The organism is Bacillus sp. 17RED48, assembly GCF_019837545.1.
GTDB classification, from domain to species: Bacteria; Bacillota; Bacilli; order Bacillales; family Bacillaceae_G; genus Bacillus_A; species Bacillus_A wiedmannii.
This window is the reverse complement of sequence record NZ_JADAXG010000003.1, coordinates 230,686-288,356: the sequence shown is the minus strand read 5'-3', so window position 1 is coordinate 288,356 and position 57,671 is coordinate 230,686. Positions and strand designations below refer to the sequence as shown.

The window sequence follows — 57,671 nt, the reverse complement described above, 5'->3', positions numbered from 1 at the left end:
ATTCTTTTTTTCATTTTAATTAGTATTATTTTTCAGATGTGAAGTATCAATTTGAATTTCACCTTTCCAAGATCCAATTACTTTTCCAATTCTATTTATATTTACATCTAAAGTAAGGGGCTGTTTAAAATCGTCTTTTCCTCCAGTAACTATAACAAATGTAGCAACACCTTCGGGTTTATCATTATCACGAATGCCTACATCATTTAATTTTTTACCTGCTGCCATAAGTTCAAAAGGAAGACGGTCATCTGAATCATGGATAAATGATAGTCTCCCTTCATGTTTAATCTCAGGGTTTTCCTCTTGTTGCCCATTAATTTTACCATCACTTTCGAGCTCTAATCCTGCTGTATCAAATTCAAATGGTACTAAACTTCCGTCAGCTTTTTCCATTCTATAATGAACTGATATACGTGAATCTGCGATATATAATTCTTTGAAATGTACAGTAATACCTTGATCTGTAATTTTTTCATCAATAGGAATATATTTACCATTCTTCATCATATCTTGTGTGACACCATTTTCATCTTGTATTCCTTCATTTACAACTTTATCATTTGTAATTGCATCAGAAAAATATGAGGCAACATTTGTAGCCGCTACTTGTACTTGTGGAATCATTGCAGTTGTGAAAAGTGCTGCTGCAGCTACTGCTGTATACATGAAACGTTTTGATTTTTTACTCATGTTTGTAAAGAGTCCCTTCTTCTGTTGTTTTTTGTGATTTATATTAGAAACATTGTCTAGCTTGGAACGACTTTCAAATGTTTTCCATGCTTGTTCTATATCAATTTTGATTTCTTGTGGTGAATTTGCAGATTCTTCATCTAGCATTACGCTTTCCCATTGATTTAATTTGCTGATTTCTACTAATAAATCTTGGCATGCTTCACATGTATCTAGATGCTTTGTGAATTCCTTTCTTATATCATGAGGAAGTTCTCCATCAATATATGTTTGAATAAATCCGATATCATAACATTTCATTTGTTATGCCTCCTCCATTTGTTTATAAATCTTGCGAAATTTCATTTTGGCTCGGACCAATAATGTTCCAATAGAAGATATTTCAATTTGAAGTATTTCTGCAATTTCTTTATATTGAAAACCAGAGAATTTCATTAGTAAAAGGGTTCGTTCTCGATCATTCATTTTATTTAGTATCGTTTGTACCTTTGTAATTTCCTCTTTTCTTATCCAATCATCGTCTAATGATGAAACATTTTGTACTTCATGGTATTGTATTTCTTTATCAATCTTCGCTTGTTGCCTTTTTTCAGATCGCAAATGGTTATAAGCTACATAAGTAGAAGATTTAATCAACCATCCAGGTATGTTTTCAATTACTTTCCAGTCATTACGATATAATTGTAAAAATACTTCTTGTGCTAACTCTTCAGCGATAGATTGATCTTTAACAATCCATATAATCTGTTTCACAGCATAAGCATAGTACTGCTTAAATAAACCTTCAAAAGGCATATCAGAAGCATGACTTTCTTCATTTTTTATGGTTAACATGTTAGTTTAAACCTCACTTTCAATTTGATGCCTGTATTATAGAGAAACCAGAAAAACGGATTTTGTGACAGTTTTTCTGGTTATTTTTTTATTATGTACTAAAAAAACATTCATCTGATTAAAAGATAAATGCCAAAAGGGAAATAAAAACATAAAACTATAACTCTTGCAGTAGTTTTCTATTAATGGGGTACCGCCACATCGCTATCAAGCTAATAAAAAGAAATGCCCCCTAGAATGAAAAAAACGCCATCCTTTCCTATGATTCTACAGAAAGAATAACGTATTTTTTCATTTTAGTGGAACAATTAACCTCTTAAGTTGATGAGCATGCAGCAAGCCCCTTTAAAGGTAATATTGCGGTACCAGGCTGCCCTCTATACTGAAAAGGTAATATCACAACTCAAACTGCTATATTTATTTCCTGCCAAATACACTCTTTTTTATTAGCACGTTTCCATAAATATATGGTGTAGAAGAATAAAATTGCAATAATAACATATGCAAAAAGCGACGAGGCTTGAACATTCCCCATAAAATTAAAGAAATTATTAAAAGTGTGGAAAGTAATGTTCATAATAATTGATTGCTTATTTACGATAAGTAAGGACAGAACAAGTCCAATAAATTGTAATACCGGACTGGATGGCTTAGTAATAGTTTGATAGGCCCCGTTAAGCGTGTAAAAAATCATTAATAAAAATTCTAACCCAATAATTTTTAAAACAATATTCTGATTTACCTTCATCTAGAATTCTCTCCTATTTATCGATTTGAGCATTTTTCTTTTGGATTACTGCACTGTTACTATTTATAGATTAATAGTAACTTATTAATTCATCGAATAACTTACTGATATTTCAAAAAATATAGTATAAAACACTTTATTGTCCTCATGATAAGGTAAACAAATACCTCAAACGAGAAAATTGATCTCTTCAAATTGAAAATATATAAAATTCCTTTTTAGGGGTTATATATATTTTTTTAGTTGATGGCGATGTGATGAGACCCCATAAAGAAAAGACACCCTAAGGTGCCTTCCTCCGACTTGAACCACTTTAATTTAATACTATGTATTGGACATTAAGTAAACACGTCCTATAAAACAGAATCATTTATTTTCAACAGATTGTTAGTGTACAAATACAAGAGAATCAAGATCGTTTGTTTGGCTAGATTAAAGCAACGCCACACCTATATGGTTGAGATGTGTTACGCCTTCTAATCGGAGAATCAGCTTTATAGAACGTGTCCACAATTTATATTTTACTACATGTAATATTTATTTTATGTAGTTTTTACAAATATGTATAATTACATAAAATTCACGAGAAAAAGAGAGTATACTTTGATATTGTGTAATAAAGATAAGGCCCACCTACGGAAATAGGTGGTTTTTTTATTGGGCATTACTATCTCATTGCACAAAAGGGAATTTGCATTAAAATAATATCATATTCTTAGGGTTCTTATATTGAGAAAAAAGACACTCTTATGAGTGCCCCTTTTTTTAGTAACCGAATCCGCCGCTACCGCCGCCCCAACAACTACATCCTATAATGATTAACAGGATGAATAGAACGATCAGTAAAGCAAATCCGCCACCTAACTGTTTACGCTTAAAGACTAAAGTTACCTTTAGCCCTCCAAGACTCGCTACGAGCGAATGGCTAGTTCTTACTCGACGGGAATCCCACCCGTTATATGATACGACCTAGGCTCGGCCGCACACCTGCCTCGTTAGTTAATATGAAAATGCAACCCAATATCTTTCAGGCGAAAGTATAATCTTGGTTTGGAAATATACAACTGTTTGGACATAAAAAAGACCATCGAAATGATGGTCTTGCAGACTGTAGACAAATGCATAAAATAACGAATGAACCTTTCTCTGAACACTTACTTTACTTCTTTTATAAATAGTCTAACGTTTTCAGCGATTTCTTTGAATTTGGTATGGTGTAAATAATGTGATCCATCCATGGTTACTACTTTTCCATGTACCGAGTCTTTGATCTGCCCTTCATGCAGAGGTATCCATCCTGCTACATCTTCATTATTCGCTTGTACAAAGAGAAGAAGTGGAAGATTTTTAGGGAAGATTAAACCTTGAGCCCCTTTAAAATTAGACGAAATATGGTCCATCTCATTCAAGGTTGTGTCATTATACATGTTTTTATTCGAAATCATTTTCATTTGCTCTACGGTTTTTTCATCAAATGCCAGTCCAGCATAGGGGTCAGCACTAATTTTCATAGCCAATCTTAAGAGACCTGATTTTTTGAGATATGCAAACGTTTTTAATAGGAAATTGATATCCATACCCGGTTGTGTTGCAACACTGCTATCGATTCCGACAAATGCAGTCACCTCGTTTGGATATTTGTTCACATAATCAATTCCATAAATACCTGTAATGGAGTGGCCCATGAGCATGTATCTGTTAATATTAAGCTGCTGTAGAGCTTCATGAACTTCACTTACCATATTCTCCGTGGTTCGCTCTTTTACAGTTTCATCACTTAATCCATAACCGAAAGGCTCTACCGCAACAACTTTGTAAAATGGAGATAATTCATCGATAAGAAGCTTAAAATCAAGCCCTGGAGTAGCTGTTCCATAACCAGGCAGGAGCACGATTGTTTCCTCGCCCTCGCCTTGAATTAATACATTCATGTTTTTCCCGTCTACAGATACGTGCTGCCCGTAGGGCACTATTCGTTTTTGCTCCGAATGACTACTCATCACATTTACGATATAAACAATACCTAAAAAAAGTACAATGGCTAGAACGATTGCTCCTATGGTTTTAAGTAAGATGCTTCGCACTTTCTTTATTTTCATTCCACTCAGCGTTTTCTTTTCCTCTTGTTGTGTCACTGTCATCTTCTCCTGTCCTGATCTGTTTGCCTTCCTTTATGTGCCTGTAATGAAAACTTAATCAATGAAGATGTACTCACCATGACGACAATATGAACTGAATATGAACTGCAAAAAAAAATGCTACGACTCATATGCAAGTAAGCTTGCATATGAGTCGTAGCATAGAGAATGAATCTAACTAATCTGTTGGTGTAGTGATTGGCAAAGTGACAATGAAGGTCGTTCCTTGACCAAGTTCACTTTTCACTCGGATGTCACCTTGATGAAGCGACACGATCTGTTTAACGATAGCGAGTCCCATACCACTTCCGTCATACTTGCGACTGTGGGAACGATCAGCCTTAAAAAAACGCTCGAATATACGCTTCTGGTCGTCAAGGTGAATACCAATACCAGTGTCGGATATTAGGATTGTCACGTTTTTGGTATCTTGTTTGATGCTTACGTTAATCACGCCGGCATCCTCGGAAAATTTGATGCTATTTCTGAGGATATTCGTCCAAACCTGATTTAACAGGTCATGATCAGCCGTTACTTTAACTGTCTGTAAATCAAGCTCGAAATGTATATCGCGAGCAGACCATTGTGGCTGGAGCGCCACAATTATCCGTCGGATTTGTTCATCGAGGCTGAGCGTGACGAGCCGCAGTTGCTTTGACTGCGATTCAAGAAAACTCAGCTTTAGCAGGTTATCGCTCATTTTGGACATCCTTTTCGCTTCAGCGATGATAATATCAAGATAACGGCTTCGTTCGTATTCTGAGAGGTCAACTTGCTTAAGCACTAGAGCATAACCGGATATCGAAGTGAGCGGAGACTGAACCTCGTGCGACACGTTCGTTACGAATTCCCTGCGCATCTGCTCAAGTTGCTGCAGATCGTGCATCATTTCTTCGAAGCTGCGAGCCAAAGTACCCAGCTCACTCGTTTGCTTAATATTCAACTTGACGTTGAAATCTCCAGATGCTATCCGCCTGGTCGCTTTTGTCAGCTTTTTTATCGGTCTTACCAGGAATACAGAGGCAACTAGAATCAATAAGCTTCCTGCAATCAACGAACATGTTGCAAAGACCACTGCCCACTTTGTGACAAAAGAGGCTGAAGGAGGGGCGAGCGCTTCCAAAAATATCGCTTTCGTTCCCATTTCCGTTTTCAACGGTAGCCCTAAGAGGACCGTGGCAATACCATTAGGAGTGTCCTGAACAACACCTCCATCTAATACTTTCTTTAGTTGCTCCATCGTCACAGGCGCAGGTTTGTGTCCGTGAAGTTTACCGTAAGACTTGAACTGACCCGTTGCTTCGTAAATTCGAATATAATAAGAATCGAGCTGCTTCATTTCACTTACGAACAAGTCCGCTTCACGTAACGGAAAGGTCTTGTAAATCCGGACGATGTCTTGGCCAAAGTTACGTAAGTTGATTTGAGCGTTTTCGTTCAATTTATCCTCGAATATCCAAGTTGACACCAAAAAAGAAATGATCGTGCCCCCGATGATGGAGACTAAAAATGTCAGGACAACACGTATATATAAGGATCTGATCATTCATAAACCTCAAGCCGATACCCAAGCCCGCGCACCGTTTCGATCCGAAAATCGGGTGTTGTCGCGAACCGTTCACGCAGCCGTTTAATATGTACGTCTACCGTTCGATCATCTCCGGCGTAATCGATACCCCAAATCTGATCGATCAACTGCACGCGCGTATAGACTTGTCCGGGTGTTCCAGCGAGCTTATACAGCAATTCGAACTCCTTTAGCGGCAACGTAAGCGACTCCGTCCCTTTCATCACCTTATAGGTCTGTCGATCAAGGATGACGTTCCCTAAATGGATCGTCTGCGTGGAGCCAATCTTGTATCGTTTGAGTAGTGCCCTAACACGAACCGTCAACTCTAACGGATCGAATGGTTTGGTTAAATAATCGTCCGTCCCAAGTTCGAAACCTTTCACTTTCTCCCATGTTTCTCCTCTCGCAGTCAGCATAAGTAAAGGTAGATCAGGATTGGCTCTTCGGAGCTCCTTGCTTAACGTCCAACCATCCATAATCGGCATCATAATGTCAAGTACGACAAGATCGACATTCGTTGAGATGTAGACAGCCAGTGCTTCCTTGCCATCCGCTGCTTCAGCTGTTGCGAATCCGTCGTTGCGTAGAAATAAACAGACGAGTTCGCGAATGTTCGCATCGTCGTCAGCAACTAGTATAGTAGGCATCGTTTCCCTCTTTTCCCTGTTTTCCACCGCATTATTTCAAGCAATCATTATACTATAAATTAACACGTATGTTGATTAACCAAAGTAATACAGTTTCTTGATTTATCGACCTGTAGAATTCAAGTGTTTCTTTCAAACTAATTTTCCACTCAATTGACAAGGCTTCACAAAAAAACAGGCGTGTGAAACCTGCAAATGACAAGCGTTTATTTTGTCTTTTGGCCTTGTGCACGAAGAAATTTCAGCAAAGCATAGGCAATTATAGCTGTGAATAACTGATTGAACAACGCATTGGATGTTGTACCAAACAATACGGAAACGTTCAAATTCAGCTAAATCCAGCGGAAAAATGATTCAATTTCCCAGCGCTATTTGTACATGGCGGCGATTCCTTCGGACAGATAGATTGGTAGAACACATATTCCCCAAACTACTCCAGTAATTACACCATCTGAAATAACACGTCCCATACCCACTAATTATTTTTCATCAAATGCGTAAATGCCGTGTCAACTTTGATTGCACATTCGTTCCAAATCATTATTTGTTAATTTAAGTGAACTATGGTCCTCCTCATGAATTTTATTCATGCCTCCATTATATTTCTTCGTTTTATTTAATGCCATTACCAACATACAATAAGTGCATGCTCTATTATATGACCCTTGACAAGGGATATATTTTTTATGGAAGGATAAAGTGAAATGCAAAAAATTTTAGTTACAGGTGCTGCAGGTAAGATTGGCCAAGATGTTACAAGATTCCTAGATAAGCAAGGGAATTACTAGTTACGGCTAGCAGATATTAACTTATCTGCTTTAGAAACTTTTAAAGATATAAATCATGAAATCATATATTTAGATATTTCTGATTTAGCTGCTTGTCAAGAATTTACGAAAGGGATAGATATAGTTATACACTTGGCAGGTAATCCTTCGCCAAATGCTGATTTTTATGGCTCCTTATTAGAAAATCATATAAAGGGAACCTATAATATTTTTAGAGCTGCTAGTGATAATAATGTATCCAAAGTGATAGTTGCTCCCAGTGCTCAAACAATTGAAGGCTATCCTTTGGATTATCAACCACATGCTTATTCACCCACGAGACCCAAAAATATGTACGGGGTAAGTAAGTGTTTCGCATAGGCTGTTGCTTCTTACTTTGCTTATGAAGAAGGGTTACAAAGTCTTGCTATTCGTATAATAATCCATACGGTAAACCACTAACAGCTAGAGATATGAGTACATACTTAAACCCAGAAGATTTTATGGACCTTCTCTTAAAGTCGATGACGGCAAAGAACTTACCTCCATTTTCAATTTTACATGGTGTATCTAACAACAGGTTTAAACGAATTGATATTGAAGGAACAAGAAAGTTAGTTGGTTATAGCCCTAGTTCTGATGCTTTTGTACTAAGTGGTATTAAGTTCTTTGATTCTTGATAAATGCATATCTAGAAAAGAGATTATATTATTGTTATTTAGCTTTTATTTGTTCTATTTTCAATAGATACAGTTTATACAATCGTAATATCACAATTCCTTTAGATAGGGCACACTATTCTTCTGTCTCATTTGTGGAACAACTCTATTGTCACCACTAGTTCCACAGATGTTCTTTTCCGTTTCAGCATAATCGGGTAGCACCATCAAAACGCGAATTTCGTACGCTAAGCAAAATTTCATAAGAAAAAGCCGATTTCCGGTACTCTAAGAGAATAATTGGCTTTTTACTGTTAAGTCGTTTGTAGTGATTGTAGGGAGTCTAATGATGCAATTTCTTTTATACTAAATCGGTATTTTCCTAGAATATTAATGTGTTCCCATTCTAATGGAGAAATATATTTCAATAATTCTTCATTAAGATGGGAATTAAATAACTCAACTTTCGCACCTATAAAATAAGCTGGGAGATTTAGCAATATTGAATTTAGAGTCTATCAATTGTGTACTGTACAACTTGAGTAAAATGAAAAGCACCTCGATTCTTGTTATAGTGAGATTACCTAGAAATCACTACCACAGAAGAGGTGCCTTAACTACAATAGCTCAAAATAACCAATATCATCAACTACCAAAAGAACTTAATTCTATTTTTTCCGAGCTTGAAATGAAGATCCAGCTAAGGATGCAGTCTATCGCTTCTTATAAACGGTGCCAATGTTCAATTGGCGCCCTTTCCTGCTGCTGTTTAGTATGAATGCGATTAAAAAAGTAACTCGACTTACGAAAAAAAACGCTCCAAAGTGTTGATTGTGCTTATCATCGTAACTGCAGTAAAAAAGTTGAATTGCTAGCACACTATTTTGACACCTTGGTTAACTATTCCACCTTTGCAGTATTTCCTGTTTTTAATCAATGAGTAAGGGGCAAAATTTAAAGTATATGGTGGCACTATTTGTACTTCTTTCTGTAATCTCTACTCATCGAATAAATTTAGAGCTATCACTCATGCCTTCAGTTGAACACCCCGATGACTGAACTAAGATAAGTTATGGATGAAGCGCCCGTGCCATCGCATCAAAATAATTCTGACTGGCACGCTGACTCACTTCGGCTTCAGGCACAAGTACTTCAAAGCAATGGAAGCAGCCGGGGTAGAGATGAAATTCAACATCTACTCCTGCTTGTGCAAGTCGTGTTACATATTCAATAATTTCATCTCGGAATAAATCGAGTTGACCTACACATGTATAAGTTGGCGGTAGTCCTGCTAAGTTGTCTGCTCTCGAAGGTACGGCATAGGGAGATTGTTCGTTAGTATCGTTCTTCTTTCCTAAGTACATATTCCAAGCCGTTAAATTGTTTGATCTATTCCATGTTGCATTTTCTTCTATAATCTCATAGCTTGATGGTGTTATGTTGTGGCTATCAAGCATCGGATACAGCGGCATCTGAAAAATAATAGATGGACCTCCTTTATCACGAGCCATTAATGCAAGTGCTGCTGTTAGCCCACCGCCTCCACTTGCGCCGGCGATCGCAACTCGATTTACATCAATTCCAAGCGAGTCTGCCTCATTTGTCATCCAAACCAAGCCTGCATAACAATCTTCAATAGCCGCTGGATAAGGGTTTTCGGGCGCAAGTCGATAATTGACAGACACAACAACGCATTCAGCAGTCTGAACAAAGCGTTCACACAAAACATCGTCCATATCAGGGTGGCCCATTACGTATCCACCACCGTGAATCCACAGCATAGCTGGAAGTTTATCAAGATTTTTCTCAACGGGTTCATAAATTTTAACTAACATCTCGCCGGCTGCGCCAGGAATCATTCGCTTGGTCATGTGTACAAGCTCTGATTTTTCCAAATGTGGATTCGACAAGAGACTTCGACTCACCTCTAAATCCCCCTCTAATTGAAAGCCTGGAAATTGTGAGAAAGCCTGTTTTAATTCTGGTAATACTCGACTGTCAATTTTCATATAAATTCCTCCAGTTAAATAATGAGACTTGATGCAATCCTTATCGAATAATTAGCGGAATAGATGTGTCTCCTGTTCTCCTTCAGCTTCCCATTTGGCAATTTCCTCTCTCACACGAGGGGCAACTTCTGTTCCAAGCAATTCTATGGCACGCATGACTTGATCATGTGGCATGGTACTTAATGGTACATACATCATAAAGCGTGTAATCCCTACATGCTTACGAAGATGGATGATTTTTTCGGCGACCGTATCTGGATCACCAACATACAACGCCCCTTCAAAACTTCGTGCAGTATCAAAGCTGGAACGATCATAATAAGGCCACCCCCGCTCTTTACCAAGTTTATTCATGCCTGCCTGAGTGGAAGGGAAAAATGTATCTGCTGCCAATTCCGTATTCTCTCCAACAAATCCAATCGAATGAGACCCCACCTGAAGTTTTGATACATCATGACCAGCGTGAGCCGCCGCTTTCTTATATAGTTGTACAATTCGTGCAAAGTGCATTGGGCTACCACCAATAATCGCCAGCATAAGTGGTAATCCCAGAAAACCGGCACGGATAGCAGATTCCTGATTCCCACCGCTACCAACCCATATCGGTAAAGGATTTTGAACAGGTCTTGGATACACACCTAAATTATTGATTGCCGGTCGATGTCTGCCTTCCCAAGTCACTTTTTCGGACTGACGTATTTTGAGCAGTAGGTCCAAATGTTCTTCAAACAGTTCATCATAGTCCTTCAATTCATAACCAAACAGTGGAAAAGATTCGATAAAGGAACCACGACCCGCCATAATCTCTGCACGTCCATTTGAAATGCCATCCAGTGTAGAGAAATCCTGAAAAACACGCACAGGATCAGCTGAAGAAAGCACGGTTACTGCACTCGCAAGCCGTATCTTTTTCGTTTGTGGTGCCGCCGCTGATAGAACCATCGCTGGAGAGGATGCTGCATAATCCTCCCTATGGTGCTCACCAACACCAAACACATCAAGTCCTACTTGATCAGCAAGAACGATTTCTTCAACAACTTCACGCAATCGCTGTGCGTGACTTATCACTTCACCACTATGAACATCTGGTTTCGTTTCTACAAAAGACGTAATACCTATTTCCATTTGTTATCTCTCCTAGTCTAATTAGATTTTAAGTCAAAAAAATTAATCATTTCCTTTATGGAAGTAACATGTTTCTCATATTGGCTAACACACGTTTATTTCATAAAATCTTAACTCGTCTGGTCATAGCCCAAAAAAGAAGAGCGAAAGCACTTACAGAGGCTCCGAGTAAGGAAACCCCTCCCCAGCCAAAGTGTGCGTATATTTGAGTCGAAGCAATTGAACCACCAGCACTGCCGATAGAATAAAAAACCATATATCCAGCAGTAAGTCGACTCCGTGCTTCTGTATGCAATGGAAGAATCATGGTTTGATTCGTGACATGTATTGCTTGTACGGCCAAATCAAGTAGAATTATCCCTATCACTAATGCGATTAATGACTGCTCCATATAGCTGATGAACAACCATGAAATCAATAATAGAGCTAAAGCAATGCCTGTCGTTCGTTGTCCGTAACCTTGATCGGCCAATTTCCCTGCCCGTGCCGCAGCTAAGGCTCCAGCCACACCTACAAGACCGAATGCACCAATTGCACTATGAGATAGAGCAATTGGCGGTGTACTAAGTGGCAGTACTAGTGAAGTCCACAAAATGCTGAAATCAGCAAAAATCAGCATGGCTAGAACGGAGCGAACGCGTAACGTTCGTTCTTGAATAAATAAAGTAAGCACCGATCTAATCAACTGAGGGTAGGATAGCGATTTTACCTCGCGCTCAACATTGGGCAACATCTTTATAAACATAAAAACCATCAAAAGCATGAGCGCAGCAGAAAATAGATATACAGAACGCCATCCCACAACATCTGTTAATATACCAGCAAAAGTACGTGCAAGAAGTATACCAATAACAATTCCACTTGTTACAATACCAACGACACGTCCTCTTTCTCTAGGGGAAGCGATGGTCGCTGCAAACGCCACGAGAGTCTGTGTCACAACTGCAAGCAGCCCCACCAAAGCCATACCTGCGAAAAGTACCATGCTGGAGGAAGCAGTACCAACTATAACCAGAGCTGTTGTAGATAATAGCATCTGACCGACAATTAGATGTCGCTGGTTTAGCAAATCTCCAAGTGGTACGAGTAGCAGTAAGCCCACTCCATAAAAAATTTGTGTAACGGTAATAACAACACCAATAATGGAATGGTTAATACCAAACTCATTAGATAGTTGATCAAGCAACGGCTGTGCAAAGTAAATATTGGCAACAGACATTCCACAGGCAGCCGCAAACAATAATGCCAAAGCGTGAGACATGGATGGCTGTTGATTCAAATTAGGTTTTGTTATGGAAGATTTATGACTTATCTTAGTGTAGAGTGGATCATCTTCTATATTTGTCTCTGTTTTGAACATACCTTGACCTCCAATCACATTAGATTTTTAATCATAACATACCGTTCGGTACAATATGATTACTGGTAAATATAACTTAGACTTATTCATTCTGTCAACGATTTTCACACTAAAGTTAATGTTACATTAACTTAATGGAGCTTAATTTGACATGAATAATGGCTAATTATATAATAATAACATACTGTCTGGTAATTAAAAAAATAATTGTAATTACCTACACACCTATCCTAAAACAATTAATAAAATCAAAGTTTGAAGAGGAGAATTCTTAATGGCAAGAACCCGTGAATTTGATGAGGATCAAGTTTTAGATGCAGCAATGCAGTTATTTTGGGAGAAAGGATATGAGGCTACCTCATTAAGTGATCTTACTTCCAGAATGGGCATTCAACGTCCTAGTATTTATTCGACTTTTGGAGATAAGAAAGAATTATTTGAAGCCGCACTTCGCAGGTATACAATGTCTCGGGCCTCTGATATACGAAATAGGCTTCAAAGTCACTCCTCTGTAAAAGAGGCATTTTCTATTTTCTTTGCCGATGTCGTCAATGAAGAATACGCAGGGGATCTTAGTAAAGGTTGTTTTTGTATCAATACAATGGTTGAACTAGCACCTCATGATGAGAGATTTGAAATTTTGACCAGAGAACATCAAATGTACCTCGCCGTCATTTTTCAGGAGACGATCGAACGAGGAATCCAATCAGGTGAGCTGGAATTCAACACAGATGCAAAGTCTTTGGCACAGGCACTGATTGTAGCGTTAATCGGTCTAACGGTTATGATGAAATCTCGCCCCCAACGTTCATTTGTGGACAATGTAATAGCAGCGACGCTCACATTACTTAAGTGACATAATTGTATTTAAAAGTACGAAAACCATACCTTTATAGGGGGAACATCAAATCTCCATCAAGCTACAATTTTATAGTACCCCCAGAACGAAATTTTGTGCTAACTTGTAACAAAAATGCTCATTTTTTCATTTCGGGGTAATTCTGAATTCTTAAGTTGATGGGTATGAGGGAGCACCACATGCCCATCAACTCAAAATCTCATACCACCTCCAGAACGAAAATTTTATGCATGTTGCTCGTATTTATTGTTTGGGGATAAATCGTTCTTTAAGCTTGATGGCGATTTGGTGCTATCCCTAAAACATCTGGACTTTAATAGCCAACTAAAAAAACGCAAACAAAAAGACCTTTAATCAGTCGTTTTGTTTGCATTTCCTTTTTCTAAAACCACAGAAAAGATAAGTACTATAGTTAACACCATAATAAACCCAACTTCACTTCCATCACTTACAAAAAATGAATACAAAGTATAAATTAAAATTAATATTCCATAAATAACTTTGTGCAATGAACTCCCCCCTTTTTACCATATATTTTAGTGTAAAAATTTAATTCAAGCCCTATATTAAAATGAAAATAAAAAGCACCTGTGATATACACGTGCTTTTCTCTTGTCAATTTATCTATTTTCTTTTTATAACTCAAATTTCTTCGAATCGTACTTTTCTAGAGTTTGTTACAATTCATTTTGTTCATACGGAATATGTTTTTCTGTCTGTACATCTTCAACATTTTCTCCACCTGTTAATAATCTCCTGTACTTAAAAGAGTGCCCTGTTAATACTGCTGTAATCATTTTGTATTGCCCTCCTTTTGTTTGATTACTTGTATCATAAAACAAGTATCTGAAGTTGATATGTAGTTTATCTAGAGTGTATGTAAATTTAAAAAATCTCTAATAAAATGTTTATGTTGTAACGTTACCATCAAAACTAGTGCTTCAAACACCCTGATTTGAAGAGACAGTAACCCATATTCTAGCTTAAATTTCCACTACAGTTCTATATTGAGTAAAACCAGTTGCTCCCTATAATATAATAAGAGCACCACTTTTTGGATGCTCTTCGTTATAACTATATAGTATTTAATTTCCTTCTTTTGTTGGTACCATTTTTCCTTCTTGAGAACCTGTACCTTCTGTTCTTTCAACAGTTTTTGCATCTCCATTAGGAGTTGCTGGCACTGCATCTTTAGGTACATCAAAGTTTTGTGAGAAAGACGTTGTTCCATCTGCACTCCGTGTAATTACTTGATTTGAACTATCTTCATTTGATTTTAAATTGTTCATTTTCGCATCATCTGCACCTACTGCACCCCCAGCTACCAATCCTGTACTTAAAAGTGCTCCTGCTAATAATGTTTTAATCATTTTTCATTACCTCCTTGTTTTGTTTGGAACTACATTTAGCATAAGACAAGAATCTATAGTTGATATGGACTGTATCTGGAGATTATGTAAAGAAAAATAGATGATCAGTTGTATATCCTAATGGGTGCTTAGGCAAGATTGAAACTTAATATGAGTTTGATAATTGAGTTACCCTTCGTTTTTGGGTGTAAGTTTTTTGGCTGGGGTGAAGTGAGGAGCTAACCTTTTCTAATTTGAAACATTTACAAATAAAGCGTGATAAAAATATGATGATTATCCCTTATGTTACTCCTTGTACTAAAGATAAGATTGAATTCTCCGATCTTATCTTTTTTGTTTGTAGAAATTTAATGCAAAAAAACAGAATCCTTGTAATAAGGATTCTGTAACAAGAAATGACAGATATATATCAATAAAAAGAGTTACTTATATTATAATTTAAAATGCAACAAACACATGCAATTTTTGTTCAAAACGCCAATGTTTTTTAAGACTTTCTCCACATCTTTAAACTGCAATTCTTCCGTAGAACCTTTCAACGCTGTCGTAGATGAAGTTCCACCCGTAATCACTTGTGCCACTTCATCAAAGTAACCTGTTCCGACTTCGCGTTGATGACGCATAGCAAAATAACCATGCTCTTCTGCTGCAAATTCGGCCTGTTGTAATTCAGAATACGCTGCCATACCACGTTCTTTATAGCCGCGTGCTAATTTCTTGGTCCATAACATCTACTATTTAGTTGTAGGTAAAAAATTTCATTTTAATATGTGGTCTTCCATTATTATATTTAGTATCGTATTTATTCCGGGTTTCTCGTATATGTTGAAAAAGGGTCCAGATATACTTATTAATGATTAAACCAATAGTACTTATCGTAGGCGCTACCATGATCTGGTTGGCGTCTTGTTTGTTGTTAAGGAAAGATAACAAAACAAAATTTCCTTAATCACAAGGCTTTAAAAGTAACCTATCCATAGTGATACTACAGCAACTACTAACAAAGCAAAACAAATTGTGATATTTCGAACCCACTTTTGTATATTATCAAAATACCGTTCTATAAATATAGCGTAAATATAAACCATAAGAAATAGAACAACGAAAGTAAAGGAATCCAATTTATCGTTAAATTTTTCATTAGTAAATGTGCTTACATGAAGGAATAGGAATAGAAAAACAAACACTACTATGAATAACTCAAATATCCTTTTTTTATTCACCCCGCCACCACCTTACATTAATTTCCTTTTATTCCGTTTTATCAGAACATAATGTGTAGCAGCATATGAATAATTTATTTATGTCAAAAAGGCCAACAATTTAATATCGTTAGCCTCTACTTTCCATACTCGTACCTTTTATCACTTTACTTCCTAACAACTGGAATCCACATTTCACCAAATACTAAGCCGTCTCTCTGTCCCATCTCAACCGTTGTATTCGGTCCACCAACATAGGCAAAATCTTTTGCTTCTCGTAAAGCTTGACCGAAGGCGATGCCAGTCAGCTTATTACTTAGCTCTTCAGCCGTTTTGTCTTCCCCTCTCACTACTAAGTATTCTCCCTTCGGAAACTGGATCACTCTAGATTCTTCTTCTATTTGTGCTTCTGTCATGACACCAGCATAATACATCATCTTGTTATTCACCGCTTCGCTCACAGAAAAAATATATTCGTTTGTAGCTAAAGCTTTTAAAGTGTCCAACCTTCCATCTTCTTTAACAGCTGACCAAAAGTCTTCTTTTTCTTTATTTATTCCAGCAAAGTTTGTATAGTCACTCTTAATTTCAGTTCCAATACCTAACACAATAAAGCTATCTTTTTCTTCAATCGTATAATTTTTCATATTCAAAACCTTCCTTTTTTTAAAATGAATCAAACGATTTATCTTTTCATCTGATACGTTTATAATATCCTTAAATCATGTCAAAAAATGATACTGTTTAGGAGACTCCAATGAAAAAAGTTGAACGGATTAATACAATTATGCGGTATATCAACAATCGCTCCCACTTTACGATTACTGAAATCATGCGAGAATTTAACATATCACGATCGACAGCTATTAGAGACATTAGAGACATTGAAGCTATGGGCATGCCACTTGTCGCTGAAGTTGGAAGAACTGGTGGATATTTTGTCATGCATAATTCTATCCTGCCCGTTGTTCGCTTTACTGACAATGAAGTCAAAGCTCTTTTTATTGCCTTTATGGCTACAAGAAATCAACAACTTCCCTATTTAAAAAGTCGTCAATCTTTAGCCGAAAAACTACTAGGACTCATTTCAGAAACCCAGCAAGATGACCTCGTTCTTTTAAATCAACTCTTACTTTTTGAAGGGACTAATCCTCATAATCCCGATCTACTTGAGCTTTCTGACCTCCCCCACCCTATGTTAGAAAAACTCATCCAAATCCTTCTTTTGGATAGTCATTTATTGATTACAACCAAAGAAGAAAAAGAAATCAGGTCTTATCCCATTTATCTATTACACCTTTATCAAGAAAAAAGCCATTGGATCATTGAAGGGTTCGACTTAAAAGAGGAAAAGAAGATGATGTTTCCTGTCGATGACCTCATCAATATCGAACCGTACACGACGAAAAAGAGGTTAAATAAGAAACAGATTTTAGAAAAACTCAATAAGAAGGACGAAGCAATTAACCTTGTACTTGAACTTGGTCCAAAAGCGATTGCCCAGTACAAAAAATACCATCCTTTCAAAATTTCAATTTCTTATACAAACCCTTACCAATCCACAGCCATTTTAAAAACATTTATCGATGTTAACAATTCCGATGAAGTGACAGAGATAACACATTGGCTACTTTTCCTAGGGAAAGATATTACAACCAGGGAAATGCCTGAAGAAATATTAAACGATTTACAAGAGCGGTTAGGTTTATATTCTCCATAAGCAGTGATCGGTTAAACCTCAAAATATTGAGTTTAATTCGTTACCTGTTGCCCATATTTTTTTACCATGAGAGCACAATACATAATAAAAGCACGGAAAATCTTCCCGTGCTTTTTCAAATATATATAATTTCGGATGACTTAATTCACTTACCCTAACTGACGTTTAAATGCTTTACTAGCGAAAAAGTAAGAGATGATCATGATACCTACGCACCAAGCGAGTGCAGTCCAAATATCGTTGCCAACAGTCCCTTCATATAATAGGGCACGAACCGCATTCACGATTGAAGTTACAGGCTGATTCTCAGCAAACACACGGACAATTTTAGGCATCGTTTCGGTAGGTACGAAGGCCGAACTAATAAATGGAAGAAAAACGAGTGGGTACGAGTACGCTGTCGCCCCTTCCATAGACTTCGCTTTCAGCCCTGGAATGATAGCTAGCCATGTTAGCGCTAACGTAAACATCCCCAGTATTCCCGCTACCGCAAGCCAATCTAGCATATTTGCACTAGAACGAAAGCCCATTAAGAGCGCAACAAGAATAACCACCACGATAGTAAGTACATTAGCAACAAGAGAAGTTAAAACGTGAGCCCACAATATTGATGAGCGCTTAATAGGCATCGTAATGAAACGTGCCATCAGCCCACTCTTTACATCCGTAAACAATCGTACTGAAGTGTAAGCCACGCCGGATGCGATAGCCATTAACAAAATTCCCGGCAATAAATAATTAACGTAGTTATCCGTTCCAGTCTTTATAGCCCCGCCAAACACGTAGACAAACAATAACATCATCATAATCGGTGTAATTGCTACTGTAATAATTGTATCCGGACTACGCATAATATTACGCATTAAGCGCCCTAGTAATACCCCTGTTTTGCTTTTCATTTACATCTCCTCCTTTTTACCGATAATCGCAAGAAAAATTTCTTCCAACGTCGGCTGCTTCTCGATATACTCTACTTTTGCTGGCGGGAACATCTCTTTCAGTTCTGTAAGAGTACCTGTCGTTATGATTTTTCCGCCATGCAAAATAGCGATACGGTCCGCCAGTTGTTCTGCTTCCTCCAAGTACTGAGTCGTAAGTAAGATCGTTGTGCCACTGCCGGCAAGTTCCTTGACTGTATCCCACACTTCGATCCGCGCTTCCGGATCAAGTCCAGTCGTTGGTTCGTCTAGAAAAATAACTGCTGGCGCCCCAATCAAACTCATCGCGATATCAAGTCGGCGCTTCATCCCGCCTGAATACTGGTCTGCCCTCTGGTTGGCCGCATCAGTCAGGCTAAATCTTACAAGTAGATTATCAGCAACTTGCGCGGGATTGGAAACACCACGTAACTTAGCAATCATTATCAAGTTTTCCCTTCCAGTAAGCATGCCGTCTAAAGCTGCGAACTGTCCTGTCAAACTGATGCTTTGACGAACATGATCTGATTGACGTTGGACGTCAAAACCGCAAATACTTACTTCACCATCATCTTGTTTCATTAGCGTTGAAAGGATGTTGACCGTTGTCGTCTTTCCCGCTCCATTTGAGCCTAGCAGCGCGAAAATTTCGCCACGCTGCACCTCAAAATCCACTCCCTTTAAGACTTCTTTATCTTTAAAAGATTTTTTTAACCCTTTTACAGAAATTGCTGCATTGCTCATACTTTTTCCCCCTTATTAAAATAGGTTACCTATAACCTCTATTTAGTATCACTGATAATCTGTATTACTTAGTAGCGGTTTAAAAATATAACTGAATAGCGATGGTGGCAATTTACATTTGTAACCAGCTAATCAGTCGGTATTACTAATTGCATTTATTTTTTTCTCAATTTCTTCATAATACTTTCATTCAAATCTTCACGATACTTAGAGACATACGTTTTAGCGTTTGCCACTAGTTCATCAGCAAAGGATGCTACGTCCTCCCCAGTAATGTCAAGCACTTGTCTACCTTCCGCTGCACCAGCTTCAAACAAATCGATTAATTCATACTGTATGTGCAGCATATCCATTCCATTACCCGCTGAGAAATTCCACATGTAGTTTTGAATTTTCTTAAACACAAACTGATAATCTTCCGGTAGTGCTCCAACACGTGCCATCATCATTTTGTACTCTTTTTTATCACCGATTAATTTTTTAAACATTTCCAACATCTTATTTTCCTCCTTTTTTATAAAGCAGAACAAGAAATTCTCCAAATATGAGCCGGAACATTTTATTTTATGAGGCTAGTTTGACTTCAAGACGTTAATTTTTGAAGAAACGAAATCCCATTTTTCCCAAAATAATTCAAGCTCCTGACGGCCATCATCATTTAATGAATAAAACTTACGAGGCGGTCCCATATCTGATGGTTTCTTTTCAATATTCACAAGCTTTTTCTTTTCTAATCGTACGAGGATAGTATAAACCGTCCCTTCCACAACCTCTGTAAACCCAAGATCATTCAGGTGGCGGGTAATCTCATAGCCATACGTTTCACGGCGACTAATGATTTCCAGCACACACCCTTCCAGTGAACCTTTTAGCATTTCAGTTAAATTTTCCATGTCCTGATCCTCCTTTACCCCCTATTCTGTCTGACTTATATTCAGTATCACAGAGTACTAAGGCGAATTTTTACTGAATAGCTTCTGAGTAAAACCATACTATTCAGTATTACTTATTACAACTACATTGTATGACTAAGTAGCTATAGATGTCAACTGATTTTCAAATTTTTTCTAAAATCCGCTATTACCTATTGTTTACTGAAAACATTTTGAGAAACAACACTACTCAGTATCACCTATTACTTCTACATTGTATGACTGAGTAGTTGTAAATGTCAACACGATTTTTATATTTTTCTAAAATCAACTATTGCCTATCAGATACAGCCGATTTTCTTTTTAAAGAAATTTCACCATATACCTATCCGGCCAAGAAAAGAAAATACCCCGAAACAAATATTCTACATTTTTGTTTTGGGGCGCTATAGGTTAGCTCTTCTTAATAAGACAGATCATCCTTTTGTTACGATAACATCATATCCATATCTTCCGCTGCAGTTGTAATTAGTTTTAAACCGAATGTTTCTTGTAATACATCAAGCACGCCAGGTGAAATAAATTCAGGTGCCTTTGGACCGATACGAATATCTTGAATTCCAAGACTAAATAGCCCAAGTAAAATAGCAACCGCTTTTTGTTCAAACCATGATAAGACAATACTTACTGGCAATTCATTCACTTCACATTGGAAAGCATCTGCTAAAGCGGCCGCTATTTTCACTGTAGAAATTGAATTATTGCATTGTCCTAAATCAATGTAACGCGGAATCTCCGTACCAGGTACAACACCATAACTCACATCATTAAAACGGAATTTCCCGCAAGAAGTTGTTAAAATAACCGTTTCTGGCGGAAGCGACGTTGCTAATTCACGATAATATTCTCCGCCTTTTCCCGGAGCATCACAACCTGCGATGACAAAGAAACGCTTAATCTTTCCTTCTTTTACTGCATTAATAATTTCCGGAGCTAATGATAATACTGTATTATGATGAAACCCTGTTACTAACTGCTCATCCGACTCCATATGTACTTCTGGAAGTTCAAGCGCTTTTTGAATCAATGGTGCAAAATCATCATTTTCAATTTTTTGTACACCCTCTAAACCGGCAATATCATATGAAAAGAATCGATCAGAGTATGACCCTTTAATTGGCATAACACAGTTCGTTGTCGCTAATATAGCACCTGTAAATTTTTCGAAAAGACGTCGTTGATCATACCATGCCTTACCGATGTTTCCTTTTAAATGTTTATATTTTTTTAGCTGCGGATAACCGTGTGCTGGTAACATTTCAGAATGCGTATAAATATTAATTTCTTTTCCTTCTGTTTGCTTTAATAACTCTTCTAACGCAAATAAATTATGACCAGTAACTACAATTGCTTTACCTTCTACATGGTTTTGTGTAATTTGAACGGGCTCTGGAACACCAAAGTGATTCGTATGCGCCCCATCTAACAACTCCATTACTCGTAAAGCCGATTTCCCTACTTTCATAGCCATATCAATATGTTCTTGTTCATTAAAGTTGGAATTTGTTAATGTCATATACAGTGCTTCTTGCGTCGTAGCATCTACAAATGCATCAGTATACCCTAGCTGAGCAGCATGCGTACGATAAGCTGCAATTCCTTTTAGCCCAAACACAATCGTATCTTGTAAACTTGCTATTGTTTCATTTTTACCGCAAACACCTATTACTTTACATCCGCCTGTTGGCGTTTGTTCACATTGATAACAAAACATGATCATCCCACCCTCTCCCAATCATTCCTTACAAACTAAGCATAATATCCGGTGAGATAAAAGGATGTGATATCAATCACAATACTAAGTATAAATTTGTGACAGTTCATATTGTTGACATAATATTTTTATTGACACCAAAAAAACATTACATAATCATATTGTTCAGGTTTTCAAATATCTAAACTATTGCTGAATCACATATAAACTAGAAAGTTAACAGAAATAGACATACAAAAACGCTATTCTTTCTTTTTATTATTCAACTGAAAGAATAGCTTTTTTTCATTTTGAAGAACTATCAATTTTTTTATTAAAGATTTTATGAAAAATCACTTTATTTACAATACATTTACACTATCTTTACAATGTTTACATTATTTATATGATATATTTATATAGAATCTACTTAAGAAATTTCATGTACATTGTAATCTTTATAATCTCTTATCTAATTAATAAGAGATTATGTTTATATTTTTATACCAGGGGTGAATGAGGATGACTGAAACTTTAAAAACACTTATAATGCTTGATGCTACTTACGTTGTTATAGCAATTATGACGGTACTGGTATTTGTATACTTGGAATTAAAATCTCAGTAACGTATGCAGACTTCGCATTTAAATATAGTTAGAAAAAAGCGAGGAGAAAATTGTTTCTCCTCGCTTTTATATTCCCACAGTTTCTTATTTCAACAAATCCAATGTATGTAAAAGTAATCCTCTGTCCCCTACTTCTCCATGACCAGGCACTACTGCATTTATATTTCCATATCGCTTCAGCACATTTTCAATCGATGTAGACCATTCATTTACATAGGCATCAGCGACATTCCCTAAATTTTTAGCTTCCGCAGATTTCACTAAACAACCTCCAGCTAAAATGTTATATTGCGGTAACCATACGACAATATTATCTTCTGTATGTCCTTTCCCTGGATAGAACATTTCTACTTTCATATTTCCAAACTTTAATTTCGTAATGGTTTGTAAGTCTCCAAGTGGTTCTTCATATCCATATCTCTTTGCTAGTTCTGCTGTCAATGCCGTACTATGCGCTTTAATGCCTCTTTCTTTCAACGTTTTTATTCCGCCTATTCGATCAGCGTGCGCATGTGTAATAATAACATCCGTTACGCGCTTCTTAAATTTTTTTTCTACCATCTCTATTAATTCCTTCGTTAACTTATCATCCCAAGAAGAATCGACTAGTACTAACCCTTTAGAAGTAGTAAGAACTAGACCGTTCGAAGGAACTGCTTCTCCGTTAAAGTAACCTAACTCCGTATGAACCCATACATTTTTGTTTAACTGAGAAATTGAAATAGTTCCTGTCTCATTTTTTATTACTTTTTGCTCTAGCTTTTGTTCCGCTTTCACAGAAGAAATTGTACTAACAAATTGAGTTATTCCTAGTAAACTAACACATACCCCTAATTTTAATAATGTATTTTTCATTTTCTCCACCCTTTCTTTCAAACGAAATAGTTATTACCTATATTAGACAATTCATTTCAAATGTTTGTTCCATCTTTTCTTACATATTTTTCATACCATTAATAAAAAGCGCACAAAATTTTGTGCGCTTTAATTATATTTTGTTAAATTATAACATTCATACTATAATTTATTTATAACCCTTTAACGGAGGTGTTTTCAATGACTCTCTTCGCTTCCCCATCATTATTCATACTAGCAATCATTTCATTCGCACTAGCCTATTTCATCGGAGTTAAACAATACACTTGGCTCTTATCAGGATTCAATGAACGCCGTGTGTCAGATAAAATAAAGTTATCAAAAATAGTTGGTCTTTATAATTTAATTGCTGGTGTTATCGCTACAATTGGTAGCATCTTCCTTACTCCTAATGTAAAAATCGTATTTCCTATCATTATAATTGGACACTTTATAATCGCTGCCTATGTAAATACACGCATGGTGCAGTAAAAAAAGATCACCCAAATGGATGATCTTTTTTATAATTTATCAACATATTGCTTCGCTTCTAATAAGGAAAATCCAAAAGCTTCTCTTACTCTCTTAACTGCTGTAACTGTTTTTCCTTCTTCTAAGAGCTGACGCAACTCTTTATTAATTTCAGGTTCCCTATCTACAATTCCCATTTCTTTCGTAATTAGCTGTAATCTATCTTCCATCCTCTTTAAACGTGCATCCGTTTTCTTTTCGATTCTATTTAATTTTTCAACGATATAAATAAACCCAAAGACCGCTATCGGTATGATCATCCAAAATTCCATGACTATTCCTCCTCATTAGCTTTCATTTGTTTTATTTCACTAATTTATGTAAATTTTACCACAAAACACATTTAATGTATAATAGTAATATACAACACTGTTGATAAAACCTTTTATTTTAGGAGGCACTTCATGAAACGATTTTTTAAGACGTTACTACTATTTGTAGTTCTTTCAATTGCACTACATTTATTATTTGATATCGTTGGCTGGCTTGTTTTCAATGCGCCAATTCAAAACAAACAAAGTATTATTTCCTTACTAACAGCCTCATGGTTAATGTACATGTACCGAGATAAATTTTTTAAAGCATTCACTTCGAATTAACTAAAAGAACTTCATCGATAAAAGATGAAGTTTTTTCTTTTTCTCTCATTCTCTCTATTAACTACCGTATAATAGAACTAACATTCTGTCTTTTATAAGAAAGGAGTCACTATGAACTTAAAAAATCACATTATATACGAGAAAATGAACCAATATTCCGTTGCAGGTTTAAGCCTTGCCGTTATACGTGATGGCAAACTAGACGAAACGATTGCTTTCGGAACACTTGAATCTGGAACAACTAGAACTGTCACTACGAATTCCATATTCAATTCTTGTTCTATCAGCAAGTTCATCACTGCAATGCTCGTACTAACGCTATCAGATCAGGAAATCGTGCCTTTAGATGAAGACGTAAATGATAGACTCACATCTTGGAACATACCTACCAATCTATTTACCTCACAGAACAAAGTCACGTTGCGAAATTTATTAAGCCACCAATCTGGAATTATTGACCCTCCTAATAGTTTTGAACATTATACACTTGCACAAGGACGACCAAACTTGTCTGAACTCCTTGCCGGCAAAACATCATATTGTCCAGTACCGATTGAAGTGACTTATAAACCAAAAAGCGAATTTCACTACTCAGATGCAAACTTTTGTATTATTGAACTACTACTTGAAGATATAACTGGAAAACCATTCAATCTTTTACTTGAAGAATATATCTTTCAGCCACTACAACTGAAAAATAGCATACTATTCTCTACTAAAGATATAAATAAAATGGAGGCCTTTGCTTGTGGGCATAATAAAGATGGCACCATTACAAATGAGAAGTATCCATTTTATCCATTCGCAGCTTCTTCAGGTATTTGGACAACACCAACTGACTTATCAACTTTAGTTATTGAAATCATTCATTCCTTGCAAGGAATGAGCAAACTAAAACTTTCTCAAAAATTAGTACAAGACATGATTTCTCCTCAAGGTTGCTCAAAATGGACTGGGTTAGGTGTGTTTCTAGATGATTCGAATAAAGACTTACAAATGTATTCACTTGGATGGGGCGTTGGGTTTCAATGTATGATGGTATGCTATCCATACCGAGGTAATGGTGCTGTTATTATGACGAATGCTGACTTAGGTGTTCATCAAATGAAAGGGATTATTGGTGACGTTTTAAAAACGTTATCCTTATAATGAAAAGAAAGAAGCTGTTCCTTCCAGCTTCTTTCTTTATATTACATTTTTCGCAACAATTTTTATATGTTCTGGTGCGATAATCTCCGTTATACTTTCTTGGAAATCTTCCTGCAACATTTCTTCAATATGTTCTAGCTGCACTTCAACATGTGTGCATTCTAAATTATGTATATTTAATAATGCATAATGATCTTTTTTCTTTACTACTAAATATTGATTTTCCTCTGTTACAAGTATAGAACCTAATCGTACTCCTAGTAGGCGTTGATCATCAAACTTCACAACAATTTCCCCCTTCATCACTATGTAATAAAATAACATTTTATGTAATCTATTCTTCATAAACTATATCACAATTTATTAAAATATAAATATCATATCTCTTTTACTAAAAACCCTATTCTTTTATATATTTCGATACAAAAAACTTTCTCAACATAAAATTAGAATTTTCAGTTTTTATTCTTATGAAAATCTATTATAATAAAGTTAATAAATGTTTGACCTCTCCTAATTCATGTACATATGGATGATCAGTAGTCGTTGCTACTGATCTATTTTTTTGATTTCAGAAAGTATATACGCTGCATCCTTTCCTACACCACAAATAAGTGCAGATCCCCTTTGAGATTGCCACGGCAAACCGATATAATATAATCCTTTTACTGGACTTATTCCTCTTACATGATTAGGAAATCCATTCTCATTCACTGCCTTTTCTAGTTCAATCCATTTATAGTTCTGAATAAAACCAGTTGACCATATAATGCTTTCTGCACTATACGTGCCACCATTTTGAAACATAATATTATTTTCTGATGCACTAACCACTTTTTCCTCTAGTTTAATTGCTCTATTACGAATAAGTTCTTTGCCTTCAAAACCAAAAATAGGATCCTTTCTCTTCTGAAACCATTTTCCCCTCTTAGTATTTACTTCGGCGTACAATAAACCCAATTTTTCTAACCAACTAAAAATGCTTTTTCTAAAAAGATGTAACGGTAAAAATGTTAAAGGATGACTGATAGACATTGTAACTTCATGAGTTTTTGCAAGTTCTACTGCAATTTGCATTCCGGAATTACCGCCACCTACTACTAGTACTTTTCCCTTAGGAATTTGTGATGGTGATTTATATTGTGATGAATGTATTTGAAAAACATGCGATGAAAGATGTTGTGAAAATGAGGGAATGTATGGTTGCTGAAAACCACCTGTTGCGATAACAACCTTTTTTGCTTGTAAAACTTCTGTAGGAGTATGTAATTCGAATATCTCTTTTTCTTTCTTTATTTTTAAAACTTTGGTTTGCAATTGGATTGGTAATGTAAAGTACCTTGCATATTCTTCTAAATATGTTGCCATTTCATCTTTACACGGAAATCCCTTTCCTTCTCCTTTTACTATCATACCTGGTAAACTACTATATTCCCTCGGTGTGAAGAGCTGTAAAGAATCATATCGATTTCTCCATGAATCCCCAATTCGGTTTCCTGCCTCAAGTAATAAAAAATTATAACCTTCTTGCTTCAAGTAATATCCCATTGTTAATCCAGCTTGACCAGCTCCAACGATAATTGCATCTAACATCCTTTTCCTCCTTCCTATTTCACATGAATATATGCTCATTTGTTCATATGTTTTATCATACGATTTATTTTTCAATAATTCAATCTGTTTAACAAAATGAAAAAGAGCAGTTCACTGCTTTATGAACTACTCTTCATTACATTTATTTAATACGCAATTACACTGCACTCTCTCTAAAAAATTTATATATTAATCCCTTCCTGCTCTATCATCTCTCCTCATAAAATACGATTCTATTTGAAAACGGATCAATTACAGTTAATTCGATTGTATCCCAAGGTGTTTTTTCTATATTTGGCTTCGAATAAGCATATTCTTTACTTAATAATATAGAATGATAATCCTTTACATTATCTATTTTGACCCGAATCGCACCGCCTGGCGAAGCATCCCCATGATGTTCTGATAAATGTATTACAGCATCATGTAACGAAATTTGTATATATAATGGCATATGTTCCTCATACCGATGTTCCCAATCCATTTTAAACCCTAAAAAATCTATGTAAAATAGCTTTGCTTTTTCAACATCAAAAATTCTAAATATAGGTGTAATCATTTATTATCTCCTCCTATTTATAAACATCTGCCGCCAATTCCCTCAAAACTTCAACATTCACTACTTCAAAGCAACCATTGTTCTTTTTTATAATCTCTTTATCACAAAAAACATTTAATGTACGTAATAGGTGTCGATAACTCGTTCCTAACAATTCAGCTGTCTCTGTTAAATTCCCACTAAATACAATTCGATTTCCGTGCTGCACCGCTCGTTCCCCTGCTGCTAACATGTAACTCGCAAGTCTATTTTCAAGTGGATATAGTAAATTAATTGTACTATTTTTTGAAAGTCGATTTAACTTATGTGCTAACGATCCACAAATACATCGTAAAAATTTCGCATCATGAAATAGTTGATTTCTCACTTTTCCTAAAGGTAAACCAACACAATATGAATCTGCCATTACTTGTACGTTTGAAGCAGTCTTTTGAGAATGAATTAACTCCACATCTCCTAACAGCTGCAAACTATCATAAAAGCATAATAATACAGATTTCCCGTTACTTAATGTATTAAACGCTTTTGCTTTTCCTTCAACGAAGAAAAATAAATAATCTATCTCTTCATTTTCTCTACAAATAAACTCATTCTTTTTAAAAAATATGAGTTCCATATACGGTTTCATATCATTACTAAAAAATGAATCAATATTATTTTGTTTCATATAATGTGCTAATTTAATTGAATTACATACTTTCTTCATAGTTCCCCCGCCTTTACAACTACTCCCCATTGTAATCAAAATTTTCTCCTTCCACTATGACATATGTCATAGTAATACACAATTTCAGCATGATACAGTCATTACAAATATGAAATACAAAGGGGATATTACATTGTATAACTTTCTTTCTGTCTTTATTGGTGTGCTCATCGCCGTTATGCTTCCATTGAATGGGATTTTATCTGAGTTAATTGGCAAGTACACAGCGAGCGTTGTCATCCACCTTGTCGGTTTAATTGCAGTTATCTTCATTTTAATCATTAACAAAAATAAAATTTATTTTGATAAAAGCATTCCACTTTTTTTATATAGCGCTGGTGCGATTGGAGTATTCACTGTTCTTTTTAATAATATAAGTTTCTCCGTCCTTGGTGCCTCTATTACGATCGCATTAAGTTTACTCGGTCAATCTATCGCTTCCATCGTTATTGACCATTTCGGCTTATTAGGAATGAAAGTTGCAAAGTTTGAAAAGAAAAAACTAATTGGATTATGTTTCATCTCTTCCGGAATTATAATCATGACAATTTATTAATGGAGGCAAGAAAATGTTATATATTACTATCGCTATTTTAGCTGGTGTTTCTATCGTTGTTGCTAGAATTATTAACGCGAATTTAGCAGCGAAGATTGGAAATTGGGAAGGCACGTTTTTTAATTATATTACTGGATTATTTTTCTCTATGTTATTTTTAATTTTCAGTTCAGATTCATTTTATATTCCTAGCCATACGTTGCAATCTATTCCTATCGCTGTTTACTTAGGCGGATTAGTAGGCGTTATCGTCATCTCGTTATCGAACTATATTACGCCTAAAATATCAGCATTTTATTTAACGTTACTCATCTTTATCGGACAATTATTTGCGGGGACTATCATTGATTTCATCTTGTCACACGAACTATCAATGGGAAAAGTTGTCGGTGGCATTTTCGTACTAATTGGGCTAACTTACAATTTACTCGTAGATCGCCCTGTTAAAACTGTGCAGAATAACCAAGTTCAACTATAATACTTTACGCTTACCTATCATATATTAATAGAAAAGCTCTTTATACGAAGTAATAGAGAGGAGAATATTCTATTAAGAAAATCATTTTACTGCTCGGTAGCGCATTGATTATTTTTGGTATCGTATGGTTTTTAAACTCAGGGAAATCTATTCAAGATTTCTATACAGCAAATAAACCAAAGAAGAAAGCTACTATCATTTCAACTCAAAGAGACCCAAATGAGCCCCCTGTCTTTTTAGGAAAACAGGAAATAAAAGATATACATGTCGAGTCAATTAAAACAAAAAAAGATATCTTTCTCACAAAAACAGATGAATTAAAAACATTCATTAACAGTATGGATACCGCCAAAAAAGGAAAATTAACATTAGATGAAGAAGGATCAGATTTAATAGATTGTGATATGTGGATTACTTTCGAGGATGGAACTTATAAAAAATATTTCATATGGGTAGTTGATCATCACAGTAGTGAAGTAATGATCGCTCAGCAAGATACTCTTGATGATGTAAACCTTACGTACTATCAATTAAATGAAGATAATTCAAAAAAAGTTTATAACTTATTTAAAAAAATTATTTAAACGAAAAAGTCATGAGCAAATGAGCTCATGACTTTTTGCACTATATATATTCAGGGAACACTTTACATCCCTTTTCCTGCTCTATATCATGCCCAAAGAAAACAATTGGCTTCTCTTTTATCACAACTTCTTTTAAATGTTTAATTGAAGATAAAGCTAATTCTGGATCAAATCCAGCAAATGGCACTTCATTTTCAAAATTCTCTTTCGTATACGATGCATCAATCGTTAATAATACAGGACCGGATTTTTCTGTCTCAATTAATAGCGATTGATGCCCTGGAGTATGGCCTGGTGTATGCAATACTTGAACTCCTGGTACGACTTCATAATCCCCTTCAATGATTTTGTAGTTTAAATTCGGCAATATACATTCTTTCAAATATTCTTCGCTATGCTGCGCCGCCTCATATTCAGCACGCTGTACAATGATTGGTGTATTTATAAAAGCGCCATTTCCTCCTGCATGATCAAAATGCAAGTGAGAACTAATAATATAAAGAAGGTCATCCGGCTCATAACCAACCCGTTTTAAAATATTCACGATTCTATCTTCTTCAGTCATTTTCGGTAAAACCTGTCCTTCGACAAATGTACCGTTAAAAAGACCTTCATTATTAACTGCACTTTCTGGCATACCTGTATCTACTAAAATAGGCCCCTCTTCTGTCTCCAAAAGATAACACCATACAGGTAAGTTCAATAAATTTCCCGGTGTGAGCGTACTATTAACAGAAGAATGATCTAACATACAACGACCTGCTGGGATGAAATAAAGCTTTTTTACTGACATTATGTATCCACCTTTACATTTAATTTAAGATAAAGTAACACAGTAAATAATTCTGCTTTTTAGAAATAAACTCCTTCCACACTTTCATACCAGCATAAATAAAAAAGAGTGTACTTTTTTACATAATGGCATTTCACCATCTATAATAAAAGAGTAAATGACTCTTACTTTAATGGAGGGAATATAAATGAAAGCAATTGGTTTACATGAATACTTACCTATTGAAGAAGAAAACAGTTTAATTGATATTGAAGTTGAAAGACCTGTTGCTACAGGAAGAGATATACTCGTTAAAATTAACGCTATTTCCGTTAACCCAGTTGATACAAAAGTTCGCTCTCCGAAAGATAAAAAAGAAGATGTAGCGAAAATACTTGGCTGGGATGCAAGTGGTATTGTCGTACAAACGGGCGAAGGTTGTACGTTATTTAAAGAAGGCGACGAAGTGTTTTACGCTGGAAGCATTACGAGACAAGGTACATATAGTGAATACCATTTAGTTGATGAAAGAATCGTTGGTAAAAAACCAAAAACGTTAAGTGATGCTGAATCTGCAGCACTTCCTTTAACAGCTATTACGGCTTGGGAAGGTTTATTCGAACGTTTGGGAATTGATTATAATAAGAAAGATACAAATACATTTAAAAACATTTTAATTATCGGTGGAGCTGGTGGTGTAGGTTCAATTGCAATTCAACTTGCGAAATGGGCTGGACTGAATGTAATCACAACTGCATCTCGTAATGAAACAATACACTGGGTTGAAAAATTCGGTGCCGATTATATCGTTAACCATCACCAACCTTTACAAGATCAAATATTAGAGTTTGGGCTAAAAGATGTAGATTATATTTTCTGCTTAAACAATACAGATCAACATTGGCAAGCAATATGTGAGCTCATTAAGCCACAAGGAAAAATTTGCTCTATCGTAGAAAATGAACACCCTCTTGAAATGGGTATTTTAAAAAGTAAAAGTGCTACATTCGTTTGGGAGTTTATGTTTACAAAAGCGATGTATGAAACTGGCGACATGATTACGCAGCACGAACTATTAAATAAAGTAAGCGAACTTTTAGATGAAGGTATTTTAAAGACTACTTTAAATGAAACATTCACACCAATTAACGCTGAAAACGTAAAGAAAGCACATACACTGCTTGAAAGCGGAAGTACGATTGGGAAAATCGTTTTAGAGAAATTTTAATAACAAAAAGTCCGATTTTCATATGAGAAATCGGACTTTTTACTATCTTTATTTACTTGAAATCTCTTGATCATTTTGAACGTCTAACGGAGGTCGTTTCCCTATTCCGAAAGCATAGAAACTAATTGTTACGATAGCTAAGAAAACAATACCTACAACTAGTGAAATGCGTGTATCATCGTTAAACCACATTCCGATTAATACCATAATTAAAAAGGCAATTGTCAAATAGTTTGTAACAGGAGCAAATGGCATTTTGAACGGATGATCTTTCATCTCTGCCCCTTTTGCTTTTCTAAAGTTAATTTGACTAATTAAAATGACGAACCATGGTACCATACCAGGAAGTACACTCGCACTATATACATACACGAATAAATTTTTCGGTGCAATATAACTTAATACAACACCAACTGCTAAACCGATAATTACGCCAACTGTACCGAATAAAGGTACGCCATTTCCAGAAAGTTTCGTGAAATATTTCGGCGCTTGTCCATTTACACCTAACGTATAAAGCATACGACCCGCACTATAAATACCACTATTACAACCAGACATTGCCGCTGTAATAACAACGAAGTTAATCAGTCCAGCTGCTGCCGTAATACCAACCTTCGCAAAAGTTGCTACGAACGGACTACCAATTGTACTTAATTGATCCCATGGATACACAGTTACAATAACGAAAATAGCACCGATATAGAATATTAAAATACGCCAAATTGTACTTTGAATCGCTCTTGTAAGTGTCTTCTTCGGATCCTTCGCTTCACCAGCAGTAATACCAATTAATTCTACACCTTGGTATGCGCCAACTACAAGTGATAATGCAAAGAAGAATCCTGAAAAACCACCTGTAAAGAAACCGCCATTTGACCAAAGATTAGATATGCCAATCGCTTCTCCGCCGTTACCAATTCCAAAGAAAATAAGTCCAAATCCCGCAATAATCATTAATAGAATCGTAACGATTTTAATCATCGCAAACCAAAATTCAAATTCACCAAATGACTTAACAGAAATTAAGTTAGCTGCGCCAAGAATAACCATTGCGATTACGCCTGGTATCCAAGCTGGTAATTCCGGGAACCAATATTTCATATATGCTCCAACCGCAATAATTTCTGACATCCCAACGATAACCCACTGGAACCAGTTACTCCACGCTGTCATATAGCCAGCTAGCGGATGAATATACTTATGACCGAACGTCGCAAATGAACCTGTACTCGGCTCCATATACAACATTTCACCCATCGCACGCATAATGAAGAAGATAAAAATACCTGCAATTGCATACGCAAGCATTACTGACGGACCTGTCCATTTAATCGTGCTGGCTGACCCCATAAACAAGCCAACACCAATCGTTCCGCCTAAAGCGATCATTTGAATATGACGTGCTTCTAAACCTCTTTTCAATTCTTTGTTTGCCACTTCACTTCCCCCTCTTAGATGATTCATAGCCGCATTTTAAAACAAGATACTTTCCCCTAATTCCTTTCGGCCCTGAAAATGATGAAGCAAACGTCATTTCAGACTAACTTTAAAGCTATCCTAAAATCGTTTTTTGCCTCTTACAAAATTCTCAAAACCTTTCATCTTCCAATATTCTATAAATCTTAAAATTACTTACCTTATATTAATTCATTTGTCTGAAAAGTTCAATTATTTTTTCGGTAAATCATTATACATAGTCTGATTAATTTTTAACTAAATTAACAATAAAATACATCTATTCAATATGATTCCGGTATGAATATTATTACAGTATAAATAACCGAGGAAGATAGGGTCTCCTCGGTTTCATACCGCATATACTTCACTAATTATAGTTTGCACTATAATTACTTACACATGCAATTAACACATCACGCAAAAATTTAATATATTAGTAGAACTACATAGTAACTAGCTTCTCTATCCCATCTCCTACTTTAAGAAATACATCACTACACTTAAAACAATCAACAATACACCGGAAAGCGGAAAACTTTTCTCTTCAGCTTTTATCTTCCCCTCAACAATACCTTTAATTTTTGTTCGTATATCCACTAATCATCTTCATAAAATATAAAAGAGTCTCATTAAAAAATGAGACTCTTTTACCATTTCATATTTAAATCATTTTTGAAGTTTGTTTACCTAAAATAAACACTTTAGTAAACAACATCATGATAACTACTATAACCAGAAAATAAAGTGGCATCACCAGTAACGAGCCCGTATGCAGCTGGCTCATTCCCCAAATTGTCATTGTTACAATTACATAGTATCCTAAGCTAAACAATGCTCCGGCTGTACCAATGACATCTTGAAAATCTACTAATGCTAAACTTAAACAGTTAGGTAACGCTATCCCAATTCCTAATAGCAATATAAACATCGCTACTAAAAATCCAATCATATATATTATGTTTGGATTTGATCCCAGTGAAGTAATAACAGATAAAAGGATAGCTCCCCCAGTCATTACAAGACAACCGATATATATAATCTTCTCTGGTTTATATGTGGCAAGCAATCGTTTTGAAACTTTCGCTCCAATAATAGAAGCAGAAGCAACAACAATTCCTAGAAGTCCATACATACTAGGCGATAACTGAAAGTATTCAATAAAGATAAACGGCGCTTCTGCATAATAGCTAAATAAAACACCATTCGCTCCTCCAATTAATAACCCGTATGTTACTACTTTCGGATTTGTAATCAATCGTTTTAAAACAGAAAACACATTGATTTTATTCGTTATTGCGTTCGTCTTTGTTTCGGGAAGAGAAACAAACGTATACAGCAAAATTCCAATGCTCATAACTACTAAACTCAAAAATACGATTTTAAATCCAAACATTTGATCAAGAAAGCCACCAATTAATGGTCCTATCGCTGGAGTAAAAGCAATGACTGCCGAGATTTGAGCAAACATAACATGCCTCTTATGCCCTTCTACACTTTCACGAAGAATCGTTTGTGTAACAACAGAGCCAGCACTTGCTCCAAACGCTTGAATAAAACGACTTAGCAATAAAACTTCAATGGAATTTGCAATAAAGCATAAGAAACTACCTACACCATATATTACAATTCCAAATAACATTGCCGGGCGACGGCCAATTATATCCGATAACCATCCAATAAAAAATACACCTAAAGCAAATCCAGCGAAATACACACTAAGAGTTAACTGTACCTCATTATTACTTACATGTAGCGCCTTTGAAATGTCAGGTAAAGACGGTGTGTAAATCGTTTCACTAATTTGCGGAAATGCCACAAGAATAATCATTAACAAAATTGATGGTACTGAGACTTTTTTCATTTTTCATACCCTCCTATAACTTTGAAAATCTCAGAAATAAAAAGACTTTCCTAAGCTACGGAACAGGAGGGGCCATTATAGAAATTCGATCATAAAACAACAAAAAAAACACCTCAATTACGTATGTTAATACTTATAGGAGGGTAATATTAACATTAATTTTTAAATATACTTTTTCAATTATATTACATATTGCGGTTCTTTTTCTAGTGTTGAGTCTTGGAGGTTTTGTAAAAAAGACAACTTGATACCACTACCTTTTTATGGAATAATTATAAATAGTTTGAATTTACAGATCTGTTTATGAAACGATAAACTAGCATATTTTAATGTCGCAAAGCTTACAAACAGGAGGCCTTTCGTAATGATTGAAATTTTAAGGACAGTAATAAATTTCCTGATTGCTCTATTCTCAGGAGAATTACCAATTGTATATTATGTGTGGATTATTACCCTATTCCTAATTCAAATAAGCCAATCTACTCTGAATTATAAACTCTTTAATAAGAAAGATAATTTCAGCACTTATACATCGGAAGGATTACTTGCTTTTATTATTTTATTATTTGGAGGTATGTTAGTATCTAAGTTACTTGCTTACATAATAGACGATCCTACTATTAGTATGACAAATGTAACACATTATTTTATTTCTCTTATTATATTAACTATATTTGTCGTCATAAGCTGTCTTAAAGATTTTATAGAAACATCTATCAAAAATAAAAATTTGTCTCTTTTTAGCTTTTTAGTAGTTTCCTTAATAACAAGTATACTTTCATTCAAATTTTTATCACTTTTAATCGAAGGTTCTTTTTCTCTTTCTAAATCTTTTATAAACACTTTAATCATTCTTGTAACTATATCAATTCCTCTATTAATTGCCTTAGAGGAAAAGTATGCAGATGAAAAATAATTCTTGAATTTATAGTTTGAAATTGAGTGTCTATTCTTTTTTAACGGTATTACTATAAAAATAACAGTCATTGAATCGAAAATTAAGCAGAAATGAGGACTACAATTGAGCATTGAACAACAATTATATGAAGCAGTGAAAAATTTAATTGAACAAAGGTATCCGCATAATTGGGGCGGAGCTGCAGCAATCCGTGTAGAAGATGGATCCATTTATACAAGTGTGGCCCCTGACGTAATAAACGCTTCAACAGAACTTTGTATGGAAACAGGTGCAATTTTAGAAGCTCATAAATTTCATAAGAAAGTTACACATTCTATTTGTCTTGCAAGGGAAAATGAGCATTCTGAATTAAAAGTATTATCACCTTGTGGTGTATGCCAAGAACGTTTATTTTATTGGGGACCAGAAGTACTATGCGCCATTACAAATTCTAAACAAGATATTATTTTCAAACCGTTAAAAGAGTTGCAGCCATACCATTGGAGCGAAGCATATCATGATGAATTTACAAAAGAATGGAGTACACGATAAAGTGAAGGTTACTCTCAAATAGCGGAGAATAAAGATTATTCACTAAAAAAGCACCGTCACAAATGACGGTGCTTTTTCTATGTAAGAGCTACTAGAAGTTTCCTTCTAGCCTACTCCCATTTATAAGTCCAAAATTGTTCAAGTTGCAGCCATTTTAACGTTGCTGCATCTTTATTTTTGATTTTTGCATGTGTTTCTTCTAACATCGCTTCTGTTTGTGAACGATGCGCACCTAGTGCAGCTAATTTATGCTCGAATACTTCACTAATATTATTTACAACATCCGGCTCACCTAATACAGCTTCGCGATTTCTCGTAATCGCAACTGCATGAATGACTGGACGTTCTTCTTTTTGCATACGTGATACAGCACGAACGACTGCGCGGCCAAATGCATCATGATCTGGATGTACGCCGTGCTCTGGATAAAATGTAATAATTCGAGATGGATTTACTTCTTGAATGATTGCTTCAATTTTATCTGCAACGAAATCAACATCTTCAAATTCTAACGTTTTATCATGAAAACCAAGCATTCTTAAATCTTGAATTCCCATCGCTTCACATGCATCTTTTAATTCTTTTTCACGGATATTTGGAATCGTTTCACGGTTAGCGAATACATTTTTCCCCATGTTACGTCCCATTTGTCCTAAAGTACCACATGCATACGTTACAGGTACTCCTTGATCTGTTAATAAGCGAATTGTTCCTCCCGCCGCAAATGCTTCATCATCTGGATGCGGAAATACAACAAGTACATGTCTCTCCATAAGTTTCCCTCCTTCTTACTTAAATGGTGTTAAGCTTAACTCAAGTGCAACTGCTAAGCGGCCTTGGTTATCATGCCCTGCTAGTAATAAACGCTCTTTATCGTCTACTTCCCAGTGCGTAATACCTTCTGCATATACCCAGCCATGATCCATTTTCAAACCAACTCGGTATGGATTCGTTCCAGTAATCTTCCCGCGCTCAAAGCGAATAATTGCATTTCGAATGAATGCTCCAACTGTCATCATCTTTTCGTTAAAGTGTGACGCATACGCTCCGTTCGTTGTTTCTAAATGAATATATACATCTTTATTTACAAAACGTTCAATTTCATTTTGAATAAGAGAACTATCTTTTACTATTTCCATCGGAATTCACCTCTTTAAACCATTTTACGCAAAAATAATGTAAATTGCTATCTCTATATTAGAGGACAATGCTCACTTTTCCTAATAATTTGCACTGTGTTTTTTATATTTTTTATATGATATGTAAAAATCATATTTTTTCCTTCACTTTGTTAAATAGTTTTCTTTCTTTTTTGAATTTGCTACAATATATTTTATCCCGTATTAATATAGCGAGATACATTTCGACAATTGAATACATACTTTAAAGAAGGTGACATGATTGGAACAATCAGCACATGAAGTAGCAAATTGGCAATATTATTTTGCAATTGCCGTATTTTTAATCACGTACGGATTTATTATTTCTGAGAAATTGAATCGTGCTGTAATCGCACTATTCGGCGCTGCTATTATGATTATTTTTGGAGTTGTAGATTTACATACCGCTTTCACATCACATATTCAATGGGAAACAATCACCCTTTTAATTGGGATGATGATTCTCGTACATATTACGAGTCAATCAGGCGTATTTGAATTTGTGGCTATTAAAGCAGCTAAGGCAGCTGGTGGAAAACCAATCCGCATTTTATTATTACTATCTTTATTAACCGCAGTTGGTTCTGCATTTTTGGACAACGTAACAACCGTCTTATTAATCGTACCTGTTACACTATCCATTACACGTATTTTAAAAGTAAACCCTGTTCCTTATTTGATTTCAGAAGTGCTATTTTCAAATATAGGCGGAACAGCAACATTAATCGGTGACCCACCGAACATTATGATTGGATCAGCAAATAAGCATTTAGACTTTAATGCCTTTTTACTAAACTTAGCTCCAATCGTAATTATTATTTCTATTGTTACACTTGGCATTATTTACTTTATGTATCGTAACAAACTAAAAACAACACCTGAGCAAATTAAAATATTAATGGCATTGAACGAAAAAGATTATATTAAAGATCAAAGCCTCCTTTTAAAATCCATTTCAATTTTAGGACTAACTATTTTAGGCTTTGTACTTCATTCGATTATTCATGTAGACGCTGCGGTTATCGCGATGACAGGCGCTACAATTCTTATGCTAATTGGCGTAAAAGAACATGATATTGAAGATGTATTTGCCCACGTTGAATGGGTAACCATTTTCTTCTTCGCTGGATTATTCGTTCTCGTTGGCGGGTTAATTGATATCGGGCTCATTTCTTCACTCGCAAAAGAAGTGCTCGACGTAACGAACGGTGATATCGGTTTCGCTGCGATACTTATCTTATGGGTATCAGGCATTGCATCTGCAACAATTGACAATATCCCATTTGTCGCAACGATGATACCACTTATTCAAGATTTAGCTACAGGACTCGGATTATCTGTCGACTCTCCGCAAATTGAAGTACTATGGTGGGCGTTATCACTTGGGGCTTGCTTAGGAGGAAACGGAACATTAATCGGAGCATCCGCAAACGTAGTCGTTGCTGGTATTGCAAAACGTGAAGGACATGCTTTCTCGTATATGGACTTCTTAAAAATTGGTTTACCGTTAACTATTATTGCATTATTACTATCACATGTTTATATATATTTACGTTATTTAATGTAATAGTTGTAGTGGGTGAAATTATATCGATGATTCTACAGAGAATATCGACTTACCGACAAATAACGAAAATGAAAAAGGTATGCAGCTAAATTGCATACCTTTTTTTCGTTCACCAAAATATACCGATAATTGCTAATCCACCTAAAATCATACCGCCAATTTGTCCAACGATTGCTGGCGATAATTGAACACCTTTTCTCACTTCAACAACCGGTCTTTCGTGCCTTAGTTGCTGCACTTCACTTTGAAGTTGATGTACACTTCCGTGTAATTCTTTAATTAGTTCCTTCAATTCAGCGACCTCTTCATTTACTGGTTTTGCTTTTTCTAAATTCATTTTGCATAACTCCTTATAAAATCAATCAGTGCACTGTAAAATTTCGCCAATTACTGGTATATCTCCTGCATACTACATATATAATATGGAATGTATTTTTAATCTTGCAGCTCTATCCATTCCTCCCGCAATATCCCCATAATGATACGATCAAAACATTTCCCATCTCTTTGCACCGCTTCTCTCATACAGCCTTCCATCTGAAAACCCATCTTTTTATATAACTTAATAGCAGCTTTGTTATAAGAAATAACATCAAGACCGACGCGGTGTAAATTCAATTCATAAAATGCATAATTTAATATAAGATTGATTGCTTCTCTTCCATATCCCTTCCCTCTATCATTTCCCTCTCCTATACCAATGGCTAATAAACCCATTCTGTTATTCCACTCTATGCCATGAATCGCCACAAAACCAATTAAGCGATCATCTTGAACTGTCCTTACCATGAAAGAAACACTATTCGATCTTCGTCCTTTTAATAGCCCATTACTTGCTATTTCTTGTATCGATTGCGGGAATGCTACATCTGTATCTACATTTCTTAAATACTCACTATCTTCTTGCCACATAGCCATTACTTCAGCATCCGCTTCTCTAATAGCTGATAATTTAATCGTTTTATTTTGAAAAAGATTCATTGTCATTTCAAACTCCCCCTTTATTAAATAACGGGGATACTTATTTCAGCCTATTTATCCCCTCGTTCTATAAACTGCTTTATACACGAGATACTTACAATAAGCGCTGACATTGGCACATCTCCTCTACATTAAATTACATTTATTGTATAATTTTTCATTTATTCTAACAATAAAAAAGACCCCCAAATTTAGAGGATCTTCCTAACAACGAATCGATATTATTTCGTAAACATTTTCTCCGCTTCATCCATTGCCATTTTGTTACCTAAAGCAGAATAGTCAAGCCATGGTTGGTCATTGATAATGTATACATGCTTGCCTTTAACAGCTTTTAAGTCTTTCCAAATTGGTGTTTCTTGAAGTTGCTTAAATGCAGCTTTTGCCTTATCATCTCTGTTTACAACAACGAAAATAGCATCTGCATCAAAGTCAGGTAATACTTCTTGTGAAATGACTTCAAAAGGACGGTTTCCATCAATTTTCTCTACACCATTTGCAGGCTGTAATCCTAAGTCTTGGAATAAAATTGGTCCCATCGGTCTTTTCGTACTAAATACACGTAATTCTTTTGCGGTAACGCGAATTGCCATTACTTTTTCATTATTACCTAGCTCTTTATCTATTAAATTTTTTACTCGTTTTGATTGCTCTTCGTAATCTTGAATATATGTATCCGCTTCTTTCTCACGGTTTACAAGTTTACCAACTTGTTTTAAATGATCTCTCCACGTACCTTCATCTAAATTGAAAGTATGCGTTTTTGCAATTTTTTCGTATTTCGCTACATCTTTGCCAGCGTATTTTTCATCAACATAAATTTCAGATGGCTTTAATTGAAGTAATGCTTCCATATTTGGATCAGTTACAACACCAAGTTTCTTCGTATCTTTCAGTTGTTCTTTTGCATGCGGTAAGAAATCTTTTAAATCTCCACCAATTACAGAACCTACTGGTGTAATTCCTAATGCAAGTAAATCATTTGTTAAGTGAATAGACATTGAAGCAATTTTTGGGTCATTACTTTTTTCCGTTTTTTTCGTTGCCTCTTCATTAGCTTTCGTTTGACCACATGCTGCTAATACTAAAATACACATCATGCTAAATAAAATAGTAAGTTTCTTTTTCATATGTTCTCCTCTTTGAAGTATTTATTTTGTTTTTGTAAGTAAATAAAGAAAATACGGTGCTCCTAAAGCGGCCACTACTACACCAGCTGGAATAGAGTTTGGCTCAAATATAGAACGACCTATCGTATCTGCTAGCACTAAAATAATCATTCCGATAATACCAGCTAAAAGAAGAAAGTGTTGATATGTAGTACCTACTGACTTTCTGGCGATATGCGGAGCAACTAAACCGATAAAACCAATCCCTCCAGCCATCGATACACTCGCACAAGACAATCCAACCGCTGTAGCTAAAAGTAGTAACCGTTCTTTTTGAACAGAAACTCCAAGTCCTGCTGCCACACTATCACCTAGTGACAATGCATTTAACGTTTTAGATTTTAGCCATGCATATGGAGTTAGTATGAAAATCCAAGGTAATAATGCAAGGACATGAATCCAATCCCTTCCCCACACGTTACCAACTAACCATCTAGAAGCGAATGTATACGTTTCATCATTTAACTTAAGAGAGAAAAATAACGAAATCGCACTAAATCCAGCTGAAACTGCAATACCAACAAGAATAAGTCGAATAGGAAGTAAACCTTTTGACCGATCACTCGCAAGTATAATAATTAAAAATGCAGCTAGCATTCCCCCGCCAAATGTAAATAACGGTATTAAAATCGATGCATTCTCATTAATAGAATGAAAGAAAGTAACAAATATAATTAGCCCGAAAGATGCACCTGAATGTAATCCGAGGATACCAGGATCGGCCAGCGCATTGCGAGATAACCCTTGCAAAATCGCACCAGAAATCCCAAGACCAATACCTGCTAACATTGTGATTATAATTCTTGGCATACGATAATCGTATAGCACTGTTGCGCTCTCAAAATCACCATAACCGAAAAGCGTTTGAATTACTTTGAGCGGCGCTATGCTCAATGTCCCTGTATTTAAACTAATTAAAATTACAGCGATACTAATACAACCGAAAATTGTAGTTACAGTAATAGCTCTCTTTTTATCCGTGTTTAAAATCTTCTTCACTTACAACTCCCTCCCAACTTTACGTGCTATATAGAGGAAGAACGGAACTCCAACAAGAGCTACCATAATTCCTATCGCAAGTTCTTTAGGAGGATTTACTGTTCTTGCTCCTAAGTCAGCTAAAACTAATAACATAGCTCCTAATAATGCTGACATAGGAATAATGAGTCGATAATTCACACCAACTAATTTTCTAGCAATATGCGGGATAACTAGTCCTACAAACCCAATAGAGCCAACAGCTGAAACAGATACACCAGCAAGAATGACTACTATAATCATCCCTAGTATTCTCGTTCGGTTCGTTTTTACTCCTAAATTCGTAGCAACATCATCCCCCATTGATATGAGTGAAATAGATCGCCCTAACACTGTCGCAAAAACAATCGTTATGAGAATAATAGGAACTAAAAATTTCAAGTGTTCCCACTTAACTCCTGCAACACCACCAGCGTACCAAAACGCTAAATCTTGGCTTAAATCATAATAAATTGCAACACCTGAACTTAACGAATGTAAAAGTGCGGCCATAACTGCTCCAGCAATCGTTAACCTCATCGGTGTTAACCCACCTGAAGTAGCCGATCCGATAATAAAAATGAGTACTGTACTTAAGACTGCTCCAATAAAGGAAATAATCATCAAATAGGAATACGGCATATGCGGGAAAAAGGCAAAACTAAGTGCTACTACAAACATCGCACCTGCATTTATTCCGAGTACACCCGCATCCGCTAAAGGATTTCGTGTTCCCCCTTGCATTACAGCCCCAGCGACTGCAAAAGCAGCTCCTACAACCGCTGCGCCAATTACCCTTGGGAGCCTTAATTCATAAATAATTTGGTGCTGCGTTAATTTCGGATTATAATCAAAAACCGCTGCCCATACTGTTTGCAAATGAATATCCTTTGCACCAAATGCAACGGCCAAAAATATAGACCCAATTAAACATAAAATTGTTAAGCTCATGAAACATATGAACTTAATATGTATCCAGCGATTATTGCTAGCATATACAGCAGGCTTATGTAACATGTTTCATTTCATCCTTTATATTCAGTTGTTTTTTATAATTATTTTTTATTTATAATTATCATTGATAATAATTATCATTTTCATTTAGATATTATATCCTCACTTTTTTTAAATAGCAAACTATTTTTTCACTTTGTTAAATATTAAAATACTTATTACAATTCCTTTCTAAAACTTACAAATACATGCAAAATAGACTACTGGCTTATTTTTAAAATTGTAGTATACTTAGTCATTATTTCGAGTTTTCTAACAAAAATATCGAAGGTGACACAATGTTCTATATAAAACAACTATTACACTTCACTTACGAGCAAGCATTATCTTGCTTATTCCCAGTCGTTATTTTCTTAACACTAGCCCTTTCAAAAATAGTTTCTATCCCAGGGTTATACCGCTACGATTTCATACTCATCGTATGTCTTCTTATGCAGTGGATTATGTACAAGACTGGGCTTGAGACGAAAGACGAATTAAAAGTAATTACTGTCTTCCACCTCATCGGCCTTCTACTAGAAATATATAAAGTACATTTCGGTTCATGGAGTTATCCGGAAGAGGCATATTCAAAAGTTTTTGGAGTTCCACTTTACAGCGGTTTTATGTACGCAAGTGTTGCAAGTTACATATGCCAAGCGTGGAGAAGATTGCATTTACAAATGCATCATTGGCCGAAAGCTATTTTTGCCGTGCCGTTAGGAGCAATGATTTACTTTAATTTTTTTACACATCATTTTTCATATGACTTTAGATGGGTGTTAACTGTTCTTTTATTCATCGTTTTCTTTCGAACATTTGTAGAATTTTCATTACGAGGTGTTACATATAAAATGCCACTCGTTCTCTCCTTTTTCCTTATTGGTTTCTTTATTTGGATTGCAGAGAACATCGCAACTTTTTTCGGAGCATGGCAATATCCAAATCAACGGGAAGCGTGGAATCTCGTTCACTTAAGCAAAATTAGCTCATGGTTTTTACTCGTTGTTATTAGCATTATGATTGTTACACAACTCAAACGTTTGAAGGAGTCCAAAAAATAACGCTGATTATGTAAAAACAGGTAGCCCATCACTCATTAGAGAGTGATGGGCTTTTTTAATAATATTTTTTAAACCGTCCTTATCAAAGGAGTTATAAATTACAAGAGCATACGCAATTGCACATTATGAACTAGTACTAGCAGAAGATGTTGCAGCAGATGAAGCAGCAATCGTTGCCATCATAGCTGCCTGTTGTGCTTGTATGAGGACTTCTATCATAGTTTGTAAACCTGTGTTGGTAGCTTTACTTTCCTCACCTTTCTGACTTACGAACAGTTGAATAGCAATAAGAATATTCGCATCTGTATGCCAACGGAATAATTTCTCTCCCTGCAATTTTTCAATCAACGCTTTAATAGCATGAACCTCTTTTTCTCCATCCTCAAGTAACGCTAGTAGCCCGATAGCTGGGTAATGCATCTGTTTCACTTTAACTTTTTCTTGTTTTAACAACTTCCATATGTTTGTACATGTTGCAACTAACATTTCTTCACGGACATCCTTCTTTAGTGAGAGGATATGACTTAAAAACTGAAGATCATTCCCTTTACGCAAACCAGCTTTCGCTAGTTTCTGATACAGACGTTCTACTCGGTCCATAAGTGTTTCTACATTCTCTGATTGTCCTGCTAGTAAAACTGCGAGCGGATAATCATTTGTACCTGTAAGAAAAAGATGATCCTCTTTCATGCGTTTATATACTTGCATCGAACGCTGAATGTGCGTGCCATGCTGTTCATTTTCTTCTGTTAAAAGCACAGCAGCTGCGAGATAAGTAAATATACTTCGGCTAAAACCACCAGCAACCAATTGTTCATATAAATCTAAAAACTTCCGAAAAGCTTTCTTGTAATCTGTAAAGTGAATATCTAATGTTGCGGCCACAACAAAGCGATGATAAGACTTTAAGTATGAAAACATCCCTACCTGATTCTTAATATAACTACTAATTTCTAAAAAACGTCCGAGATCAAACAATTTATCACTACCTGCATACATAGCAGCAATCATCATTCCTGTTCGAGAATCACTCGTTTTCCATTTTAGTTCTCCCTTTATCTGTGCATATGTATGTGTGTATTGCTCCAACTTTTGTTCTAATGTAATCATAGTATTCACCCCTATTTCTAGTTCTTCTCTATTATTATACTTATATTTCATACAGATTTTGCAACCTTATTTTTGTATTATCTTCAATATTTTTCTATTATGTAAAACAAAAAATAATAACTATTCCTACTTCATCAGTATCACGATGATAATCGTTCATAATCCTTCAAAAAGTTCAACAACAAAAAAAGATAGATAATAAATTATCTATCTTTTTTTGTCTTTATATTATTTAACATTACACCTGTATTGTGAAAAATAAGATTGTAACTACTTACACCTCAATTTTCACAAAACATCTGTGATTTCGTTTTTCATATGCAATTAAAACTAAAGAGCCTTAATAATACGTTCCATCGCCTTCATTTGCCCAATATGATCAGCTTCATGATAAAGCATCATACCGTATAGCTCTCCTACTGTTTCCAATCCTAGGAATGGCTCTGGCAGTTTATTTTCAAATGCTTCTGCTGGAATTTCGTTAATACGTTTAGCTTGTTCTTTTAATTGAGCCGTTAACACTTCTAACGATGGTCCTTCTGTTTTCCATTTAGACGGTCTTGATCCATACCCAAACATACCTGGATATTCAGTTGGTAATTGTTTAAATTCTTTTCCAAACATGAAAACTTCTGCTGCCGTTAACACGTGACCAATATGCCAACGAATTGTATTGTTAAAACCCTCTGGCTGTGTATCTACAGTTTTATCATCTAACGTTTCCATAAATTTAAGCAGTTCCCCGCGCGTTATTTCAAATTGTTTTAAGCCAACTAGTCTATTCATTTTATCGTTCCCCTTCTTCATGTACCATTTATTATGAACTAAGAATGTTCAACTTATTAAAGTTTCACCTTGTTTAATCTATCAGAAACGATTAAGAAATACATCTAATATGCCTAGTAAAAATAATAAAAAGGTTCACCTCTCGTACATATAGAATTATTTACTACACAAATAGTTTAGTAAATAAAAGAGGAGTGTTAATTTCATGTTACATATTTTAAAACAACAATATAATCTTATTAGCTCTACAAGAGAAACTCTATTTACATTTTTGGAAGAAATTCCACTAGAAAAATTACATAGCACTGTTCCTAATTTCGGGAGCGGTAGTATTATAAAGACGCATATTCATGTAGCCGATTGCTATCAATACTGGCTTGGATCATTTGCATTCAAGCAAAAACGAGCAGATTTTTCATTCGCTAGTGATTATGAAATTGAGCATGCAGATGTGGAGAAAGTCCGTGCTAGATTTAAGTTAGTAGATGAGACTGTACAAAACTTTTTAGATGAATACAATGACCGTTGGCTCGAAAATATAGCAAATGAAGTGAAATGGCAAAAAGAACCTTGGAGTACAACACCGATATGGCTTTTAACTCATACAGAGACACATGAGTTTCATCATAAAGGACAAATTGTATCTATGGCTCGTCACCTTGGGTACACTCCTCCTGATACAGACCTTAGTTAATTCGATTATAAAAAAACTTGTTGATACATTTTGTTGTGTATAAAACTTTTATCATTTGTTTTAGGTATACCATATCATTATAAAATTCATGTAACATCAAAGTAAGACACATACTTTTCAAACAATACACAAAATAAAACTCTTCTTCCATGTAGAGCAAAAATATTTATATACTCTATCACCAAACTTAAGGAGAAATTTATAATGAGATTAGAGAGTGAAAGAATTTATTTAAGACCTCTTTGCGAACTAGATGCCCCAATTATATTAGAAAGTACGATGGATACAGAGATACGTTATATGACTGGAACCAAACCTACTTTTTCATTGGAACAAATAAAGACACATATAGCTCATATAAATAATGATTCGAGTCGCTATGATTTCGCTATTTGTTTACAAAGCAATGACGAAATGATTGGAGAGTTGTCGATTTTAGATATCGATGAGGAGAACAAAAGAGCAGGATTCAGAATATCAATGCTTTCAATAGCACTAACAGGACAAGGATATGGAACTGAAGCTATTACAATTGTTTTAAAATTTGTTTTTGAACAACTATATTTAAATCGGTTACAGTTAGAAGTATTTAGCCATAATTTACGCGGAATTAGAGCTTATGAAAAGATTGGGTTTGTAAAAGAAGGAACCTTACGTCAATCTTTATTTTATAACGATACATTCTCAGATGAAATTATTATGGCGATACTTAAAAGTGATTATAAAGAGATGTCATTGTAAATAACTGTTCTTAAACTATTAACAACTTGAAAGAACCTTACCACACTAAAATGCAATAAGGCTCTTTCATTTTTATATCAAATAACAACTCTTAACTCATGTATTATATTAATACCAAATTGTCTCCGCATAATTATATGCATCACTATTCGGAATGGCATGTTTCCCTTGTGCTTGTGCCTTTCTTGGATCTAAATCATATACCATTGGCGTATAACATGATGTTTGCCCTTTATTCACAACACCATTTCCTCCAGCACTTCCGCAAGTATATGCCTTTCCATCGGTTTTTCTGACTATCCTTGCATCAGCTTCGTTATTATAAACCGCTGCACGAGTTACAGTAACCTTTGCCCACGCTGTTTTACACGTCGTGCTAAATTTTAATTCCACATATGAATTAGAATCAATCCACTTCTTTTCTTTCGTTACTGCTGATTGATCACAGCTATTGTAGTAAGGGCTTTTCCCATCATATGAATGGTCTTCTGCAAATGCTTTATCATTATTCGTCGTACTAAAAACACTAGTTATGACGAGCAATGCCAGACAAAGACATGCGCTTACCTTTTTAAAAAGCTTCATAGAATTCCACTCCTTTATTAATAACGTCCAGTTTTCCCGTAACCATTATTAATCGTCACCGCTTCGGCATCAGCCGTATAACCAAAATCAGCAGTTAAATCAAATACCATTCCTGTATACGTGCTCGTTTGACCTGTTTTTATTGCTCCATTACCACTATTAGAGTCTACTGATTTTTGAAATACACCGTTTTTATATTTATTAATAACAGCGTAAGCATATATCCCTCCAGAAACGGAAGGTGCTGGTTGATCTAAAACAAGCTTAGACCATGCTGCGTGACATTTATTACTGTAACGTAAATACACTGTCCCTACTTTTTTACTACCCTCATACACCGCTGTAGACTTTGCATTAAATCCATCTGCATCACACGTTGTACTGCCTCCGTATACTTTCGTTGTAGCCGGATTTTTCCCGTCATAGTAACTACTTAAATCAGTAGCTGCAAATGTACTTCCTTGAAAACTAAATAATACACCTACACTCGCTACACTTAACACACATACTTTCATTAACTTTTTAAACATTGCAAATCTCCTCCCCAAAAATAAGTACGTATCATAAAAACAAGCTATACCGCTATGTAAGCCCTCCTTTCATGCTTCCTAGAGGCATCTTACAGAAACGGATAAACGTTGTAAATTTCCTTATGATTATTGGAATATACGAAGAATTTTACTTATCTGTCTAAGAAAAAAAGTTGAGAAATACACATTTTATAGCATTCTTTATTTAAAACATAAAAGAACCGATACTTGTTACATGCAAGCATCGGTTCTTTATACAAAATTGCCATTTTTTCTTTTATATAAAATAAATATTTCTCCACTTAATCTGTTGTAAAAAACTCCCTCGTCACATCAATAAATTGCTGCAGTGGCGCTGTCATCCATTTATCTTTATGCCAAGCAATTTGTGTATAAATCGGTGAAATTGCATTTTCTAAATGTAACTCTTTTATCGTTCCCTCTCGTATATCTTTTTCTACTACTATCGCGGGTAAAACTGCTATACCTAAATCTGCAATAACACATTGTTTAATTGCCTCGACACTAACGAACTCAATTTTATTTGCTGGATACACATCTTCTGTACGAAATAGCTCTTCAAATAAAGTTCTATACGAGCAACCGAGTTCTGTTAACAAAAGTGTTTCCTTCTCTAAATCTTTTGTAGAAACGGAAGTTTGCTCGAGTAAATAATGCCCTGAAGCAGCTACTACTTTTAATTCTTCTTTCATAAGCGGCTCCACATGTAAAGCATCTTCTGTTTTACATTCGTCCAAAATAAAGGCAAGATCGACTTTTCCCTCCATCAATTGTTCCCTCGCATCTTTATTGGAATGTGCTGGTTTAAATATAAGCTTTATTTGAGGAAATTGTGCTTTAAACCTCTTTAATATAGAAGGAAGTCTATATGTACATTGGCTTTCTTGCGCACCGATTATTAACGTACCTGCTATTTCCTCATCATCTTTCACAGCCATTTTAGCTTCGTTACTGAGTGCAATCATCTTGTCGGCATATAGTTGAAACTTTCTGCCTGCTTCAGTTAAAAAAAGACGTTTTCCTAATCTTTCAAATAACGGCGTACCTAACTCTGCTTCTAACGTTTTAATTTGCGCCGTTACACTCGATTGAGCAAAGTTTAATTTCTTCGCAGTTTGCGTAAAATTCAAAGTGTCCGCTGCTACTTTAAATGTAATTAATTGTTTTATCTCCATTTATCGTCCCTCTTTTCAATCGATATTCCCGATTGATTTCATCGAAATAATCCTCTTTGTCTATTGATATTTGTATTGTATGATAAAGAGCATCGACAAACAATAAAAATGGAGGGATTCCATATGAAAGCACTTTGTTTCGAACAGTTCGGAAATCCGGATGTACTACAATATAAAGAAATACATGATCCAATCATAAATCCAAATGAAATTCTTGTCCGCACGAAAGCAATCGGTTTAAATTTCGCTGATATTTATAGACGCCGCGGTGATTATCATCTCGCTGGCAACCCACCATATGTATTAGGTTATGAAGGAGCTGGCGTTGTTGAAAAAGTAGGAGCTGACGTTACGAATATTAATCCTGGAGACCGTATTGCATTTGCTGATGTCCCATTTGCAAATGCAGACCTAGTTGCTGTTCCATCGGAGAAAGCAATTAAGCTTCCAGATTCTATCTCTTTTGAAACAGCCGCTTCTGTCTTATTGCAAGGTCTAACAGCACATTACTTAACGAAAGATAGCTATGAAATAAAACAAGGTGATATAGCTTTAGTACATGCCGCAGCTGGTGGTGTTGGGCAACTTCTTATTCAAATAATTAAACTACTAGGCGGAAAAGTAATCGGCCTAACTTCATCAAAAGAAAAAGCACAGATAGCTACGTTAGCTGGTGCTGATCACGTATTTTTATATACTGAAGCATGGCCTGCGAAAGTACTTGAAACAACAAACGGTGATGGAGTAAATGTTGTATATGAATCAGTAGGTTCTACATTAGAGGAAAGTTTTAGCGCAACTAAAACTGGTGGTACTGTCGTATTTTACGGAATGGCTGGTGGTAATCCTGCGCCCGTTGATCCGCGTATGCTTATGGATACTTCGAAAACTTTAACTGGCGGAGACCTTTGGAACGTGCTTACATCTTATGAAGAGAGAAAAGAACGCTCCTCTCAATTATTCGAATGGATTGCGACCGAAAAAGTAAAAATCACAAGTCCTACTACATTCTCTTTACGAGACGGTGCCCGTGCTCATGAATTATTAGAGAGCCGAAAAAGTACAGGGAAGATTTTATTAATTCCATAATCGTACTAATAAAAAAAGGAAGCTAGAATATATTTCTTCACTTCCTTTTTTAACGTTATTTATGTTCGATTTCGCTTCTTTTCAATTACCCAGTTATTTATATTTTTTCTGTCTATGCTTCTCTTTCTAGGCCCCTCATTTTTAAGTTTATATAATAAACAAATCTAAATATTAAAGGAAAAAACAAACCTCCAAATATCAACGATCCAATAAATACAGTATCAATAAAAGAAAAAACCAAAAATAATAGCATTCCAAAAAAATAAAATACAACTGCACTCCAATAAATAAAACGTGGAAACTTAGTTTGGAACGAATCACCTTTTTCACACGGTTTTCCAAATAACAAATGAACGAATTTAATCAACATAATCACTTCTCCATATAATTGTTAATATTCTTTTCTTCTTAGAACTGAACATAAATCACATACTATGTATCATTTTCTTTTAATTTTCCGACACCAAAGTTATTAACTATGTCGAATACGGTAGCCTTTTACTCATACATTTCATAAATGCAATAATATATTTTTATTTCAATACAAATCGTCTATCCCCTTTATCATGTTGCAATTCAAACAATACTGGATTACTAACAAATCTTTTTAGCAAAACATACGCCTCATAATCAGATATTTCATTAGGAATATTAATTCCACTAAATGATGTTGAGGTAATTAGTGTATGAAAATCATATTTAAATTCATAATCACCAATATACGCTAGTGCCAATTTCCCTTTCCATTCAATTTGATATGTCTGCCCTTCTAATCTAGTAAACTTAATATTATGAAAGACTGACGCATCATGTCCAAGTAAATAAACGTCAAATGCAGTTAACTCTAAATCTAAGTCCTGCTGCTCATCTTCCGATAAACAATCAATTGCAAATCTCTTCCCATTTAGCGTATCCAAATTAAAAGGCGCCTCATCACTGCCTACACGAAACCCTTTAAAATCCCATTCTTCTGATGACAAAGTGCATCTATGGAAGTTGTTCCATACAATCTTAGCCTGCCAATCATCTTCTTCCTCATTCTCTTCATCTTCTTCATCCAAATCTTCCTCATCATAATCCGCGGTCTCTAAATGCAAATCAAAATACAAACCAGCCATACCATTTAACTCTTCTTCCTCAGCATATTTAAAATGTGCACTCCACTTAAAATTAACAATTCGATGACCATTAGGCCACGGGTTGTCCACAAAATATATTCGATCCATATTCACACATTCCTTACTTTGTTTTATTTCTCGTATACTTATTTTAGATTCCGAGATGAGATGAAATGTAAAGCTAGACTAATGTCCCTCCAATACACTACAAACTAATTTGTTGTTCCTACTCCCTAATTATACCATTACAATAATTTTCACAGTTCTTTTTTAACAGAATATTCCGATTATAGTTAATAAATGATATATTTAAAAATAAAAAGGAAGCTAGATTTCTCTACCTTCCTTTTCTTATTTTTATATTTCCACACTTTCTTTCCCTTTTGCAACGTAACTCATATCTCCAACAGACTCGACTGTGTATGTTCCGTCTTTATATACAACCTGGGTCACACTAGCATTTTCTACTCCAAGTTTTGTTTTGCTACTGTCTAACATTTCGATTAAGGTAGTAATCAAGAGCCCATGAACGACAACTAAAACATTACCGCCACCATTTGCAGCAGCTTCTTCACTAATTTTATCAATCTCTTCTTTTATACGAGTAGAAAATAATTCCCAATCTTCCGCCTGTTTCGTAGGGTCTGCTGCTCTAATAAGATTAATCACTTCTTGAATAGAAAACTTCATAAGTTCTTCTGGTGATGCAACGCCTGCAGCTTTTCCAACCACATCCCACATATTTTCAAGTTTTTCACCTTCAAAAATACCAAAATTTAATTCTCGTAATTTTTTTCTTTTCTCAAGTTTTAACTTTGATTGCTCACTATATTTTAATACTAAATTAGCAGTTTCAATCGCTCGGCCGCTATCACTACTATACGCATTCGTAAAATGAACATCTTTTAATCCTGTTCCTAAATTAGAGGCAACTTCAACACCTTTTTCTACTAACGGGGAGTCTGCCCAACCTTGCGCGCGATGATTCGTATTTAATATTGTTTTTCCGTGTCTTGTAACATATAACGTAACTACATTCTCATTGCTATCTGTTTCTCGATTCTTCATTCTATTCTCTCCCTTTACATTTCTATATCAATTTTACCACCTTAATTATTCATTGAGCAAAATATACGTAAGTGAATTTGCTAAATAAAAAAAGCTATCTTTCTGTATATCTCTACAAAAAGATAGCATCTTTTATGATTACATTTTTCAACTGATATTCCTACTCAGCAAAAGCACTCGAATACTGAACAACTCCTTCTACACCTTGCAGAGCGTTCTCACTTAGCTCAATCACCATAAACACTTCATCTGGCACTTCAAATGGTGCTTTTATATTCCACTCTCTTGCTTTCTTAAAACCAAATTTCGGATAGTATTCTGGATGCCCTAACACTACAACTGATCCATATCCAAGTTCTTTCGCTTTTTCTAACGCAGCTACAATAAGCTTCCCGCCGATTCCTTTTTTCTGATGGTCCCTAGCAACTGATACAGGTGCAAGCGCTAATGATTCTACAGAAGTTCCATCCTGTTCTATCGTAATTTTGGATAACAGAATGTGACCGACTATTTCCTCATCTACTGCAACGATTGATAACTCTGGAATAAATGCGTCACATTCTCTAATACGTTTTACAAGTTCATGCTCTTTTTTATCACTAAATTCTTCATGTAAAAATGCTTGTTGTACACCTTCTTCTGTTTTTCTATAATCGTTTTTTTGTTCTTGTCTAATCGTTACCATTCTATATTATCCTCTATTCTTTCTTATTTCTTTTTGAATTTTACGAAGCGCTTTTTTCGATCCGCGCTCTATATCATGCTGCATTTTTCTTTCTTTATAATCGACAAATAGTGTATTTAAATCATATCCCTCTGGGTATAATTCCTTCGCCGCTACCTCTAACGTAATACGTTTTACATTCACTTCAACAAATTCACCGTTATAATATACAACGACGTTATAGAAATTATCTATTTCCTTATAGATAATACCAAAATCATCATAATCTAATACTTTTACACGATCGCCGATTTTATACTCGTAATGATTTTCTCTTTTTTCTTGCACAAATTTCGGTTTTCTAATTTTACTTTCATTCACTTGTTCTAGAGCGTACTCTTTATTCCCCATATACTCTTTCGCTCTTTGCAGTACACGCTCTCTTACGTTCATTTTATTTGCAATCCAAAGTGCATTACTTTCACCTGATTTTCCGATTACTAATTTATAAAGTGGTTCTAGCGTCTCACTATTAAATTGCATCGCTGCATTCATAAAATCATCATGCATTTCGGAGAATCGTTTGATTTCACCGTAATGCGTACTCGCAACTATAATACATCCTGCAAGATAAAACTCCTCTAAAATAGAAATTGCAAGTGCTGCCCCTTCATTCGGTTCAGTCCCGCTTCCTATTTCATCAAATAACAATAATGTATTATTATTTGATTCCCTCATAATCTCAGATAGATTTTTCATATGAGATGAAAATGTACTTAATGCATTTTCAATACTTTGATTATCACCAATATCTACAAATACATTTTCGAAAATAGCAATTTCTGTTTCTTTATCTCCAGCAATATGCAAGCCTGACATTGTCGCTAAAGTTAACAATCCGATTGTTTTTAGCACAATTGTTTTCCCGCCCGCATTTGGTCCTGTAATAATTAAACTACGATAGTTTTGACCGATTTCAAAGTGTAACGGTACTGCTTTCCCACTTAAAAGCGGATGCTTACAATTTACTAAATGAATGTAGCCATGATCATTTAATTTCGGCTCTATTCCATCGATTGATTTACTAAACTTCGCTTTCGCAAATACCATATCATATTGGCTAATTAATTCCATATTAATTTTTATATGATAAATACTTTCTACTACCATTCCTGATAAAGTCGCTAAAATTTGATACTCTTCCATCGCTTCTTCTGCTTTCAAACTAGCGAGTTCCGCATTTAACTTTGTAACCGTGTGTGGTTCTATAAATACAGTAGAGCCTTTAGCGGACGCTTCAACTATACTTCCCGCAACTTGATTTTTATAAGAAGATTTAATTGGAATCGTATACCGATCATCCTTCTTACTAATAAAGAACTCTTGAATATACTTCTTATTTGCACTACTATTTAAAAACTTCGTTAAACGTTCTTTTATTTTCCCATCTACTGAATCTATGTTATTTCGAATTCGTTTTAACTCTTTACTCGCAGCTGCATCAATACTATTGCCTTTAATGGAAAAGTTAATTTCCTCTTCAATACTTTTAAATTCAGTCATTGAATTTGCATAAGAAGCTAATACTGGCGCAAAAAATTCTTTATCTAACATAAATTTTTTAATCTTTCTACAGCCGCGTAAAAAGTCTGAAACACTTACTAACTCTTCAGGGTCTAAAATCATCCCTTTTTCTAATTTTTGAATTGTACTAGCAATATTTGAAATGCCAAAGAAAGGAACATGCCCTTCTGCATCTACTATAGCTCGTGCTTCTGTCGTTTCATTCAAGCGATTCCTCACTACTTTTATACTCGTACTCGGTTCTAATTTATTTAATAATTCTTTACCTAATCCACTTACACAATAAGATTTCACTATATCCTTTAATTCGTTATATTGTAACTTTTCAAAAGTCATCGTATTCATTTTGTTTCTCCTCACTATGATTGATTTATATCATAAATGAAGATACCTACTCATTAGATTCCAATGAGCCCTACATTATTCAATTACCATTTTTATACATTAAAAACGTATACAAAAAAGCTGCGGGGATACCGCAGCTTTTACATTTACAAGGCAAGTGTAATAATATATGAGGAAATAAGCCATAAAAAACAGATGGCAATCCCCTTATTACACGCTTTATAAAGTATTGTAGGTATCTTCATAGGTTTCGAAATAAATCCATGACAAAATTAGGGGTATGATGTACATAAAAATCCCCTGGTCTTATCCGATTTATTTCATTAAATTTTTCCTATTTAGTACCTACCGCACTCACAAAAAGCACCTCTCATTAATTTATATTATAGTCATTGAAATCTAATTTACTGAAATCATCATACTATATGTTTCGTGAGAAGTAAAGGTGTCAAACTATTCCCTTGCAGATTGTAAAGCTTTCATATAATCAACCTTTTTCTCAAGGGTCTTTTTCGCATCTTCAGCCGTTACTATATAATCTATCGCAATATGTAGTAATACATCCTTATTATCATTTGGCAACTGAATTGTTATATCCTCCACACTACTCTTACTATTTTCAATTGTTTTATTGAATTCTTTTATACTTCTTGCAACCTCCGCTAATGTTTCCATATGTACAGGATTGTTTACATCTAAAATAGTATTACTTCTAAAAACTGCCGTAACATAATGCTTCGGATGTTTCTTCGCTATTCTTTTCTCTGCATCCTTATCGAAAACAATATCTCCCGTCTGCATTTGTTCGAAAGTAAGTATAGTATTATTTCCTTTTTCTTCATAATATGTATTGAATCTTTCTCGTAAATCAATCGCTTCTTTTTTTATTTTATAGTTATCATTAGTTACCTTTGGAGAGCTTCGTCCATCGAAGGATATTTGAAATTGCAAATGCGGTTCATCTACTTGCTGTACATAAGCGGTTCGTGTGTCCGGACCTAAAAAACCCTTACCTTGTTCGGGTATTTCAATTCGATCTAGTTTCACAGAAATACCATGCTCCGATTTTGTATAACTTTGTGCTTTTTGTTCAATTTCTTCATCCGATATATCACATGATGTTAATAGTAACAAACTAAACATTATGCTATATTTCATTATTGTTCTTTTCATATTGCCTCTCCTTTTGCTATTACTGCCTATACAAAAATGTC

General features: G+C 35.3%; 60 protein-coding genes and 5 pseudogenes. 17 read left to right on the top strand and 48 right to left on the bottom strand.

Annotation, left to right across the window (positions count from 1 at the left end):
* Window positions 1-15: 15 nt before the first annotated feature.
* The 8 genes and pseudogenes from ILT06_RS14345 to ILT06_RS32495 form a co-directional block, all read right to left on the bottom strand.
* On the bottom strand, window positions 16-993 hold the full coding sequence (locus tag ILT06_RS14345; RefSeq protein WP_222655223.1) for a DUF4179 domain-containing protein: 978 nt from the start codon (window positions 991-993) through the stop codon (window positions 16-18).
* A 3-nt stretch (window positions 994-996) separates the two neighbouring features.
* A complete protein-coding gene (locus tag ILT06_RS14340; protein ID WP_098103465.1) occupies window positions 997-1,527 on the bottom strand; it encodes an RNA polymerase sigma factor SigX in 531 nt (176 codons plus the stop codon).
* Window positions 1,528-1,930: 403 nt separating this feature from the next.
* Entirely contained in the window at window positions 1,931-2,275 is a 345-nt protein-coding gene (locus ILT06_RS14335) for a hypothetical protein (protein ID WP_064475918.1), read from the bottom strand.
* Between the two features lie 765 nt (window positions 2,276-3,040).
* Window positions 3,041-3,136: pseudogene (locus tag ILT06_RS14330) on the bottom strand (YjcZ family sporulation protein); the annotation flags it as partial.
* A 293-nt stretch (window positions 3,137-3,429) separates the two neighbouring features.
* Window positions 3,430-4,410, bottom strand: coding sequence for an alpha/beta hydrolase (locus ILT06_RS14325; RefSeq protein WP_222655222.1), 981 nt, complete (start codon window positions 4,408-4,410; stop codon window positions 3,430-3,432).
* A 181-nt stretch (window positions 4,411-4,591) separates the two neighbouring features.
* On the bottom strand, window positions 4,592-5,959 hold the full coding sequence (locus ILT06_RS14320) for a sensor histidine kinase (RefSeq protein ID WP_064475920.1): 1,368 nt from the start codon (window positions 5,957-5,959) through the stop codon (window positions 4,592-4,594).
* Window positions 5,956-6,630, bottom strand: a complete 675-nt coding sequence (locus tag ILT06_RS14315) for a response regulator transcription factor (RefSeq protein WP_001142154.1) — start codon at window positions 6,628-6,630, stop codon at window positions 5,956-5,958. The genes ILT06_RS14320 and ILT06_RS14315 overlap by 4 nt, the downstream gene beginning before the upstream one ends.
* A gap of 386 nt (window positions 6,631-7,016) precedes the next feature.
* Window positions 7,017-7,220: pseudogene (locus ILT06_RS32495) on the bottom strand (hypothetical protein); the annotation flags it as partial.
* A gap of 114 nt (window positions 7,221-7,334) precedes the next feature.
* On the opposite strand from ILT06_RS32495, the pseudogene ILT06_RS14310 reads away from it, so the two are divergent.
* Window positions 7,335-8,077, top strand: a pseudogene (locus ILT06_RS14310) (NAD-dependent epimerase/dehydratase family protein).
* Window positions 8,078-9,126: 1,049 nt separating this feature from the next.
* On the opposite strand, the gene ILT06_RS14305 reads toward ILT06_RS14310, so the two are convergent.
* The 3 genes from ILT06_RS14305 to ILT06_RS14295 all read right to left on the bottom strand — a co-directional run bounded on the left by ILT06_RS14305 (window position 9,127) and on the right by ILT06_RS14295 (window position 12,550).
* The gene (locus tag ILT06_RS14305; protein ID WP_064475922.1) at window positions 9,127-10,065 is read right to left on the bottom strand and encodes an alpha/beta hydrolase; all 939 of its coding nucleotides are present in this window, start codon (window positions 10,063-10,065) and stop codon (window positions 9,127-9,129) included.
* Window positions 10,066-10,116: 51 nt separating this feature from the next.
* Window positions 10,117-11,190, bottom strand: a complete 1,074-nt coding sequence (locus tag ILT06_RS14300) for an LLM class flavin-dependent oxidoreductase (protein WP_064475923.1) — start codon at window positions 11,188-11,190, stop codon at window positions 10,117-10,119.
* Window positions 11,191-11,290: 100 nt separating this feature from the next.
* Window positions 11,291-12,550 (bottom strand): MFS transporter, encoded by a 1,260-nt coding sequence (locus ILT06_RS14295; RefSeq protein ID WP_064475924.1) that lies wholly within the window; start codon window positions 12,548-12,550, stop codon window positions 11,291-11,293.
* A 274-nt stretch (window positions 12,551-12,824) separates the two neighbouring features.
* On the opposite strand from ILT06_RS14295, the gene ILT06_RS14290 reads away from it, so the two are divergent.
* Window positions 12,825-13,406, top strand: a complete 582-nt coding sequence (locus tag ILT06_RS14290) for a TetR/AcrR family transcriptional regulator (RefSeq protein WP_002066413.1) — start codon at window positions 12,825-12,827, stop codon at window positions 13,404-13,406.
* Between the two features lie 353 nt (window positions 13,407-13,759).
* Here the strand turns inward: ILT06_RS14290 and ILT06_RS14285 are convergent, their stop codons facing one another.
* From ILT06_RS14285 to ILT06_RS14265, 5 genes and pseudogenes are all read right to left on the bottom strand, one after another.
* Window positions 13,760-13,918 (bottom strand): hypothetical protein, encoded by a 159-nt coding sequence (locus ILT06_RS14285; protein WP_002137521.1) that lies wholly within the window; start codon window positions 13,916-13,918, stop codon window positions 13,760-13,762.
* A 582-nt stretch (window positions 13,919-14,500) separates the two neighbouring features.
* Window positions 14,501-14,779 (bottom strand): annotated as a pseudogene (locus ILT06_RS14280) (hypothetical protein); the annotation flags it as partial.
* A 509-nt stretch (window positions 14,780-15,288) separates the two neighbouring features.
* Window positions 15,289-15,495 (bottom strand): annotated as a pseudogene (locus ILT06_RS14275) (isocitrate lyase); the annotation flags it as partial.
* Between the two features lie 243 nt (window positions 15,496-15,738).
* Window positions 15,739-16,002 (bottom strand): DUF3963 domain-containing protein, encoded by a 264-nt coding sequence (locus ILT06_RS14270; protein ID WP_064475926.1) that lies wholly within the window; start codon window positions 16,000-16,002, stop codon window positions 15,739-15,741.
* Between the two features lie 146 nt (window positions 16,003-16,148).
* Window positions 16,149-16,628 carry a GyrI-like domain-containing protein gene (locus tag ILT06_RS14265; protein ID WP_064475927.1) on the bottom strand — a complete coding sequence of 160 codons (480 nt, stop codon included), beginning with the start codon at window positions 16,626-16,628 and terminating at the stop codon, window positions 16,149-16,151.
* Between the two features lie 110 nt (window positions 16,629-16,738).
* Here ILT06_RS14265 and ILT06_RS14260 point away from each other — a divergent pair, with 110 nt between their 5' ends.
* Window positions 16,739-17,701 (top strand): helix-turn-helix transcriptional regulator, encoded by a 963-nt coding sequence (locus tag ILT06_RS14260; RefSeq protein ID WP_222655221.1) that lies wholly within the window; start codon window positions 16,739-16,741, stop codon window positions 17,699-17,701.
* A gap of 149 nt (window positions 17,702-17,850) precedes the next feature.
* On the opposite strand, the gene ILT06_RS14255 is transcribed toward ILT06_RS14260, so the two are convergent.
* From ILT06_RS14255 to bla2, 6 genes are all read right to left on the bottom strand, one after another.
* A complete protein-coding gene (locus ILT06_RS14255) occupies window positions 17,851-18,600 on the bottom strand; it encodes an ABC transporter permease (protein WP_064475929.1) in 750 nt (249 codons plus the stop codon).
* The gene (locus tag ILT06_RS14250; RefSeq protein WP_064475930.1) at window positions 18,601-19,362 is read right to left on the bottom strand and encodes an ABC transporter ATP-binding protein; all 762 of its coding nucleotides are present in this window, start codon (window positions 19,360-19,362) and stop codon (window positions 18,601-18,603) included.
* 155 nt (window positions 19,363-19,517) lie between these two features.
* Window positions 19,518-19,859, bottom strand: coding sequence for a DUF1048 domain-containing protein (locus tag ILT06_RS14245; RefSeq protein WP_000891990.1), 342 nt, complete (start codon window positions 19,857-19,859; stop codon window positions 19,518-19,520).
* Window positions 19,860-19,934: 75 nt separating this feature from the next.
* Window positions 19,935-20,255 (bottom strand): PadR family transcriptional regulator, encoded by a 321-nt coding sequence (locus ILT06_RS14240; RefSeq protein WP_064475931.1) that lies wholly within the window; start codon window positions 20,253-20,255, stop codon window positions 19,935-19,937.
* Window positions 20,256-20,721: 466 nt separating this feature from the next.
* The gene (gene hcp, locus ILT06_RS14235; RefSeq protein WP_064475986.1) at window positions 20,722-22,008 is read right to left on the bottom strand and encodes a hydroxylamine reductase; all 1,287 of its coding nucleotides are present in this window, start codon (window positions 22,006-22,008) and stop codon (window positions 20,722-20,724) included.
* 690 nt (window positions 22,009-22,698) lie between these two features.
* Window positions 22,699-23,469, bottom strand: coding sequence for a BcII family subclass B1 metallo-beta-lactamase (bla2, locus tag ILT06_RS14230; protein WP_064475932.1), 771 nt, complete (start codon window positions 23,467-23,469; stop codon window positions 22,699-22,701).
* Between the two features lie 201 nt (window positions 23,470-23,670).
* On the opposite strand from bla2, the gene ILT06_RS14225 reads away from it, so the two are divergent.
* On the top strand, window positions 23,671-23,961 hold the full coding sequence (locus tag ILT06_RS14225) for a DUF3784 domain-containing protein (RefSeq protein ID WP_064475933.1): 291 nt from the start codon (window positions 23,671-23,673) through the stop codon (window positions 23,959-23,961).
* Window positions 23,962-23,990: 29 nt separating this feature from the next.
* Here ILT06_RS14225 and ILT06_RS14220 read toward each other — a convergent pair whose 3' ends face one another.
* Entirely contained in the window at window positions 23,991-24,272 is a 282-nt protein-coding gene (locus ILT06_RS14220; RefSeq protein ID WP_064475934.1) for a hypothetical protein, read from the bottom strand.
* A gap of 132 nt (window positions 24,273-24,404) precedes the next feature.
* Between ILT06_RS14220 and ILT06_RS14215 the strand changes: the two genes are divergently transcribed.
* The gene (locus ILT06_RS14215) at window positions 24,405-24,599 is read left to right on the top strand and encodes a hypothetical protein (protein ID WP_064475935.1); all 195 of its coding nucleotides are present in this window, start codon (window positions 24,405-24,407) and stop codon (window positions 24,597-24,599) included.
* A 111-nt stretch (window positions 24,600-24,710) separates the two neighbouring features.
* Window positions 24,711-25,748: a serine hydrolase domain-containing protein gene (locus ILT06_RS14210; RefSeq protein WP_064475936.1), complete on the top strand. Its 1,038-nt coding sequence runs from the start codon at window positions 24,711-24,713 to the stop codon at window positions 25,746-25,748.
* Window positions 25,749-25,784: 36 nt separating this feature from the next.
* Here the strand turns inward: ILT06_RS14210 and ILT06_RS14205 are convergent, their stop codons facing one another.
* The 4 genes from ILT06_RS14205 to yeiL form a co-directional block, all read right to left on the bottom strand.
* Complete coding sequence (locus ILT06_RS14205; protein ID WP_000666939.1) at window positions 25,785-26,033, bottom strand: hypothetical protein; 249 nt, start codon at window positions 26,031-26,033, stop codon at window positions 25,785-25,787.
* 264 nt (window positions 26,034-26,297) lie between these two features.
* A complete protein-coding gene (locus ILT06_RS14200) occupies window positions 26,298-27,341 on the bottom strand; it encodes a flavin-containing monooxygenase (RefSeq protein ID WP_088047453.1) in 1,044 nt (347 codons plus the stop codon).
* 208 nt (window positions 27,342-27,549) lie between these two features.
* Window positions 27,550-27,900, bottom strand: a complete 351-nt coding sequence (locus ILT06_RS14195) for a glyoxalase superfamily protein (RefSeq protein ID WP_000632414.1) — start codon at window positions 27,898-27,900, stop codon at window positions 27,550-27,552.
* Between the two features lie 13 nt (window positions 27,901-27,913).
* A complete protein-coding gene (gene yeiL, locus ILT06_RS14190) occupies window positions 27,914-28,606 on the bottom strand; it encodes a transcriptional regulator YeiL (protein ID WP_064475987.1) in 693 nt (230 codons plus the stop codon).
* A 109-nt stretch (window positions 28,607-28,715) separates the two neighbouring features.
* On the opposite strand from yeiL, the gene ILT06_RS14185 reads away from it, so the two are divergent.
* From ILT06_RS14185 to ILT06_RS14175, 3 genes are all read left to right on the top strand, one after another.
* Window positions 28,716-29,162 carry a DMT family transporter gene (locus tag ILT06_RS14185; protein WP_002096403.1) on the top strand — a complete coding sequence of 149 codons (447 nt, stop codon included), beginning with the start codon at window positions 28,716-28,718 and terminating at the stop codon, window positions 29,160-29,162.
* Window positions 29,163-29,175: 13 nt separating this feature from the next.
* A complete protein-coding gene (locus ILT06_RS14180; RefSeq protein ID WP_000965801.1) occupies window positions 29,176-29,640 on the top strand; it encodes a DMT family transporter in 465 nt (154 codons plus the stop codon).
* Between the two features lie 89 nt (window positions 29,641-29,729).
* On the top strand, window positions 29,730-30,224 hold the full coding sequence (locus tag ILT06_RS14175) for a hypothetical protein (protein ID WP_141547152.1): 495 nt from the start codon (window positions 29,730-29,732) through the stop codon (window positions 30,222-30,224).
* A gap of 40 nt (window positions 30,225-30,264) precedes the next feature.
* Here the strand turns inward: ILT06_RS14175 and aiiA are convergent, their stop codons facing one another.
* Complete coding sequence (aiiA, locus tag ILT06_RS14170) at window positions 30,265-31,017, bottom strand: quorum-quenching N-acyl homoserine lactonase AiiA (RefSeq protein ID WP_064475939.1); 753 nt, start codon at window positions 31,015-31,017, stop codon at window positions 30,265-30,267.
* 187 nt (window positions 31,018-31,204) lie between these two features.
* Between aiiA and ILT06_RS14165 the strand changes: the two genes are divergently transcribed.
* Window positions 31,205-32,224 carry a zinc-binding alcohol dehydrogenase family protein gene (locus ILT06_RS14165; RefSeq protein ID WP_088047455.1) on the top strand — a complete coding sequence of 340 codons (1,020 nt, stop codon included), beginning with the start codon at window positions 31,205-31,207 and terminating at the stop codon, window positions 32,222-32,224.
* A gap of 48 nt (window positions 32,225-32,272) precedes the next feature.
* Here ILT06_RS14165 and ILT06_RS14160 read toward each other — a convergent pair whose 3' ends face one another.
* Window positions 32,273-33,664 carry an amino acid permease gene (locus ILT06_RS14160; protein WP_064475941.1) on the bottom strand — a complete coding sequence of 464 codons (1,392 nt, stop codon included), beginning with the start codon at window positions 33,662-33,664 and terminating at the stop codon, window positions 32,273-32,275.
* A gap of 682 nt (window positions 33,665-34,346) precedes the next feature.
* Window positions 34,347-35,546: a multidrug effflux MFS transporter gene (locus ILT06_RS14155; RefSeq protein WP_064475942.1), complete on the bottom strand. Its 1,200-nt coding sequence runs from the start codon at window positions 35,544-35,546 to the stop codon at window positions 34,347-34,349.
* A 364-nt stretch (window positions 35,547-35,910) separates the two neighbouring features.
* Here ILT06_RS14155 and ILT06_RS14150 point away from each other — a divergent pair, with 364 nt between their 5' ends.
* Window positions 35,911-36,462 carry a DUF5823 family protein gene (locus tag ILT06_RS14150; RefSeq protein WP_064475943.1) on the top strand — a complete coding sequence of 184 codons (552 nt, stop codon included), beginning with the start codon at window positions 35,911-35,913 and terminating at the stop codon, window positions 36,460-36,462.
* Window positions 36,463-36,567: 105 nt separating this feature from the next.
* Window positions 36,568-36,996 carry a cytidine deaminase gene (locus tag ILT06_RS14145; RefSeq protein ID WP_064475944.1) on the top strand — a complete coding sequence of 143 codons (429 nt, stop codon included), beginning with the start codon at window positions 36,568-36,570 and terminating at the stop codon, window positions 36,994-36,996.
* A 110-nt stretch (window positions 36,997-37,106) separates the two neighbouring features.
* Here ILT06_RS14145 and bshB2 read toward each other — a convergent pair whose 3' ends face one another.
* Together bshB2 and ILT06_RS14135 are read right to left on the bottom strand one after the other, a co-directional pair.
* Window positions 37,107-37,769 (bottom strand): bacillithiol biosynthesis deacetylase BshB2, encoded by a 663-nt coding sequence (bshB2, locus tag ILT06_RS14140; RefSeq protein WP_000439468.1) that lies wholly within the window; start codon window positions 37,767-37,769, stop codon window positions 37,107-37,109.
* Between the two features lie 15 nt (window positions 37,770-37,784).
* Window positions 37,785-38,135 (bottom strand): YojF family protein, encoded by a 351-nt coding sequence (locus ILT06_RS14135; RefSeq protein ID WP_000407039.1) that lies wholly within the window; start codon window positions 38,133-38,135, stop codon window positions 37,785-37,787.
* 262 nt (window positions 38,136-38,397) lie between these two features.
* Between ILT06_RS14135 and ILT06_RS14130 the strand changes: the two genes are divergently transcribed.
* A complete protein-coding gene (locus ILT06_RS14130; protein ID WP_088047457.1) occupies window positions 38,398-39,723 on the top strand; it encodes an ArsB/NhaD family transporter in 1,326 nt (441 codons plus the stop codon).
* 109 nt (window positions 39,724-39,832) lie between these two features.
* Here the strand turns inward: ILT06_RS14130 and ILT06_RS14125 are convergent, their stop codons facing one another.
* From ILT06_RS14125 to ILT06_RS14105, 5 genes are all read right to left on the bottom strand, one after another.
* Window positions 39,833-40,060 (bottom strand): coiled-coil domain-containing protein, encoded by a 228-nt coding sequence (locus tag ILT06_RS14125; RefSeq protein WP_001047302.1) that lies wholly within the window; start codon window positions 40,058-40,060, stop codon window positions 39,833-39,835.
* 98 nt (window positions 40,061-40,158) lie between these two features.
* The gene (locus tag ILT06_RS14120) at window positions 40,159-40,710 is read right to left on the bottom strand and encodes a GNAT family N-acetyltransferase (RefSeq protein WP_064475946.1); all 552 of its coding nucleotides are present in this window, start codon (window positions 40,708-40,710) and stop codon (window positions 40,159-40,161) included.
* Window positions 40,711-40,925: 215 nt separating this feature from the next.
* On the bottom strand, window positions 40,926-41,834 hold the full coding sequence (locus ILT06_RS14115) for an iron-hydroxamate ABC transporter substrate-binding protein (RefSeq protein ID WP_000728221.1): 909 nt from the start codon (window positions 41,832-41,834) through the stop codon (window positions 40,926-40,928).
* A gap of 21 nt (window positions 41,835-41,855) precedes the next feature.
* Window positions 41,856-42,872: a FecCD family ABC transporter permease gene (locus tag ILT06_RS14110; protein ID WP_064475947.1), complete on the bottom strand. Its 1,017-nt coding sequence runs from the start codon at window positions 42,870-42,872 to the stop codon at window positions 41,856-41,858.
* The gene (locus ILT06_RS14105; RefSeq protein ID WP_222655220.1) at window positions 42,873-43,907 is read right to left on the bottom strand and encodes a FecCD family ABC transporter permease; all 1,035 of its coding nucleotides are present in this window, start codon (window positions 43,905-43,907) and stop codon (window positions 42,873-42,875) included.
* Window positions 43,908-44,182: 275 nt separating this feature from the next.
* On the opposite strand from ILT06_RS14105, the gene ILT06_RS14100 reads away from it, so the two are divergent.
* Window positions 44,183-44,947, top strand: a complete 765-nt coding sequence (locus ILT06_RS14100; protein ID WP_064475949.1) for a DUF817 domain-containing protein — start codon at window positions 44,183-44,185, stop codon at window positions 44,945-44,947.
* 123 nt (window positions 44,948-45,070) lie between these two features.
* Here the strand turns inward: ILT06_RS14100 and ILT06_RS14095 are convergent, their stop codons facing one another.
* Window positions 45,071-46,108: a DUF4003 domain-containing protein gene (locus ILT06_RS14095; RefSeq protein WP_141669123.1), complete on the bottom strand. Its 1,038-nt coding sequence runs from the start codon at window positions 46,106-46,108 to the stop codon at window positions 45,071-45,073.
* Between the two features lie 279 nt (window positions 46,109-46,387).
* Window positions 46,388-46,864, bottom strand: a complete 477-nt coding sequence (locus ILT06_RS14090; protein WP_141669124.1) for a DinB family protein — start codon at window positions 46,862-46,864, stop codon at window positions 46,388-46,390.
* A 184-nt stretch (window positions 46,865-47,048) separates the two neighbouring features.
* Here ILT06_RS14090 and ILT06_RS14085 point away from each other — a divergent pair, with 184 nt between their 5' ends.
* Window positions 47,049-47,537: a DinB family protein gene (locus ILT06_RS14085; RefSeq protein WP_222655219.1), complete on the top strand. Its 489-nt coding sequence runs from the start codon at window positions 47,049-47,051 to the stop codon at window positions 47,535-47,537.
* Window positions 47,538-47,741: 204 nt separating this feature from the next.
* Complete coding sequence (locus ILT06_RS14080) at window positions 47,742-48,278, top strand: GNAT family N-acetyltransferase (RefSeq protein ID WP_064475952.1); 537 nt, start codon at window positions 47,742-47,744, stop codon at window positions 48,276-48,278.
* A 108-nt stretch (window positions 48,279-48,386) separates the two neighbouring features.
* On the opposite strand, the gene ILT06_RS14075 is transcribed toward ILT06_RS14080, so the two are convergent.
* From ILT06_RS14075 to ILT06_RS14065, 3 genes are all read right to left on the bottom strand, one after another.
* Window positions 48,387-48,863, bottom strand: coding sequence for a DUF2690 domain-containing protein (locus ILT06_RS14075; protein WP_060631718.1), 477 nt, complete (start codon window positions 48,861-48,863; stop codon window positions 48,387-48,389).
* A 17-nt stretch (window positions 48,864-48,880) separates the two neighbouring features.
* Window positions 48,881-49,393, bottom strand: a complete 513-nt coding sequence (locus ILT06_RS14070; RefSeq protein ID WP_000473756.1) for a DUF2690 domain-containing protein — start codon at window positions 49,391-49,393, stop codon at window positions 48,881-48,883.
* 302 nt (window positions 49,394-49,695) lie between these two features.
* A complete protein-coding gene (locus ILT06_RS14065) occupies window positions 49,696-50,589 on the bottom strand; it encodes a LysR family transcriptional regulator (protein WP_064475953.1) in 894 nt (297 codons plus the stop codon).
* Window positions 50,590-50,712: 123 nt separating this feature from the next.
* Here ILT06_RS14065 and ILT06_RS14060 point away from each other — a divergent pair, with 123 nt between their 5' ends.
* Window positions 50,713-51,678, top strand: coding sequence for a quinone oxidoreductase family protein (locus tag ILT06_RS14060; protein WP_078183030.1), 966 nt, complete (start codon window positions 50,713-50,715; stop codon window positions 51,676-51,678).
* A gap of 112 nt (window positions 51,679-51,790) precedes the next feature.
* On the opposite strand, the gene ILT06_RS32490 is transcribed toward ILT06_RS14060, so the two are convergent.
* The 6 genes from ILT06_RS32490 to ILT06_RS14035 form a co-directional block, all read right to left on the bottom strand.
* Window positions 51,791-52,048, bottom strand: coding sequence for a hypothetical protein (locus ILT06_RS32490; protein WP_078183029.1), 258 nt, complete (start codon window positions 52,046-52,048; stop codon window positions 51,791-51,793).
* A gap of 163 nt (window positions 52,049-52,211) precedes the next feature.
* Window positions 52,212-52,904: a hypothetical protein gene (locus ILT06_RS14055; RefSeq protein WP_222655218.1), complete on the bottom strand. Its 693-nt coding sequence runs from the start codon at window positions 52,902-52,904 to the stop codon at window positions 52,212-52,214.
* A 249-nt stretch (window positions 52,905-53,153) separates the two neighbouring features.
* A complete protein-coding gene (locus tag ILT06_RS14050; RefSeq protein WP_064475955.1) occupies window positions 53,154-53,864 on the bottom strand; it encodes a histidine phosphatase family protein in 711 nt (236 codons plus the stop codon).
* A 160-nt stretch (window positions 53,865-54,024) separates the two neighbouring features.
* A complete protein-coding gene (locus ILT06_RS14045) occupies window positions 54,025-54,549 on the bottom strand; it encodes a GNAT family N-acetyltransferase (RefSeq protein ID WP_098103397.1) in 525 nt (174 codons plus the stop codon).
* Between the two features lie 6 nt (window positions 54,550-54,555).
* The gene (locus ILT06_RS14040; protein ID WP_088047462.1) at window positions 54,556-56,457 is read right to left on the bottom strand and encodes an endonuclease MutS2; all 1,902 of its coding nucleotides are present in this window, start codon (window positions 56,455-56,457) and stop codon (window positions 54,556-54,558) included.
* A gap of 453 nt (window positions 56,458-56,910) precedes the next feature.
* A complete protein-coding gene (locus tag ILT06_RS14035; RefSeq protein ID WP_088047463.1) occupies window positions 56,911-57,630 on the bottom strand; it encodes a hypothetical protein in 720 nt (239 codons plus the stop codon).
* Window positions 57,631-57,671 lie beyond the last annotated feature (41 nt).

What these genes read in the sequence shown, in the direction of transcription:
- ILT06_RS14045 (WP_098103397.1), bottom strand. Translation starts at nt 54,549, where the DNA reads ATGGTAACGATTAGACAAGAACAAAAAAACGATTATAGAAAAACAGAA.
- ILT06_RS14340 (WP_098103465.1), bottom strand. Translation starts at nt 1,527, where the DNA reads ATGTTAACCATAAAAAATGAAGAAAGTCATGCTTCTGATATGCCTTTT.
- ILT06_RS14055 (WP_222655218.1), bottom strand. Translation starts at nt 52,904, where the DNA reads ATGGATCGAATATATTTTGTGGACAACCCGTGGCCTAATGGTCATCGA.
- ILT06_RS14185 (WP_002096403.1), top strand. Translation starts at nt 28,716, where the DNA reads ATGAAATACAAAGGGGATATTACATTGTATAACTTTCTTTCTGTCTTT.
- ILT06_RS14240 (WP_064475931.1), bottom strand. Translation starts at nt 20,255, where the DNA reads ATGGAAAATTTAACTGAAATGCTAAAAGGTTCACTGGAAGGGTGTGTG.
- ILT06_RS14050 (WP_064475955.1), bottom strand. Translation starts at nt 53,864, where the DNA reads ATGAAGAATCGAGAAACAGATAGCAATGAGAATGTAGTTACGTTATAT.
- ILT06_RS14250 (WP_064475930.1), bottom strand. Translation starts at nt 19,362, where the DNA reads ATGAGCAATGCAGCAATTTCTGTAAAAGGGTTAAAAAAATCTTTTAAA.
- ILT06_RS14220 (WP_064475934.1), bottom strand. Translation starts at nt 24,272, where the DNA reads ATGGAATTTTGGATGATCATACCGATAGCGGTCTTTGGGTTTATTTAT.
- ILT06_RS14095 (WP_141669123.1), bottom strand. Translation starts at nt 46,108, where the DNA reads ATGAAATATAAGTATAATAATAGAGAAGAACTAGAAATAGGGGTGAAT.
- ILT06_RS14115 (WP_000728221.1), bottom strand. Translation starts at nt 41,834, where the DNA reads ATGAAAAAGAAACTTACTATTTTATTTAGCATGATGTGTATTTTAGTA.
- ILT06_RS14075 (WP_060631718.1), bottom strand. Translation starts at nt 48,863, where the DNA reads ATGAAGCTTTTTAAAAAGGTAAGCGCATGTCTTTGTCTGGCATTGCTC.
- ILT06_RS14150 (WP_064475943.1), top strand. Translation starts at nt 35,911, where the DNA reads ATGATTGAAATTTTAAGGACAGTAATAAATTTCCTGATTGCTCTATTC.
- ILT06_RS14315 (WP_001142154.1), bottom strand. Translation starts at nt 6,630, where the DNA reads ATGCCTACTATACTAGTTGCTGACGACGATGCGAACATTCGCGAACTC.
- ILT06_RS14105 (WP_222655220.1), bottom strand. Translation starts at nt 43,907, where the DNA reads ATGTTACATAAGCCTGCTGTATATGCTAGCAATAATCGCTGGATACAT.
- ILT06_RS14155 (WP_064475942.1), bottom strand. Translation starts at nt 35,546, where the DNA reads ATGAAAAAAGTCTCAGTACCATCAATTTTGTTAATGATTATTCTTGTG.
- bla2 (WP_064475932.1), bottom strand. Translation starts at nt 23,469, where the DNA reads ATGAAAAATACATTATTAAAATTAGGGGTATGTGTTAGTTTACTAGGA.
- ILT06_RS14120 (WP_064475946.1), bottom strand. Translation starts at nt 40,710, where the DNA reads ATGACAATGAATCTTTTTCAAAATAAAACGATTAAATTATCAGCTATT.
- ILT06_RS14300 (WP_064475923.1), bottom strand. Translation starts at nt 11,190, where the DNA reads ATGGAAATAGGTATTACGTCTTTTGTAGAAACGAAACCAGATGTTCAT.
- bshB2 (WP_000439468.1), bottom strand. Translation starts at nt 37,769, where the DNA reads ATGGAGAGACATGTACTTGTTGTATTTCCGCATCCAGATGATGAAGCA.
- ILT06_RS14035 (WP_088047463.1), bottom strand. Translation starts at nt 57,630, where the DNA reads ATGAAAAGAACAATAATGAAATATAGCATAATGTTTAGTTTGTTACTA.
- ILT06_RS14210 (WP_064475936.1), top strand. Translation starts at nt 24,711, where the DNA reads ATGAACTTAAAAAATCACATTATATACGAGAAAATGAACCAATATTCC.
- ILT06_RS14245 (WP_000891990.1), bottom strand. Translation starts at nt 19,859, where the DNA reads ATGTTGGAAATGTTTAAAAAATTAATCGGTGATAAAAAAGAGTACAAA.
- ILT06_RS14100 (WP_064475949.1), top strand. Translation starts at nt 44,183, where the DNA reads ATGTTCTATATAAAACAACTATTACACTTCACTTACGAGCAAGCATTA.
- ILT06_RS14080 (WP_064475952.1), top strand. Translation starts at nt 47,742, where the DNA reads ATGAGATTAGAGAGTGAAAGAATTTATTTAAGACCTCTTTGCGAACTA.
- ILT06_RS14260 (WP_222655221.1), top strand. Translation starts at nt 16,739, where the DNA reads ATGAAAAAAGTTGAACGGATTAATACAATTATGCGGTATATCAACAAT.
- ILT06_RS14265 (WP_064475927.1), bottom strand. Translation starts at nt 16,628, where the DNA reads ATGAAAAATTATACGATTGAAGAAAAAGATAGCTTTATTGTGTTAGGT.
- yeiL (WP_064475987.1), bottom strand. Translation starts at nt 28,606, where the DNA reads ATGAAGAAAGTATGTAATTCAATTAAATTAGCACATTATATGAAACAA.
- ILT06_RS14295 (WP_064475924.1), bottom strand. Translation starts at nt 12,550, where the DNA reads ATGTTCAAAACAGAGACAAATATAGAAGATGATCCACTCTACACTAAG.
- ILT06_RS14060 (WP_078183030.1), top strand. Translation starts at nt 50,713, where the DNA reads ATGAAAGCACTTTGTTTCGAACAGTTCGGAAATCCGGATGTACTACAA.
- ILT06_RS14255 (WP_064475929.1), bottom strand. Translation starts at nt 18,600, where the DNA reads ATGAAAAGCAAAACAGGGGTATTACTAGGGCGCTTAATGCGTAATATT.
- ILT06_RS14225 (WP_064475933.1), top strand. Translation starts at nt 23,671, where the DNA reads ATGACTCTCTTCGCTTCCCCATCATTATTCATACTAGCAATCATTTCA.
- ILT06_RS14335 (WP_064475918.1), bottom strand. Translation starts at nt 2,275, where the DNA reads ATGAAGGTAAATCAGAATATTGTTTTAAAAATTATTGGGTTAGAATTT.
- ILT06_RS14200 (WP_088047453.1), bottom strand. Translation starts at nt 27,341, where the DNA reads ATGTTAGATGCAATTATCGTTGGAGCTGGTCAAGCTGGATTAACAATG.
- ILT06_RS14135 (WP_000407039.1), bottom strand. Translation starts at nt 38,135, where the DNA reads ATGGAAATAGTAAAAGATAGTTCTCTTATTCAAAATGAAATTGAACGT.
- ILT06_RS14305 (WP_064475922.1), bottom strand. Translation starts at nt 10,065, where the DNA reads ATGAAAATTGACAGTCGAGTATTACCAGAATTAAAACAGGCTTTCTCA.
- ILT06_RS14165 (WP_088047455.1), top strand. Translation starts at nt 31,205, where the DNA reads ATGAAAGCAATTGGTTTACATGAATACTTACCTATTGAAGAAGAAAAC.
- ILT06_RS14320 (WP_064475920.1), bottom strand. Translation starts at nt 5,959, where the DNA reads ATGATCAGATCCTTATATATACGTGTTGTCCTGACATTTTTAGTCTCC.
- hcp (WP_064475986.1), bottom strand. Translation starts at nt 22,008, where the DNA reads ATGTTTTGTTATCAATGTGAACAAACGCCAACAGGCGGATGTAAAGTA.
- ILT06_RS32490 (WP_078183029.1), bottom strand. Translation starts at nt 52,048, where the DNA reads ATGTTGATTAAATTCGTTCATTTGTTATTTGGAAAACCGTGTGAAAAA.
- ILT06_RS14040 (WP_088047462.1), bottom strand. Translation starts at nt 56,457, where the DNA reads ATGAATACGATGACTTTTGAAAAGTTACAATATAACGAATTAAAGGAT.
- ILT06_RS14065 (WP_064475953.1), bottom strand. Translation starts at nt 50,589, where the DNA reads ATGGAGATAAAACAATTAATTACATTTAAAGTAGCAGCGGACACTTTG.
- ILT06_RS14090 (WP_141669124.1), bottom strand. Translation starts at nt 46,864, where the DNA reads ATGAAGAAGGGGAACGATAAAATGAATAGACTAGTTGGCTTAAAACAA.
- aiiA (WP_064475939.1), bottom strand. Translation starts at nt 31,017, where the DNA reads ATGTCAGTAAAAAAGCTTTATTTCATCCCAGCAGGTCGTTGTATGTTA.
- ILT06_RS14290 (WP_002066413.1), top strand. Translation starts at nt 12,825, where the DNA reads ATGGCAAGAACCCGTGAATTTGATGAGGATCAAGTTTTAGATGCAGCA.
- ILT06_RS14215 (WP_064475935.1), top strand. Translation starts at nt 24,405, where the DNA reads ATGAAACGATTTTTTAAGACGTTACTACTATTTGTAGTTCTTTCAATT.
- ILT06_RS14345 (WP_222655223.1), bottom strand. Translation starts at nt 993, where the DNA reads ATGAAATGTTATGATATCGGATTTATTCAAACATATATTGATGGAGAA.
- ILT06_RS14195 (WP_000632414.1), bottom strand. Translation starts at nt 27,900, where the DNA reads ATGATTACACCTATATTTAGAATTTTTGATGTTGAAAAAGCAAAGCTA.
- ILT06_RS14070 (WP_000473756.1), bottom strand. Translation starts at nt 49,393, where the DNA reads ATGTTTAAAAAGTTAATGAAAGTATGTGTGTTAAGTGTAGCGAGTGTA.
- ILT06_RS14085 (WP_222655219.1), top strand. Translation starts at nt 47,049, where the DNA reads ATGTTACATATTTTAAAACAACAATATAATCTTATTAGCTCTACAAGA.
- ILT06_RS14180 (WP_000965801.1), top strand. Translation starts at nt 29,176, where the DNA reads ATGTTATATATTACTATCGCTATTTTAGCTGGTGTTTCTATCGTTGTT.
- ILT06_RS14125 (WP_001047302.1), bottom strand. Translation starts at nt 40,060, where the DNA reads ATGAATTTAGAAAAAGCAAAACCAGTAAATGAAGAGGTCGCTGAATTG.